The organism is Pseudoalteromonas luteoviolacea, from assembly GCF_001696455.1.
Lineage (GTDB): Bacteria > Pseudomonadota > Gammaproteobacteria > Enterobacterales > Alteromonadaceae > Pseudoalteromonas > Pseudoalteromonas luteoviolacea_C.
Genome location: NZ_MAUJ01000006.1, coordinates 1 through 57,671, shown reverse-complemented (window position 1 = coordinate 57,671; position 57,671 = coordinate 1). Strand labels below are relative to the sequence as shown.

General features: G+C 43.0%; 52 protein-coding genes and 1 pseudogene (1 of these 53 running past the window's edge). 25 read left to right on the top strand and 28 right to left on the bottom strand.

The window, feature by feature from the left end:
- From A7985_RS16960 to A7985_RS16935, 6 genes are all read right to left on the bottom strand, one after another.
- Positions 1 to 676 carry the 5' portion of an SDR family NAD(P)-dependent oxidoreductase gene (locus A7985_RS16960; protein ID WP_065791614.1) on the bottom strand. The gene continues 53 nt to the left of window position 1, outside the view, so the window shows 676 of its 729 coding nt (coding positions 1-676); the start codon lies at positions 674 to 676; its stop codon lies off the left edge, out of view.
- Positions 677 to 685: 9 nt separating this feature from the next.
- Positions 686 to 1,180, bottom strand: coding sequence for an FKBP-type peptidyl-prolyl cis-trans isomerase (locus A7985_RS16955; RefSeq protein WP_065791613.1), 495 nt, complete (start codon positions 1,178 to 1,180; stop codon positions 686 to 688).
- 54 nt (positions 1,181 to 1,234) lie between these two features.
- A complete protein-coding gene (locus A7985_RS16950; RefSeq protein ID WP_370671173.1) occupies positions 1,235 to 2,680 on the bottom strand; it encodes a transglycosylase SLT domain-containing protein in 1,446 nt (481 codons plus the stop codon).
- A 132-nt stretch (positions 2,681 to 2,812) separates the two neighbouring features.
- Positions 2,813 to 3,799 (bottom strand): hypothetical protein, encoded by a 987-nt coding sequence (locus tag A7985_RS16945; RefSeq protein WP_065791612.1) that lies wholly within the window; start codon positions 3,797 to 3,799, stop codon positions 2,813 to 2,815.
- Between the two features lies 1 nt (position 3,800).
- Positions 3,801 to 4,088, bottom strand: coding sequence for a cell division protein ZapA (locus tag A7985_RS16940; protein WP_065791611.1), 288 nt, complete (start codon positions 4,086 to 4,088; stop codon positions 3,801 to 3,803).
- Positions 4,088 to 4,315: a DUF904 domain-containing protein gene (locus tag A7985_RS16935; protein WP_065791610.1), complete on the bottom strand. Its 228-nt coding sequence runs from the start codon at positions 4,313 to 4,315 to the stop codon at positions 4,088 to 4,090. The genes A7985_RS16940 and A7985_RS16935 overlap by 1 nt, the downstream gene beginning before the upstream one ends.
- Positions 4,316 to 4,542: 227 nt before the next feature.
- Here A7985_RS16935 and A7985_RS16930 point away from each other — a divergent pair, with 227 nt between their 5' ends.
- Positions 4,543 to 5,379: a 23S rRNA (adenine(2030)-N(6))-methyltransferase RlmJ gene (locus tag A7985_RS16930; RefSeq protein ID WP_065791609.1), complete on the top strand. Its 837-nt coding sequence runs from the start codon at positions 4,543 to 4,545 to the stop codon at positions 5,377 to 5,379.
- A 196-nt stretch (positions 5,380 to 5,575) separates the two neighbouring features.
- A complete protein-coding gene (locus A7985_RS16925) occupies positions 5,576 to 6,853 on the top strand; it encodes an EAL and HDOD domain-containing protein (RefSeq protein WP_065791608.1) in 1,278 nt (425 codons plus the stop codon).
- A 29-nt stretch (positions 6,854 to 6,882) separates the two neighbouring features.
- Here A7985_RS16925 and A7985_RS16920 read toward each other — a convergent pair whose 3' ends face one another.
- The 3 genes from A7985_RS16920 to A7985_RS16910 all read right to left on the bottom strand — a co-directional run bounded on the left by A7985_RS16920 (position 6,883) and on the right by A7985_RS16910 (position 11,156).
- On the bottom strand, positions 6,883 to 8,382 hold the full coding sequence (locus A7985_RS16920) for a Ppx/GppA phosphatase family protein (protein ID WP_065791607.1): 1,500 nt from the start codon (positions 8,380 to 8,382) through the stop codon (positions 6,883 to 6,885).
- A gap of 1 nt (position 8,383) precedes the next feature.
- Positions 8,384 to 10,471, bottom strand: coding sequence for a polyphosphate kinase 1 (gene ppk1, locus A7985_RS16915; RefSeq protein ID WP_065791606.1), 2,088 nt, complete (start codon positions 10,469 to 10,471; stop codon positions 8,384 to 8,386).
- Between the two features lie 178 nt (positions 10,472 to 10,649).
- A complete protein-coding gene (locus tag A7985_RS16910) occupies positions 10,650 to 11,156 on the bottom strand; it encodes a glycine cleavage system protein R (protein ID WP_065791605.1) in 507 nt (168 codons plus the stop codon).
- Between the two features lie 270 nt (positions 11,157 to 11,426).
- Between A7985_RS16910 and A7985_RS16905 the strand changes: the two genes are divergently transcribed.
- From A7985_RS16905 to A7985_RS16875, 7 genes are all read left to right on the top strand, one after another.
- On the top strand, positions 11,427 to 13,661 hold the full coding sequence (locus A7985_RS16905) for an ABC transporter permease subunit (RefSeq protein WP_065791604.1): 2,235 nt from the start codon (positions 11,427 to 11,429) through the stop codon (positions 13,659 to 13,661).
- Positions 13,662 to 13,676: 15 nt separating this feature from the next.
- Positions 13,677 to 15,326: a phosphate ABC transporter permease PstA gene (pstA, locus tag A7985_RS16900; protein ID WP_065791603.1), complete on the top strand. Its 1,650-nt coding sequence runs from the start codon at positions 13,677 to 13,679 to the stop codon at positions 15,324 to 15,326.
- A gap of 29 nt (positions 15,327 to 15,355) precedes the next feature.
- Complete coding sequence (gene pstB, locus A7985_RS16895) at positions 15,356 to 16,183, top strand: phosphate ABC transporter ATP-binding protein PstB (RefSeq protein ID WP_063358700.1); 828 nt, start codon at positions 15,356 to 15,358, stop codon at positions 16,181 to 16,183.
- Positions 16,184 to 16,253: 70 nt separating this feature from the next.
- Positions 16,254 to 16,955: a phosphate signaling complex protein PhoU gene (gene phoU / locus A7985_RS16890; RefSeq protein WP_063374480.1), complete on the top strand. Its 702-nt coding sequence runs from the start codon at positions 16,254 to 16,256 to the stop codon at positions 16,953 to 16,955.
- Positions 16,956 to 17,086: 131 nt separating this feature from the next.
- Positions 17,087 to 17,764, top strand: coding sequence for a TIGR00153 family protein (locus A7985_RS16885; protein WP_063374481.1), 678 nt, complete (start codon positions 17,087 to 17,089; stop codon positions 17,762 to 17,764).
- A gap of 181 nt (positions 17,765 to 17,945) precedes the next feature.
- Complete coding sequence (locus A7985_RS16880; protein ID WP_065791602.1) at positions 17,946 to 19,214, top strand: inorganic phosphate transporter; 1,269 nt, start codon at positions 17,946 to 17,948, stop codon at positions 19,212 to 19,214.
- 74 nt (positions 19,215 to 19,288) lie between these two features.
- Positions 19,289 to 20,194, top strand: a complete 906-nt coding sequence (locus A7985_RS16875) for a hydrogen peroxide-inducible genes activator (protein ID WP_065791799.1) — start codon at positions 19,289 to 19,291, stop codon at positions 20,192 to 20,194.
- Between the two features lie 51 nt (positions 20,195 to 20,245).
- Here the strand turns inward: A7985_RS16875 and A7985_RS26960 are convergent, their stop codons facing one another.
- Both A7985_RS26960 and A7985_RS16865 read right to left on the bottom strand, forming a co-directional pair.
- Entirely contained in the window at positions 20,246 to 20,443 is a 198-nt protein-coding gene (locus A7985_RS26960; protein WP_065791601.1) for a hypothetical protein, read from the bottom strand.
- 153 nt (positions 20,444 to 20,596) lie between these two features.
- Entirely contained in the window at positions 20,597 to 23,104 is a 2,508-nt protein-coding gene (locus A7985_RS16865) for a GGDEF/EAL domain-containing response regulator (protein WP_065791600.1), read from the bottom strand.
- A 269-nt stretch (positions 23,105 to 23,373) separates the two neighbouring features.
- On the opposite strand from A7985_RS16865, the gene queA reads away from it, so the two are divergent.
- The 9 genes from queA to A7985_RS16825 all read left to right on the top strand — a co-directional run bounded on the left by queA (position 23,374) and on the right by A7985_RS16825 (position 32,615).
- The gene (gene queA / locus A7985_RS16860) at positions 23,374 to 24,414 is read left to right on the top strand and encodes a tRNA preQ1(34) S-adenosylmethionine ribosyltransferase-isomerase QueA (protein ID WP_065791599.1); all 1,041 of its coding nucleotides are present in this window, start codon (positions 23,374 to 23,376) and stop codon (positions 24,412 to 24,414) included.
- A 199-nt stretch (positions 24,415 to 24,613) separates the two neighbouring features.
- A complete protein-coding gene (tgt, locus tag A7985_RS16855) occupies positions 24,614 to 25,744 on the top strand; it encodes a tRNA guanosine(34) transglycosylase Tgt (protein ID WP_065791598.1) in 1,131 nt (376 codons plus the stop codon).
- 32 nt (positions 25,745 to 25,776) lie between these two features.
- Positions 25,777 to 26,115: a preprotein translocase subunit YajC gene (gene yajC / locus A7985_RS16850; RefSeq protein ID WP_063358707.1), complete on the top strand. Its 339-nt coding sequence runs from the start codon at positions 25,777 to 25,779 to the stop codon at positions 26,113 to 26,115.
- 21 nt (positions 26,116 to 26,136) lie between these two features.
- Entirely contained in the window at positions 26,137 to 27,996 is a 1,860-nt protein-coding gene (gene secD / locus A7985_RS16845) for a protein translocase subunit SecD (RefSeq protein ID WP_065791597.1), read from the top strand.
- An 8-nt stretch (positions 27,997 to 28,004) separates the two neighbouring features.
- A complete protein-coding gene (gene secF / locus A7985_RS16840) occupies positions 28,005 to 28,946 on the top strand; it encodes a protein translocase subunit SecF (protein ID WP_065791596.1) in 942 nt (313 codons plus the stop codon).
- A 165-nt stretch (positions 28,947 to 29,111) separates the two neighbouring features.
- The gene (locus tag A7985_RS16835; protein WP_065791595.1) at positions 29,112 to 29,642 is read left to right on the top strand and encodes a hypothetical protein; all 531 of its coding nucleotides are present in this window, start codon (positions 29,112 to 29,114) and stop codon (positions 29,640 to 29,642) included.
- 197 nt (positions 29,643 to 29,839) lie between these two features.
- Positions 29,840 to 31,618, top strand: a complete 1,779-nt coding sequence (locus A7985_RS16830; RefSeq protein WP_256096790.1) for a GGDEF domain-containing protein — start codon at positions 29,840 to 29,842, stop codon at positions 31,616 to 31,618.
- 206 nt (positions 31,619 to 31,824) lie between these two features.
- Positions 31,825 to 32,082, top strand: coding sequence for a hypothetical protein (locus tag A7985_RS26955; RefSeq protein ID WP_256096784.1), 258 nt, complete (start codon positions 31,825 to 31,827; stop codon positions 32,080 to 32,082).
- Positions 32,079 to 32,615, top strand: coding sequence for a substrate-binding periplasmic protein (locus tag A7985_RS16825; protein WP_256096783.1), 537 nt, complete (start codon positions 32,079 to 32,081; stop codon positions 32,613 to 32,615). The genes A7985_RS26955 and A7985_RS16825 overlap by 4 nt, the downstream gene beginning before the upstream one ends.
- A 4-nt stretch (positions 32,616 to 32,619) precedes the next feature.
- On the opposite strand, the gene A7985_RS16820 is transcribed toward A7985_RS16825, so the two are convergent.
- The 4 genes from A7985_RS16820 to A7985_RS16800 all read right to left on the bottom strand — a co-directional run bounded on the left by A7985_RS16820 (position 32,620) and on the right by A7985_RS16800 (position 36,637).
- Positions 32,620 to 33,240 (bottom strand): hypothetical protein, encoded by a 621-nt coding sequence (locus A7985_RS16820; protein WP_176716761.1) that lies wholly within the window; start codon positions 33,238 to 33,240, stop codon positions 32,620 to 32,622.
- Between the two features lie 528 nt (positions 33,241 to 33,768).
- Entirely contained in the window at positions 33,769 to 35,400 is a 1,632-nt protein-coding gene (locus A7985_RS16810; RefSeq protein ID WP_065791592.1) for a methyl-accepting chemotaxis protein, read from the bottom strand.
- A 148-nt stretch (positions 35,401 to 35,548) separates the two neighbouring features.
- Positions 35,549 to 36,259: a 16S rRNA pseudouridine(516) synthase RsuA gene (rsuA, locus tag A7985_RS16805; RefSeq protein ID WP_065791591.1), complete on the bottom strand. Its 711-nt coding sequence runs from the start codon at positions 36,257 to 36,259 to the stop codon at positions 35,549 to 35,551.
- A 48-nt stretch (positions 36,260 to 36,307) separates the two neighbouring features.
- Positions 36,308 to 36,637, bottom strand: a complete 330-nt coding sequence (locus A7985_RS16800) for a 5-carboxymethyl-2-hydroxymuconate Delta-isomerase (protein ID WP_065791590.1) — start codon at positions 36,635 to 36,637, stop codon at positions 36,308 to 36,310.
- Between the two features lie 207 nt (positions 36,638 to 36,844).
- Here A7985_RS16800 and A7985_RS16795 point away from each other — a divergent pair, with 207 nt between their 5' ends.
- The 5 genes from A7985_RS16795 (at position 36,845) to A7985_RS16775 (ending at position 41,342) form a co-directional block, all read left to right on the top strand.
- Positions 36,845 to 37,630, top strand: coding sequence for a hypothetical protein (locus tag A7985_RS16795; protein ID WP_065791589.1), 786 nt, complete (start codon positions 36,845 to 36,847; stop codon positions 37,628 to 37,630).
- Entirely contained in the window at positions 37,623 to 38,246 is a 624-nt protein-coding gene (locus tag A7985_RS16790) for a LysE family translocator (protein WP_065791588.1), read from the top strand. The genes A7985_RS16795 and A7985_RS16790 overlap by 8 nt, the downstream gene beginning before the upstream one ends.
- An 8-nt stretch (positions 38,247 to 38,254) precedes the next feature.
- Positions 38,255 to 38,755, top strand: coding sequence for a gamma-glutamylcyclotransferase family protein (locus A7985_RS16785; RefSeq protein WP_065791587.1), 501 nt, complete (start codon positions 38,255 to 38,257; stop codon positions 38,753 to 38,755).
- Between the two features lie 15 nt (positions 38,756 to 38,770).
- Positions 38,771 to 40,342, top strand: a complete 1,572-nt coding sequence (locus A7985_RS16780) for a serine hydrolase (protein WP_065791586.1) — start codon at positions 38,771 to 38,773, stop codon at positions 40,340 to 40,342.
- A gap of 82 nt (positions 40,343 to 40,424) precedes the next feature.
- Positions 40,425 to 41,342, top strand: a complete 918-nt coding sequence (locus A7985_RS16775; RefSeq protein ID WP_065791585.1) for a histone deacetylase family protein — start codon at positions 40,425 to 40,427, stop codon at positions 41,340 to 41,342.
- Here A7985_RS16775 and A7985_RS16770 read toward each other — a convergent pair.
- On the bottom strand, positions 41,339 to 41,641 hold the full coding sequence (locus A7985_RS16770; protein WP_065791584.1) for a hypothetical protein: 303 nt from the start codon (positions 41,639 to 41,641) through the stop codon (positions 41,339 to 41,341). The two genes, A7985_RS16775 and A7985_RS16770, sit on opposite strands and share 4 nt — an antisense overlap.
- 77 nt (positions 41,642 to 41,718) lie before the next feature.
- Between A7985_RS16770 and A7985_RS16765 the strand changes: the two genes are divergently transcribed.
- Entirely contained in the window at positions 41,719 to 44,235 is a 2,517-nt protein-coding gene (locus tag A7985_RS16765) for an EAL domain-containing protein (protein WP_065791583.1), read from the top strand.
- On the opposite strand, the gene A7985_RS16760 is transcribed toward A7985_RS16765, so the two are convergent.
- The 12 genes from A7985_RS16760 to rsmD all read right to left on the bottom strand — a co-directional run bounded on the left by A7985_RS16760 (position 44,211) and on the right by rsmD (position 57,139).
- Entirely contained in the window at positions 44,211 to 45,023 is an 813-nt protein-coding gene (locus A7985_RS16760; protein ID WP_065791582.1) for a DUF2797 domain-containing protein, read from the bottom strand. The two genes, A7985_RS16765 and A7985_RS16760, sit on opposite strands and share 25 nt — an antisense overlap.
- 191 nt (positions 45,024 to 45,214) lie before the next feature.
- Positions 45,215 to 46,498, bottom strand: a complete 1,284-nt coding sequence (gene purD, locus A7985_RS16755) for a phosphoribosylamine--glycine ligase (protein WP_065791581.1) — start codon at positions 46,496 to 46,498, stop codon at positions 45,215 to 45,217.
- Positions 46,499 to 46,512: 14 nt separating this feature from the next.
- Positions 46,513 to 47,343 (bottom strand): class I SAM-dependent methyltransferase, encoded by an 831-nt coding sequence (locus tag A7985_RS16750; RefSeq protein ID WP_065791580.1) that lies wholly within the window; start codon positions 47,341 to 47,343, stop codon positions 46,513 to 46,515.
- Positions 47,344 to 47,443: 100 nt separating this feature from the next.
- Complete coding sequence (gene purH / locus A7985_RS16745; protein ID WP_063380564.1) at positions 47,444 to 49,030, bottom strand: bifunctional phosphoribosylaminoimidazolecarboxamide formyltransferase/IMP cyclohydrolase; 1,587 nt, start codon at positions 49,028 to 49,030, stop codon at positions 47,444 to 47,446.
- A gap of 261 nt (positions 49,031 to 49,291) precedes the next feature.
- Positions 49,292 to 49,582, bottom strand: coding sequence for a DNA-binding transcriptional regulator Fis (fis, locus tag A7985_RS16740; protein WP_010374122.1), 291 nt, complete (start codon positions 49,580 to 49,582; stop codon positions 49,292 to 49,294).
- 15 nt (positions 49,583 to 49,597) lie between these two features.
- A complete protein-coding gene (dusB, locus tag A7985_RS16735; protein ID WP_081310611.1) occupies positions 49,598 to 50,569 on the bottom strand; it encodes a tRNA dihydrouridine synthase DusB in 972 nt (323 codons plus the stop codon).
- Positions 50,570 to 50,848: 279 nt separating this feature from the next.
- The gene (prmA, locus tag A7985_RS16730) at positions 50,849 to 51,724 is read right to left on the bottom strand and encodes a 50S ribosomal protein L11 methyltransferase (protein ID WP_065791579.1); all 876 of its coding nucleotides are present in this window, start codon (positions 51,722 to 51,724) and stop codon (positions 50,849 to 50,851) included.
- Between the two features lie 192 nt (positions 51,725 to 51,916).
- Complete coding sequence (gene rpoD / locus A7985_RS16725; protein ID WP_065791578.1) at positions 51,917 to 53,758, bottom strand: RNA polymerase sigma factor RpoD; 1,842 nt, start codon at positions 53,756 to 53,758, stop codon at positions 51,917 to 51,919.
- Between the two features lie 103 nt (positions 53,759 to 53,861).
- The gene (dnaG, locus tag A7985_RS16720) at positions 53,862 to 55,619 is read right to left on the bottom strand and encodes a DNA primase (protein WP_065791577.1); all 1,758 of its coding nucleotides are present in this window, start codon (positions 55,617 to 55,619) and stop codon (positions 53,862 to 53,864) included.
- Between the two features lie 75 nt (positions 55,620 to 55,694).
- Positions 55,695 to 56,141 carry a GatB/YqeY domain-containing protein gene (locus A7985_RS16715; protein WP_065791576.1) on the bottom strand — a complete coding sequence of 149 codons (447 nt, stop codon included), beginning with the start codon at positions 56,139 to 56,141 and terminating at the stop codon, positions 55,695 to 55,697.
- Positions 56,142 to 56,162: 21 nt separating this feature from the next.
- Positions 56,163 to 56,378: a 30S ribosomal protein S21 gene (gene rpsU, locus A7985_RS16710; RefSeq protein ID WP_010362466.1), complete on the bottom strand. Its 216-nt coding sequence runs from the start codon at positions 56,376 to 56,378 to the stop codon at positions 56,163 to 56,165.
- A gap of 179 nt (positions 56,379 to 56,557) precedes the next feature.
- Positions 56,558 to 57,139 carry a 16S rRNA (guanine(966)-N(2))-methyltransferase RsmD gene (gene rsmD, locus A7985_RS16705; RefSeq protein ID WP_065791575.1) on the bottom strand — a complete coding sequence of 194 codons (582 nt, stop codon included), beginning with the start codon at positions 57,137 to 57,139 and terminating at the stop codon, positions 56,558 to 56,560.
- Between the two features lie 275 nt (positions 57,140 to 57,414).
- Between rsmD and A7985_RS16700 the strand changes: the two are divergent.
- Positions 57,415 to 57,671: pseudogene (locus A7985_RS16700) on the top strand (signal recognition particle-docking protein FtsY); the annotation flags it as partial.

Genomic DNA, 57,671 nt, shown 5'->3' with positions numbered 1-57,671 from the left:
CTGCATCATCGCTCAATAAGAATGAGACGAGTGCTGCTACTTCATTTGGTTGGCCTAACCTTCCCAGAGGTTGTAACGCCTCTTCTTCTGCCACAATAAGCGCTTTGTCTGCACCGCTTCTAGCACAGTATTTATCAATGGCATTGTGAAATAAAGGCGTTTCTATGGTGCCTGGGCAAACTGCATTGGCACGAATATTAAATGATGCATAGTCTAGCGCTGTGGTTTTGGCCATTGAGGCAAGCGCGTGCTTTGTCAGGTTATAAGCAAAAGAGTTCGGTTTTCCAACGTGGGCTTGATCCGACGAAATGAATACAATTTTCCCCTCTTGCTGGTGCTTCATTGTTGGTAATACAGCTTGGACGGCCGCATATGCTCCTTTTACATTGAGTGCGAATAAAGCATCTAGTGTTGCTTCGTCGGTATCTTCAATTGTCGCACTCAAATGTTTACCAGCATTGGAAATCAAGGCATCGACTCGGCCCGTTTCCACTATAATTTCGTGAATCACTTTCTGGACTTGTTCAACTTCGCTGACATCACAGTAGCGATGCTCTCCAAGTTCACTGGCCTCTATATCTAAGTTAAAAACCTGATAATTTTGACTTTGCAGCTTCTCAACAATGGCTTTGCCAATGCCGAAGCTGCCACCTGTTATGATGGCAACTGGTTGCATATTTCTTCCTTAGTGGCTGTGCCCACAACCACCTGCACCATGCACGTGACCATGTGATAATTCTTCAGTTGTCGCCTCTCGTACACTCACGACTTCAACATCAAAAGTTAAAGTCTTACCTGCAAATGGGTGGTTAAGGTCGCAATCTGCATTGAAACGGCCCACTTTTACTATCGTCACTTGGTGTCTACCTTGATTAGACTCAACAATGGCACTCATGCCTGGCTTCCAGACTTTGTTGTTTCCTAAGCCTTGTAAGTGTTTAATTGGGATTCGTTGTACAAGGCCCTCTTGGTATTCGCCGTAACTGTCTTTTGGTTCAAGTGTGACAGTGAACTTATCGCCAGATGTTTTACCTTCTAAGGCTTGCTCTAAGCCCGGTAACATACCTTCTTGGCCATGTAGGTAACTTAATGGTTCGCCATTTGTGCTCGACTCGATTTGTTCACTGCCTTCGCTGAGTGTGTAGTGAAACTCTACCGCTGAATCTTTCGTAATTTGCATATCTGTTCTTTTTTCGTCTCTATCATGTGAGCCTATATTCTACGTTACAGCCTGTCATTGGGGCAAGTCAGGTACAGTGGCGCTGGGTATTTCTGTCGCGTTGACTGCATTTTCTAATTTATCTAAATAGCTTGGCGCATTGATAGACGGCGCAGGCTCACTTTTCTGTTTGGCTGGTAGGTGCAGGATTAATACGTTGCCGGGAGACAAAATGCTTGCAGCTTGCAGGTTGTTCCAATCAAGTAAGTCTTTTAGAGGCACTTGATAATGCCGACTTAAATCCCACAATGAATCACCTGATACGATGGTATGATGATGTTCGATTGTCGCTTGTTTAGCAGGCGTTTGTTGTTGTAAATAAGGACTGATTTGATATTCGACAGTGAGTGAACGATTGACGTTAGCTTGGTTAATAAGTAACTGTTCACCAATGCGTATCAAATGGCTCTGCTTGTCATTGAGCTGTTTTATCTTTTTAACCGTAGTACCAAATCGTCTTGCTATGCCATATAGAGTGTCATTTTTGACAACCGTATAGCGACGGCTTAATTGTTCTCGATAAAATGCACTTTGTGTCAGGGCTTTTTCGCTCAATGGCACCAAGATTTTATGTGGACCATTGGTTGGACTCTGATGTCTCAAATAACCCGGATTTAAGGCATGTAATTGCTGCTTATTGACTTCTAACAAATTGGCTAAAATACCAAAGTTAAACTCTTGCCCAACATCTAAAATGGTTGTCGTCGCATTATTTGCTAGTGTTGGTCTTTTAAACCCCGTTTCGGGGTGCTGCAATAAATAACTCAAAGCCAGTAGTTTGGGTACGTACTCCGAAGTTTCTTTGGGCAGCGTTAAGTGCCAATAATGCGTGCTTTTTTTCAGCTTACGATTTTTTTTAATCGCACTTTTAACGCGACCTTCTCCAGAGTTATAGGCGGCTATTGCATGAAGCCAATTCCCATTAAACGTTTTGTGCAGGTATTTCAGATACGCGAGTGCCGCATCTGTTGCCGCTAAAACATCTTTCCTGCCATCGTACCAATCATTGCTTTCAAGGCCAAAATGATAGGCCGTTGCATCTACCAATTGCCATGCGCCAACCGCCTGTTGTTGAGATATGGCATGTGGACGAAAGTCACTCTCCACAAAGGGTAGCAGTGCTAGCTCCAAAGGCAGCTTCTGTTGTTCTACTTTTTTTACAATGTGGTAAAGGTAAGGTGCTGCGCGAACATTGACTTTGAGCAAGTAGTCCGGCTGAGATAGGTACCAATTTATGCGCTTTTTCAGTCGCGGGTGTGGTGATATTTCAAAGCTCAAGTTAAGAGCAATGTGTTGCCACAGATCTTCTTCTACATACGGTTTAGGTGGCGTTTGTTTTATTGGCTCTGGGGTTGTTTGAATAACCTCTTGTTTTGGCGTGAAAGGAGTCGATGTTAGTGCATTAAGCACCTCTTGTTTTGTTGCATTAGGGGAGCGAGTTTGAATGCATCCAGATAACATCACTAGCAAAGACAAGGAGACGAGCAATGCCAACACGTATCTTGTTGTAAACAAACAAACGCATCGGGCAATATAAGAGGTCATCGTATTAAAGATGGTATAGTTCATGACGAATACTATACCTTTTGCTGGTTATTTGTTCAAAACCTTGTTCGGCTTTTTTTGTTTCACTGCCTGTTGATAATAAGCTCGAAACCGCTCCGCAGAGATCTGATTGCTTGCATAGTTGTTGGCCAACTCTGTTACCTTTGAGGTCGCACTTTCATCATCAAGAAGTGCCAAAAACGCGATAGGCAAAGCGAGTTTTTTGTACTTATAAGGTTTTCCAAAGCCCGGTAGGATCCAGTCGATATTTTCACGCTGTGTGAGTTGGGCTAAGCTGTGATGCCACTTTGTGGTGTCTTGCTGCGCAACATAGGGAAGTAAGTCCAGGTTATGACCACCGTAAAGCGCTTTATTCTTCGGGCTGTAAACTTGCATTGCTGCGCCTTTGTAGCCGTACATCAGCTCAAGGTTGAGTTTATAAGCACCCAAGTTGAGTTCAGTATTTTGCGCTATCGGTTTAATTTCAATGGGAGTCATAGCCGACCAGCGTGATAGCCGTTGCTCTGCTTGTTGCAATCTTGCATGCCACTGTAATTGTTGTTCAGGGGGGGCTTGAGCGACACGCTTTTTACTCAATTCAAGACTTTGCGTAAACCCCTCTAACTTGTGTTGTATTTCAACATCAATTGCATGTAGTAAGGTTTGGTTACTGAAGATACCATTGCCTGGGATCATTATCTGCGCATCAGGGAAAGCATTTTGCAGTAAACGCATGCCAGACAGTTGTCCAATATCTAAATTTGTCGAGATTAAATAACACAAGGGAACAGGGAGTTTTGCACGTATTTGGGCGACCAGTAGTTCCAGAGCGACAAAGTCACCATGACTATCAATTAAGGCCGCACATTTGTTGCCTCGAATAAGCGCCTGATTGGGTAACAAAAACTGAGCTTGTTTATTGGGCTCTAGTAACGTGGTGTGCTTATCTAAGGTATGCCATTGGGTTGCATTTACAGTCAGTGGAGTGATTAAGAGTGTGATAAGTAAGAAACAGACTTTTCGCAAGTTTGTCATCTTACTTATCCTTTAGGTGCGCGCTGAGTCGGGCAACCAACTGTTGACTCGATTGTTGCGCCGACTGTTGCTCGTGAAGCAAAGCTTGATACTCATGGCACAAGTGTAATGCTGCCATCAGTAAAGCATTTTGGTCGGTACGTACCGTGTCTCTGCGCTTCATTTCGTCAACTCGCTCATTGAGCAAGGTTACGGCGTCTACGAGCGCTTGCTCTTGTCCTTCAGAACATGAAAACTGGTGACTTTTACCCAGTAAGGTAACAGCCACCTGGCTTGCTTTATCTGTCATTAGCTGGCCTGATGGGCACTCTGTAATTTATCTAATAGACTACTCAGCGTGGTGCTAGTTTCTTTTTGCTTTTCTTCTCGCTCTAATAGCTCAAGCTGAAGTGTTTCATTTTCATCAACTAGCTTATTGTTCTGCTCTTTTAACGTTGCAATTTGTTGTTCAAGTTGCTCATTTTTACCAATGAGTTGATCGATCAGTTGTTCGAGTTGTGGAAGAATATCGTTCATTTTAAATGCGCTCTTATCACTGTGATTTGTCATGCAAATGTAAAGCAAAGCGGATTCTATTACCAGTAATTACGTAGCTTTATACTGATTTTTGCGTCGTTTTAAGAGATAATTCCGATAACTACGTATTTTGTTCATTTGCCATTCACTAAAGCGGTTATATTTCGTACATAGTGAAGTGAGACTAATTTTCAAAAAGCAATTATGTTCTGCATATAAGGCCTCTTATGCTCAGTTATAGACATTCTTTCCATGCTGGTAACCCGGCGGACGTTATTAAGCACCTCGTTTTGGCAGAAGTGCTCTCTTACATGACTCGAAAGGATAAGCCTTTTGATTACATCGATACGCATTCCGGTGCAGGACTATTTGAACTAGCCTCAAATGATGCACAAAAAACACAGGAATTTGCTGATGGGATTGGCAAATTAATGAACTACAGCGGCAGTAACGACGCTATCCTACGTTATGTAGACATGGTACGTGGTTTTAATAAAGATAAACTCGCGTTTTATCCAGGATCGCCTAAAGTGGCTGAGCAGTACCTCAGAAAGCAAGACAAAGGATGGTTTTTTGAGCTTCATCCGCAAGACTTACCGTTACTGCAAAAGAACACAGAGCATAAGCGCTCTTTGCGTGTCAAAGGGGAAGATGGTTTTAAGGGGTTAATTGGGTTGGTCCCACCTCTATCTAGGCGCGCAGTGGTGCTGATGGATCCCCCTTATGAAATAAAAACTGACTATCAAAAAGCGGTCAACACGATAGTAAAGGCGCATAAAAGTTTTACTTCAGGTACTTACATGATTTGGTACCCTGTGGTTGACAGAGCCCGTATTGACCAGATGGAAGAGGTGCTAGTTGCGTCTGGTATCAGAAATATTCAACTATTTGAGCTGGCCACATCCGCTGATACAGAGGAACGTGGTATGACAGCATCAGGTATGATTGTTATCAATCCGCCTTATGTGCTGAAGCAGACAATGGCAGATGTGCTGCCCGAATTGGTAGACACGCTGGCTGAGCCAGACGGTTTTTTCCGTTGTGAAGAGTTAGTATCTGAATAACGCCCAAACACAGGTAGTTTAACAAGTTAGGCTACCTTTTTAATATAGACCTTATAAGTTGTCATTCGCGTAGCGCAATAAATTTAGGTTGTTGGCTCGGTCTAGTTTATTTTGTCTAGGTATTTTATTTGCTCCATAGAGCAACTTCTCATATGCTGAAGTTATGGAAGCCACTTATGCGTGCACAGAGTGAAGGATGTTAATGAGTAGCGAAACTGCCAAGGTTAAGAACAACGCCGTTCAGTATATTGCCCGTCAGGCAATATTAAATGGTGAGCAACAAGTGCATGCTTACGAGCTATTGTACCGAGATTCACACAACAATGTTTTTCCTAGCGGCGTGAGTGATGGGCTTGCGACGGGGCGTCTTTTTTTTAATTCTCTGTTGTTTATTGGCCTAGATAGACTCGCTGCTGGCTCGCTTGCCTTTGTAAACTTCTCCGATGAAACTTTGATCCAAGAGCTTCCTAAGTTATTAAGTCCACAAGGCCTTGTCGTTGAAATTGTTGAGCGCTCAAAAGATATTGAGAGCTTGACTAAAACCGTGAGTAAACTTGCCCAAGTAGGGTATCGATTTGCCCTCGATGACTATGACGGGGACCCTCGTTGGGAGCCGCTGCTTGAGGTTGTGGACTTTGTAAAAATAGAAGTTGAATTACCCATCATCAAAACGACAATGATGGTGAAAAAATTGAAAAGACAGTACCCGCGCTTAAAGGTGGTGGTTGAACGTATCGAAACGCTAGAGCAGTTTAACTTTATCCGCAATGCGGGCGCTGATTACTTTCAAGGTTTCTTCTTCGCCAAGCCCGAAATGCTGAATCATGGTAATGTTGAGCCGTCAAAAATGGCGGTGTTTGATTTGTTGCGTTGTACGGCAAAAAAATCACTGTGCTTTAAAGAAGTACAGGCGCGAGTTGCAAAAGATCTCAGCTTAACGGCTAGGGTTTTGAAACTTGCCAACGCCAAAGCGGGTGAAGAGCGCATTGAAATACGTTCAATTTCTCAGGCCGTGATCTATCTCGGTGAAGATGCGATTCGCCAATTCGTGAAAGTACTGGCATTGAGTGAATTGGGCGCAGACAAACCAACTGAATTGACTAAGCTAGGCCTTAATCGAGCAAAATTTCTAGAGCTGTTTTTAAAGCCAGGTGGCGATGAAATGGCCGAACAGGGCTATTTGATTGGCTTGATGTCAGTGCTAGATGCAATTTTAGATGTGGAATTATCGGTCATTGTCGATGAGTTCTCGCTCGACCCCAATTTAAGTAGTGCCCTTTTAAATTACAAGGGCTTAATAGGTGGCGCTCTACGCCTTGCGATAGAAGTAGAACGCAACAATCTCACTGAAGCCGAATTAATACTCAATGCGATTAGACCCGCGACAGAAGTTCAGGTGCTGTTTGAGTTGATTGTTCAAAGCCGTGCATATGGGGATGAAATGTTTGCCGTCGCCAGAGAAATAGACGAGTAGAAGCTCGTCTATTGGAGCGGTGATAGGTGCTAAGTGAGGTGTTCACAGGTCTGTAGTGTTAGGTCAACATCCAGTGATTTCCAATAATGTTGTTCTTGTTCCAGATCCGCTGAAAATAGCGAGTGCTCTTCTAGCCAAGCATGTTCAAACTGTAAGGTCACTTCGTTTGTTGAAATCGTCATTTCATGCTTTGGCACTTGTGTTTTTTGTCGTTTTTGATGGAATAAAATAGCCAGTCTCAACAACGTCAATAACCTCATAAATCGGGGTTGAGCGTCGGTGTCTACCAATTCATTGAGATCATGTGATTTGATCTTTTTTCGATGAAATCGGATCAACGCTCCGAGTTGTTGTTGCTGATCTTGTGTAAAGCCAGGGAGCTGGCTATTCATCACGATATAAGCGCTGTGTTTGTGGATCCCTGAAGAGTTAATCGCGATACCGACTTCGTGTAGGTAAGCAGCCCATTTTAGGAGCTCTAAATCCCCTTTATCTAATTGCCAAGTCGATTTGGCTATTTTGAAAAAGTGCGTCAACGTTTGGCAGATATGTTTGGCGTGCTGCGCATCCACGGTATACTGTTCGGCAAATGAGTCTATGGTGCGGGCACGAATATCAAACTCATCATTCTGTGCTAACTCATGTAGCAAACCTTCGCGAAGCGAATAATCGCAATATTCTAGCTGTTCTATGCCTAGTTGATTGAATGCGGCAATCAAAATAGCCAGCCCTCCGGCAATACTGGACTTGCGCTCGTCTGGCAAAGCTTTAATTGCGATATGACTCAATTCACCTGCGGATGTTAAATGTCCTTGAATGTCTCTAAGTGAATCAAGAGTAAGGGTTCTAGTTTGAAATAACTCATCGTTGATGGCACTGAGGGTCTTTATGGTGCCAGATGTGCCTAAACAAGACTGCCAGCCTGTTTTTTGATAGATTGCTGTAATCGGTTCAATATTTTGCTCGGCGTGAATAATGGCTTTTTTAAACCGTTTTTCGGTGAGCTTTGTATCACCAAAAAACAATTTACTCATGGTCACACAGCCAACATTTCGGCTAGTTAGTAGTTTGTGCGATTGATGTTTACCGACAATCACCTCGGTGCTACCACCGCCAATATCAATGACTAAGCGATTACTGTCGTCATGCACGTAATTGGCAACGCCTTGATAGATTAGTCGTGCCTCTTCCTGTCCTGAAATGACATTAATTTTATATGGAAAGACAGCTTTAGCTTGTTTGATAAAATGACGTAAGTTTTTACAACTGCGCAAAGTGTAAGTTGCTGCAACTTCAACATTTTCTTTGTTAAAGCCGGCAAGTGTCGCGGCGAATTGTTTAAGGACATGAAGTGCCCTATCTATGGCGCTATCGTCTAAGACAAAATCCTCATCTAACCCTGCTGCGAGATAGACGCGATGTTTTTCTTTGTGCAGAAGCTGCAATCTGCCATCGACCTCCCTTGCCACCACTAAATGAAAACTGTTCGAGCCTAAATCTACGGCAGCAAAAGAGGGGTATTTTGTCATATTAAGTCCTACTACTTTCCCATTTTTTAATGTGATCATAAATAGCAATTTGTGAACGGATCTTCTTCTTATTACCCCGGTTCACATAGTTATTTTTCTGTTCACTATCAATCAGTCGTGCTTTAACACGATCTCGGAATTGTAGTTCTAATGTGTCAATGATCAACTGTTTTAATGTTTCTTCATAAATTGGCACGCCGACTTCAACACGGTGATCTAAGTTTCTTGTCATCCAGTCCGCTGATGAGATATACACCTGTGGATCGCCAGCATTTTCAAACACCATGACTCTTGGATGCTCTAAAAATCGGTCTACAATGCTGATGACGCGTATATTTTCACTAAACCGTGGCAAGCCGGGAACCAGTGCGCACATACCGCGAATGATCATACGAATTTTGACCCCAGTGCGCGCTGCTAAGTACAGTTTATCAATCAACTCTTTGTCTACGAGGTTATTCACTTTAACGGTGATCCGCGCGACTTTACCCGCTTTGGCATTGGCCACTTCTTGATCTATTAAAGCGTAAATCTTTTCACGGGCATTGAGCGGTGAAATCATTAAGTGCTTAAAGTTGAATGGCCTGTAGCTGGTTTCGATAAACTTGAACACATCATCACACTCATTACAGATGTCTGGGTGCTTGGTGAAGAGGCTAAAGTCCGTATAAATGCGCGCTGTTTTTTCGTGGAAGTTACCAGTCCCTACATGGGCATACTTAACAATTTTGCCTTTTTCTTTGCGATGGATGACACATAGTTTGCTGTGTACTTTCAACGCAGGCAAGCCAACCATCACCTTAATGCCATATTCGCTGAGCATTTTTGCCCATTCAATATTGTTTTGTTCATCAAAGCGGGCTTTGAGCTCCACCATGACCGTGACCTTTTTGCCATTTTTGGCGGCATTGATGAGTGAGGCGATTAATTGTGATCGACTGGCTACGCGGTAAATATTGATTTTAATCTGCGTCACTTTAGGATCAAAAGCCGCTTGGCGGACATACTCCAACATGTGGTTGAAGGTATGGTAAGGGTAATAAAGCAGGATATCCTGCTCGGAAATGGCCTTAAATACGCTGTCGTGCTTATCAAATGCTGAGCTTTTTAACGGAGGAAGAGGTTTATTTTCTAAATAGCCTCTGCCAACATTGGGAAACGCGATGAAATCTCGAAAGTTTCTGTAACTACCACCGGGGATCAGCGCATCTTGCTGTGTCACGCCAAGTCGTTTTTTCATCACTTTCATAATGCTTTCGGGCATCGCCTCATCGTACGTAAGTCGCACTGGTTCAGCATAAAGGCGCTGTTTCAGACCCTTTGACATTTTGTCCAATAGACCTTCTTCTAGCTCATCATCTAAGTTGTATTCGGCATCACGAGTGAGCTTAATTTCGTAGCCCTCAATATGCTCAAAAGAAAGAAAGTTACTAAACACATCTCGTAGGTAAAATTTGACCACATCATCTAATAACATGAGGGTTTTTTGACGCCGCGTCCTTTCTGGGGGGAGGATCACGAAGCGTTCTAATCTATCTGTTGGTAATTCTAATAATGCATGGTGGTGCTTATCATTGTCGCTACTCATCTCCACAAATAGGTAAGTCATGGTATCGTTGATAAGATCTGAGTAATCTTTATTCTCTGTCAGTAATATAGGCGACAAGTATTGCAACACTTGGTCATTAAAGTAATTTCTAAGCCATTCTTGGTGAAACTCAGATAGCTCTTCTGGTTGCTTTACATGGATATTGTGCGCGTTTAAATCACTAAAAATTTGTTTGTGGATGTGATTAAACTTTTTACCCAAAGACAGTACTTTCTTTTGTATTTGGTTAAGCAGTGCTTCGTTTTCTTCAAAGTTCGCATCCGGCAAATTACTCAATAAAATCCTGCGCTTTACATCCGCGACACGGACACGGAAAAATTCATCTAGATTGTTGGAGAAGATACCTAAAAATCGAATGCGTTCAATAATCGGGTTATTTTTATCTTTCGCCTCTTGTAAGACGCGTTCGTTGAATGAGAGCCAACTCAGCTCTTTTGCAAAAAAGCTGATTGCTTTTGGGTCACTAGATAATGCGTGCATTTTTCATTCCGTCGTAACAGTTGCTTTTTCTAGAGTATGTCCACAATGTGACACTTATATGACATTGGGTACAGCGAATGCGAATGTGCTAAGAGGAAGGAAAAATATGGCAGTGGTTCCTACCTCTGCCATATGAGTCTATCGTATATTTGAAATGTGTCGTTGTTTGATATCAATGTCAGTCTGGTTCGATGTCTACGATAAGATCACTGGTAATTGCTTCTAATGCGTCAACAACGTTTTCTTTGTGTGTGCCCGGTGCCAAATTTACCGTCGCAAATGCGCTAAATATGGGAACTCCCCAATTTGGTGCGCTTTGCTGCCTTGAATTTAGATGCGTGATATTCGCGCCTTGGTGGCGAATTACGCTGGATAGCTCTTGAATGATTCCGGGACGATCATTACCCGTAATAACTAAATTGAGCTTCTCATTCTTAACTTCTTGGTGGTCTTGTTCACCGTGTTCAATTCGGACCTCTAGCTCTGGTATTCCGTGAAGTGCATCTTGCAATGTTTGTAAATGCTCTTCAGCAACTTCAACGAGTACAATACCCGCAAACTGACCTGCCAGATGGCTTAGGTTACTGGTAGCCCAATTACCATGGTGTTGCAAAATAGTGGCAGAAATTTGCTCTACGAGACCAGGTCGGTCCTTACCTATAAGTGTTAATACTAACTGCTTCATATCACATGTCTCTTATTATTAAATGCCTTTACGGCGGTGGTGGAAAAGCGAAATATCGCCTGTTAAGCCTAGTAAACATAGGGGAATTGTCCAACAAGATGGCTGTTGCTTTGTAAACAAATGCAAATGAAAACTAGATACATTAAAAAAACCTTTTGTAGATAATGATTAAAGTTAAAAAAAGCAACAATTTCATCATGGCTCATGTAACATAACTGTCATCTTGATGAAATATAATGCGCCGCAACTTGATAATAAAAAGGTGTTTTGATGACTTCCAATCCGCAAAAACCGTCCTTTAAAACGGATAGAAGCCGTCTCTTTAAAGACCGCTTTGCCCAATTCGGAATTACCTCGGGAGGGGTGATGGTTTTGGTTGCTTTGCTATTAATCTTCTTTTACTTACTTTACGTTGTGCAGCCAATATTCGAATCTGCGAGCGTGACTAAACGTGCTGATATCGCTTTACAAGACGATAAAACGTATTTCGGTATGGGTATGGAAGAACAAACCGAAATTGCATATTTACTTGATAACAAAGGCCTCGTCGATTTTTATCAGATCAAAGGCCAAAACGCAGGTGACAAGCTAAATACACTGGCAGTTGACTTGGACGGTCAGGTGACAAGCTTCTCTCAAAGTGCACCATTCTTGGGTATTTATGCATATGGTTTGGACAATGGTCAAATTCAGTTAGTAAAGCCAAGTTTTCTAATTTCATTTCCTGGTAACCAACGTGTGATGCAACCAAGGTTGAGCTATCCACTTGAAGGTATTCAGCTAGAGGTAGATGACCAAGGCCAGGCAATTAAGCAGTTTGCATTTAGTCACTATGAAGATAAAACCGCTGTCGTTGCTCAGACCGCTGACAAGCGAGTTATCTTTGCATCATTCAGTGCTGAAGAAAATATGTTTAGCGGTGAGATTGAGTGGACGGTAGAGCGCAGTATCTTACCGATTGAGGGGCGTGTTGACGACATGTTGATCTCCCCAGATACAACACGTGTATTCGTTCGCTCTGCCAATCAAATCTATGTTTTTGACACGCGTTTTGCGGATGACGTTGAGCAGTTCCAGTTACTTGCGGCTAACGAAGAAAACGCGAACCTCGTTAATATGAATTTACTGGCTGGTGCAAACTCACTGATGCTCAGTAATGACAATGGTGAAGTATCGCAGTGGTTTGAAGTCAATACCGATGCAGGCCGTCAATTTGCCAAAATTCGTTCATTCGAAAGTGTAAAAGGCGCACAAGTTGATATTTTCAGTGAATTTTATCGCCGCACTTTCTTTACCACGACAAATACGGGTGAGTTAGGTCTTTATTACACCACCAGTGAAGCACACTTGTGGCAAGGTCAAGTTGTGGATGGGGCTATCGAAAAGTTTGCGGTATCTCCGCGTGCAAATGCAGCATTGCTTCTATCTGATAACACATTGAATGTCGTCGAGCTGCATAATGAGCACCCGGAAGTGACTTGGTCAGCCCTTTGGCAGGAAGTCTGGTATGAAGGTTACCCTGAGCCGGCTTACACTTGGCAGTCAACTTCTGCAAGTGATGACTTTGAGTCTAAATTCTCATTAGTACCAATCTCATTTGGTACCATTAAAGCAGCGATGTATGCAATGTTGTTTGCCGTACCAATTGCACTTTCAGCTGCAATATACACGGCATACTTTATGTCGCCAGAACTGCGCCGAGTAGTGAAGCCAACGGTTGAAATCATGGAAGCGCTACCGACGGTAATACTGGGTTTCTTAGCGGGCCTTTGGCTTGCACCGCTTATCGAAGCGCATTTACCAGCCATTGTTGCGCTGCTGGTGCTCTTACCGATAGCGATTATTGGTACTGCTTTTGGTTGGACCAAATTACCCAAACAAATTCGTCATTTACTGCCGGATGGTTGGCACTCGGTACTACTTATCCCAGTGGTGTTAATCGTTGGTTGGTTGTCATTCGCAATTAGCGACAGTATTGAGGTATGGATGTTTGGCGGCAATGTACGTCAATACTTGACCAATGAACTTGGCTTAACGTTTGACCAACGCAACTCATTGGTCGTTGGTATTGCGATGGGTTTTGCAGTTATTCCTACTATTTTCTCTATCGCAGAGGATGCGGTATTCAGTGTACCAAAGCATCTATCAAACGGATCACTGGCACTGGGTGCGACCCAGTGGCAAACATTAGTACGAGTCGTATTGTTAACAGCAAGCCCAGGTATCTTCTCCGCCGTAATGATGGGATTGGGTCGTGCAGTGGGTGAAACCATGATTGTATTAATGGCGACAGGTAATACGCCGATTATGGACTGGAGTATTTTCCAAGGTATGCGTACGTTAGCGGCGAACATTGCGGTTGAAATGCCAGAGTCAGAGGTAGGTAGCTCACACTACCGGATCCTGTTCCTTGCTGCATTTGTACTGTTTATTTTTACATTTATCTTTAACACCGTCGCTGAGTTCGTTCGTCAGCAGCTGCGTGAAAAGTACAGCTCAATGTAATTGGAGAGAGATGACATGGTAAGACAATGGTTTAAGTCAGGATCTCCTTGGATCTGGATGACCGGTGGTGCAGTAAGCATCAGTTTAATCTCAGTAATTGGTCTGTTAGCAATGATTGCTTGGAAGGGGCTTAGCTTCTTCTGGCCAACTGAGGTAGTAGAATTCGAACTTGAAGGCTCTGTGGCTAAGCAGACCGTCATAGGTGAAATTTATGACAGAGAATTGGTACCTAAAGAGCGTTTAGAAGCTGCAGGGTACGATTTATCTGACTATCAAGGCGAGTCCGTTGAGCGTCTATTGGTTAAAACAGGTAACCGAGAGTATGTTGAGCTAGACTTCCGCTGGATTTTAACGACGGATATTCAAAGTCGTAAAGTGCCAGAAGAGATGGCTGTGTTTGAGCGTAGCAAGAATGGTAATTTTTATGGTTACGTTGTACGTGTGATTGAAGACGGCAAAGTTGTGTCACAGCAACCTGTTGAGCGTCTTGAAGCGCTGGTTGAACGCGCGGTAGAGCTTAATGAAGAAGCCCTTGACCTACAAAACGGTGACATTGGCCACATTAACTATGAATTAGAAAGGCTGCGTCTGAAAGAGCGAGCGTACCAGTTAGACAATGACCTGACTGATGAAATAAAAGCAGACTTTGAAGCACAGAGAGCGCAGTTAAGAGAAGAATACAAAGTATTTGAAAAGCGCTTATTTGAACTGCGTGCAGATGCAAAGCGTGACTACGTTGTCGTAAGAGACATGCGTGGGGAAGAGGTGACTTTACCACTGTATCAAGTACTGGACGTTTGGTTCCCAAACAATATGGGCTTTTTCTCAAAAGTGGGTCATTATTTCTCGCAAACGGGGAAGTTTATCAGTGATGATCCTCGTGAAGCGAATACGGAAGGTGGGGTGTTCCCAGCCATTTTCGGTACTGTCTTTATGGTTATGCTAATGGCCGTTATTGTTACGCCATTCGGTGTTGTTGCGGCGATTTACTTACATGAGTACGCAGCCAAGAATGCGGTGACTAAAATGATCCGTATCGCGGTAATTAATTTGGCGGGTGTCCCGTCGATTGTTTACGGTGTATTTGGCCTAGGCTTCTTTGTGTATATGCTAGGTGGTTCGATTGACCAACTATTCTACCCTGAAGCGGCACCAAGCCCTGTATTTGGTACGCCAGGTGTTATTTGGTCAGCATTGACGTTGGCGATTTTGACATTGCCAGTTGTGATTGTATCTACCGAAGAAGGACTATCACGTATCCCAAGTTCAGTTCGCCACGGCTCTTTAGCTTTAGGGGCTACAAAAGCTGAAACGCTATGGCGCATCATTGTGCCAATGGCGAGCCCGGCGATTATGACTGGATTAATCTTAGCGGTTGCACGTGCTGCCGGTGAAGTTGCACCACTGATGTTGGTGGGCGTCGTGAAGATGGCACCAACACTGCCGTTAGACGGTAACTTCCCATATATTCACCTAGACCGTAAGTTTATGCACTTAGGTTTCCATATTTATGATGTTGGTTTCCAAAGTCCAAATGTAGAAGCAGCACGTCCATTGGTATATGCGACCGCTTTCTTACTTGTTACGGTGATTATTGCGCTTAATATTACAGCAATTGGTATTCGTAACCACTTACGTGAAAAATTCAGAGCTCTAGAGCACTAATAGTACAGATTTTAAATAGGTATCCCTTTATGATTACAGTAGCGCCACAAGTAAATAACGCAGATGCTAATAACAAATTGGATCTTGCAAACTTGAGCCCAGAGCAAACAGCTTTAGAGATCAAAGACCTTGACCTTTACTATGGTGACAAGCAAGCTCTGAGTAAAATCAACATGTTAATTCCAAAAGGCCAAGTGACCGCCTTTATCGGTCCATCAGGTTGTGGTAAATCAACGCTATTGCGTTGTATCAATCGCATGAATGACTTGGTCGATAGCTGTCGTATTGAAGGTGAAATTAACCTTCAAGGACAAAACATTTACGATAAGAGTGTCGATGTTGCCGCATTGCGCCGCAACGTTGGTATGGTATTCCAAAGACCTAACCCTTTTCCTAAGTCGATATACGAAAATGTCGTGTATGGCCTTCGCCTTCAAGGTATTAAGGACAAGCGCAAACTAGATGAAGTGGTAGAGCGCTCACTACGTGGTGCGGCACTTTGGGATGAAGTAAAAGATCGCCTACATGACAGCGCATTTGGCTTGTCAGGTGGTCAGCAACAGCGTTTGGTCATCGCACGCTCGATAGCCATTGAACCAGAAGTATTATTGCTTGATGAACCAACATCAGCGCTTGATCCAATCTCAACATTGGTAATCGAAGAGCTGATCAATGACCTGAAAGACAAGTATACTGTTGTTATTGTTACACATAATATGCAACAGGCTGCGCGTGTATCTGATCAAACTGCGTTCATGTATATGGGTGAACTCATCGAGTATTCAGATACAAATACATTATTCACAACACCAACGAAGAAAAAGACTGAAGACTACATCACAGGTCGTTACGGCTAAAGTCTGACAGTGAAGGCTGCCCAAACAACGGGCAGCACAGGTTTGGGTTGGTATAAAAGGTAGGTTTTAGATGGAACACAATATTAATAAGCACATTTCTGGTCGCTTCAATGAAGAGCTAGAAAACGTAAGAAACCATGTATTAAGCATGGGTGGGTTGGTTGAGCAGCAACTAAACCTTGCGCTAGACGCTGTGAGCACGAGTGATGCAGATAAAGCGCGTAAAGTGAGTGAAAATGATTACAAAGTAAATGCAATGGAAGTGAACATTGATGAAGAATGTACACGCATCATTGCTAAAAGACAGCCAGCGGCCAGTGACTTAAGGTTGGTTGTGGCCATTGCTAAAACGATTGCTGATTTGGAGCGTATTGGCGATGAAGCTGAGCGTATTGCCAAAGTTGCCTTGGACTCATTTACCAAAGATCAGCAGCACCTTCTAGTGAATGTTGAGAACATGGGTAGATTGGTGTCTAAAATGCTACACGACGTATTAGACTCGTTTGCCAGAATGGACGCTCAACGCGCATTCGAAGTCCATAAAGAAGACGCAAAAGTAGATAGAGAATATGAGGCGCTAACACGTCAAATCATGACTTATATGATGGAAGACCCACGTTCAATTCCAAAAATTATGGACTTGGTTTGGTCTGTGCGTTCATTGGAAAGAATTGGCGACCGTTGTCAAAATATTGCGGAATATGTTATTTACTTTGTAAACGGTAAAGATATTCGTCATACCTCTCAAGAAGATATCGAAAAATCGTTATAGTTTGACAGGGGGTTAATTGTGTCAATGTGAACGATTAATCCCTTGTTCATGATAAAAATCGTTCACAAATTCGGTTAATGCTGTAAACTTGGCCTCTGCACATGCATATTAATATGATTTAAGGGTCAGTTATGCCTAGTAATGCGTTTTTAGGAGTGTTTGCAAAATCTCCTATAAAGCCGATTGAAGAGCACATTAAGATAGTGCATCAAGCCAGTGAAAGCTTGATCCCGTTCTTTGAACATGTCTTCAAAGGGGAGTGGACTGAAGCGGATGCACTTCGCGTTAATATTCGTAACCTAGAACGTGAAGCGGATGCGTTAAAACGAGAAGTACGTTTACAACTTCCTCGCGGTTTATTCATGCCAGTTGAACGGACTGATTTACTGGAACTTATTACCCATCAAGATAAAATTGCCAATAAAGCCAAAGACATCGCAGGACGAGTTGTTGGCCGTGAAATGGCTATTCCCGAATCTATTCAAAAAGACTTTGTTGCTTATCTATCACGCTGTGTAGATGCAACGAAACAAGCCTCTAAAGCGATTAACGAACTAGATGAATTACTGGAAACAGGGTTCAGAGGTCGTGAAGTTGCCTTGGTCGAAAAAATGTTAGTTGAGCTTGATGCCATTGAGCAAGACACCGATGACATGCAAATAAAAATTCGCCAAGAACTTCGTCAGGTAGAAGCTGATCTTAACCCAATCGATGTGATGTTCTTATACAAAATCATTGAATGGGTGGGTGAACTTGCCGATATCGCTGAACGTGTTGGTGCTCGCCTTGAGGTGATGCTAGCACGCTGATTCTTAATCAGCGAAACGAGTTAAATAGTTGTACACTGTGATTACTCTCCAAGCGAGTTAAAGCTAGAGAGCACAGTGTTGTGTTTGTTTAATAGTTATTTGTGAGCCGTTTAATTGATTAAAGTAGACAACGAGAACACAAATACAAAAACAGTGCTGGAACAGCACTAAAGGTTTTACAATGGAATTCATTGCTTCCTATGGCTCGATGTTAGTCATCATCGCAGCTGCAGTTGGTTTCTTTATGGCTTATGGTATTGGTGCGAATGACGTTGCTAATGCAATGGGTACGTCGGTAGGTTCTAAAGCACTGACAATTAAGCAAGCGATTATTATCGCGATGATTTTTGAATTTGCTGGTGCATACCTTGCTGGTGGTGAGGTTACATCAACAATTCGTAAAGGGATTATCGATGCGGCACCATTTGCGGACATCCCCGAATTAATGATACTGGGTATGATCTCTGCATTATTTGCCGCAGGTGCGTGGTTACTGTTAGCTTCAATGCTAGGCTGGCCGGTATCAACAACCCACTCGATTATCGGTGCAATCATTGGTTTTGCGCTTGTCGCAGTGGGTAGTGAAGCGATTCAGTGGGGTAAAGTGGCAGGCATCGTCGGAAGCTGGGTGGTCACACCGGCTATCTCTGGCTTCATTGCTTACTTAATCTTCATGAGTGCGCAGAAGTTAATTTTTGATACAGACAAGCCGCTTAACAACGCAAAGCGCTTTGTACCGCTCTATATGGGTCTAGCTGGCTTTGTAATGTCACTTGTTACCATCAAAAAAGGTTTAAAGCACATCGGTATTAACCTTGGCACAGTTGAGGGATATGCGCTGGCGATTGGTATCGCAGTGCTGATCGGCCTTATCGGTAAAGTGGTTATTTCACGCATGAAGATGGACCCGAATGCTGATAAACAAATGCAGTTCAATAACGTTGAGAAAGTGTTTGCAGTGCTAATGGTACTAACTGCATGTTGTATGGCGTTTGCGCATGGTTCAAACGATGTAGCAAATGCAATTGGTCCACTGGCTGCGGTAGTGAACATTGTTGAAAACAATGGTGAGATGGCGAAGAAAGCCGCGCTTGCATGGTGGATTTTACCACTGGGCGGTCTGGGTATCGTTGTTGGCCTTGCTGTATTAGGTAAGAAAGTAATTAAAACAATTGGTGAAGGCATCACGCACTTAACGCCAAGTCGTGGTTTCGCAGCTGAGCTTGCTGCGGCTTCTACAGTCGTAATTGCATCGGGTACTGGTTTACCAATATCGACGACACAAACGCTAGTTGGTGCCGTTTTAGGTGTAGGTATGGCCCGCGGTATTGCGGCACTTAACATGGGTGTGATAAGAAACATTGTGGTTTCTTGGGTGATCACATTGCCAGTCGGTGCTGCCCTTGCTATTGTTATATTCTATATTCTAAGAACCGCTTTCGGCGTTTAGTAGAAGACAGACTTTTAGCTTGAAAAGATCTCAGCGCCTCTGGTGCTGGGGTCTTTTTATTTATGGGTATGCAAGTGAATAACTTACCAAGTATAAAACAATTACAATATCTCATCGCCGTCCACCAGCAGCAGCACTTTGGGCGTGCCGCTGAAGCCTGCTTTGTAGGGCAGTCGACACTCAGTAGCGCAATTCAAAATCTAGAAGAAACATTGGGCTGTCAGCTGATAGAGCGTGAAAATCGCAGTTTGATGTTTACTGATGTAGGCGAAGAGGTTGTCGAGCGAGCGAAGAAAATCATTGATGACTCCATTAGTGTCGTTGAGCTGACCAAAAGCTATAAGAACCCGCTCTCTGGCAAGTTGGTATTAGGAATGATCCCAACCATAGCCAGCTTTATTGCTGCGCCATTGTATCAATTTTGCCAGCAAGCTTTTCCCGACTTAAAGCTGGTCCTTGTTGAAGACACCAGTGACCGTTTGCTTGATAAGCTGGAGCAAGGTCATATCGATATGGGGATGCTTGCATTACCGTACAGAACAGAAAAATTTCATACGCAAGTTTTGGCAAAAGATCATTTTTCACTGGTGCGTCACCAGGATTATTACATTCCCGAAATCCTAGAAGATTTTAACTTGCTGCCTGAAGACAGCGTCTTTTTACTTGAGAGAGAGCACTGTATGACGGGGCATGCGTTAAGTGCGTGTCACTTGAATCGCAGTGAGTGTATCAACCCGTTTGAGGCTGCCAACTTACATACTTTATTGAGTATGGTGGAGTATCAAAATGGGGTGACTTTTTTACCGCAAATGGCCCTCAATGCGGGTATCTTAGACGGTAAGCCAATGGTAACGTTATCACCACAAGCCGAAGCGTATCGAGAGATAGGATTATTGTGGCGCAAAACCACAGGTCGGATACGAGATTTTAAAATGTTTAGTAATCAGGTCGGTGATTTCATTAAAAAGCAGTGTCAATGACACTGCTTTTAGTTGTTAGTACAATTAGTTTGCAGACTAAGCACTGAATGTTTAAGTAGAGCTGAGTCTACTCTGTGACATGATGTTGGGTAAAAACAACAAATATACCCAAACAACTAAATTAAAATATGGAATAAAGCCCAATAAAGTGAATAACTTAGTTGGATACCCTTTTTGTTTAGCGCAGCGGTAACATTGTAAAGCAATTAAACAATGTACCAGTGATAAAAACAGAATAAACTGAAACATACTTAGCTCCTCGAATTCCATTGCGAGATGTGCTCAAATCCATTAGATGTCGCCTAGTTATGTGTAAGTAGCTTAAACTAGGTGACATTTATTGCGAGCTTTAATTATAGTTGAGTTTTTATTTTACTGCAGCGACTTTTTTACCCATTTTGATTAGCACGCTGTTTTTAGTGATAAAATAGTTTCAAGCGCAAGTTTTAGTTGCTCTATCGGTAAGGGGCGAGAGATAAAGTAGCCCTGACCATAATCCACACCAATCTCTTTGAGCGCTTCAAAAATTTCTTTATTTTCAACATATTCTGCAACAGAGCATTTATCCAAAGAGTGGCTGATATCATTGACAGCTTTTACGAGAGCAAGGTCAATTGGGTCATTCAACATGTCTCGAACGAATGAGCCATCGATTTTAACATGTTGCGCAGGGAGTTGTTTTAGGTAGCTAAATGTACTGAAACCGGTGCCAAAATCATCAATAGAGAAATGGCAGCCTAATTGGTTGAGTTGCTTTATCATCGCTTGAGTGGCTGTCAGGTTATTAATACTCGCAGATTCGGTGATCTCAAAAATAATGCAATGGGCTGGCACTTGAAAGTCTCTTAAACAAGTCTGTATGTGTGGCATGAGGCGCTCATCTAAAAAGGACTGTGCCGACAAGTTGAGAGAGATTTGATGAAGCTCTGGGTGCATGGCAACCGCGCGTATACTTTCTCTGATTACCGATTGGTCCATCAAGTAGGTGTCATTGAGCAACTCCAAAGCAGGTATAAACTGATTTGGGTAGATGAGTTTGTCGTCAATGATAAGGCGCAAGAGCGTTTCATAGTAGGCGATGGTATTATTTTTAAAATCCCAGATGGGCTGATAATGCAATTCTAGTTGGTTGTTTTTTAGCGCTTCTCGAACACTGTGCCCCCATTCCAAACCAGTCTGTAACGTACTGTTCTTATCGTCTTCTTTGCTATAACAGTGCACCAAATTGCGACCAAGGTTCTTAGCAATGTAGAGCGCAATATCTGACTGTTTTAAGCATTCATTGGGGTCGCAGTTTGTCTGTGTGATCTGTGTCAGGCCAATAGAGCAACTGATGGTATAACTTGCTTCTTCTGAGTGAAAGCGGTGGCTCTCGATGGCACTACAAATACTTTCAGCCATCATATGGGCCTCTAGTAGCGATTTATTTTTAAGTAAGACCGCAAATTCGTCGCCACCTATCCTAAAGATGAGGTGCTCTTGGCTGATATGTTCACCAAATAGCTGCGCGACTTCTTGTAGTACAATATCCCCCTGCTGATGCCCCTTGCTGTCATTGATGATCTTGAAGTGATCGAGATCGATATAGATCAGTGCGTGCTCAATATCGTGCTGTAATTTTGCTTGTTGGCAGAACAGGTTTAGCTGTTGGTCAAAGTAATACCGATTGTGTAAACCTGTAAGGGTGTCATGCAGTGCCAAGTGTCTAAGTTGTAACTCGGCTTCTTTACGTTCGTGAATATTATCTATGGTTGCAGTAATCGTGGTCGTGCTGGTTTTATTCTTTATTAACTGGAAACGACATTCTACCCATACCGCGGTGCCTGAATCGTGTTTTATTTGCAGTTCAAACGTTGAAGAGTGGGCCCCTGCTAATATTTCTTTGACTATCTGGTGCAGCTTAGGTAAGTACTCCGGGAGCACATAATCACACAATTGCGTGGAGAGCGTTGATTTGAGTTTGTAGCCCGTAAGCTGTTCCCATGCCGGATTAATAAATCGAATTGTCCCTTTTGCGTCGAGTTCAAGTACGACGGTATTTAAATGAAGTAAGATCCGTTGATGGGCTGAAAATAACTCTTTGTAACTCTGCTCACTGCGACTCAGTTGTTCCACTTTGTTAGCAAACTCTGCATAGCTCACCATAAAATCTTCTCGACGTGCTGCGTGGTCGCACACTTTACTTAAAAGAGATAAGTTATAAGGGGAACGGACAAAGTCAGTCACACCGAGCAACAGCAACTGCTCTGCGTAATCTGCGTCTTGATTGTCGATGATGGTGACGATCGCTTGACTCGGTTTGTGCTGTAATATGTTGGCGACGAGTTCTTTGGTGGTTTCTGCTCGGGTCGATGTTGCATCAAGCAACACAATGGCGTAGTCGTTTTGTAAAAACTCAGAAAGCGCAGTATTTGCAGAAATCACATGATTTGTTGTAAAGCTCAATGCTAAATGATCGACGATGTCTGCGGCTTTTTTCTCATTGTGCTCTAACAGCAATAAGTTCAGTCGACTACTTTTTTGCAAGTGAGTTGATAATACGTTGGCCAAAACTTGTGGCAATACGTCGTGGCGCTCTAGAGGCAGTACTGCGTCAATACTATAGCTGCGAGCAGTGGTTTCAGCAATGCGCTCACAGTACGTAGGTGGTATGAGCACGATAGGCGTATTTTTTGGCGTTTTTAGTAACCCTGAGCGGATCATACGAGAAAAGCGCCAGCCATCTATTTTTCCCACATTCAGGCCGCTAATGACAAGATCGACAGCCTGTTGCTTCAACAATTGTAGTGCCGCTTGGGTATCACTGAGCTCTATAATTTGGAATACATTTAGCTTTTGTAACGTTCTTATTACGGTCTGGCGCTCAATATGATCCGCATTGACGAGTAATAAAGTCAGCTGTTTTGCCATGGCGTTACTACCTCAAACCCATGTTTCTAGTTCGTATTCTATTGCCCATATCAATTTATTAGATTGTTTTATATTGCCTTTTTGACAATATCGCACTCATCTTGTTATGGCTGGCTTTCGTGCGCACGTATGCGCAGTAGCCAGTAGAGTAAAGCTATTTGGCACAACTGACAAGGGGCTAAAAAGTATGAATAGATATCCTATGTTGCTTGATTTCATTTCCGCGCAGCACTAGACTTGCCGCCAACTTGCACGAATATGAGGTCTACATGCGCGTAGCTGACTTTAGTTTTGAACTTCCCGATGAATTAATTGCTCGTCACCCAAAAGCGGAACGTACGAGTAGCCGCTTACTTACTCTCAATGGAGAGAGTGGAGAGCTTGAACACAAGATATTCAAAGATATTATTGATCTAATTGAGCCAGAAGATCTGATCATATTCAATAATACTAAAGTGATCCCTGCTCGCATGTTTGGCCAAAAAGCGACTGGCGGCAAAGTAGAAGTATTAGTCGAACGTATTTTAGATGAGCATCGGGTGTTGGCCCATATTCGCTCAAGTAAATCCCCAAAACCAGGTGCAGAGTTGATCCTTGAAGGCAAAGCACAGGCCACAATGGTTGCGCGTCATGGCGAGCTATTTGAACTTGCGTTTGAGGGTGAGCATTCCGTTCTGACTATTTTAGATGAAATCGGTCATATGCCGTTACCTCCTTACATAGATCGTCCAGACGAAGAGGGCGACAAGGAAAGGTATCAAACAGTTTACAGTGAAAAACCCGGTGCAGTAGCGGCACCCACCGCAGGTTTACACTTCGATGATACTTTAATGGCACAGCTCAAAGAAAAAGGCGTGGATATGGCTTTTGTCACACTTCATGTCGGGGCCGGCACATTTCAACCTGTGCGTGTAGATGATGTTAAAGATCACAACATGCACTCAGAGTACATTGAAGTACCTGAAGACGTCGTTGATGCGGTGACGCGTTGTAAACAGCGGGGCGGTCGTGTCATCGCTGTTGGTACCACTTCGGTGCGTTCGTTAGAGTCTGCTGCGAAAGTCCATGGCGGTGAATTGAAAACTTTTTATGGTGATACAGATATCTTCATCTTCCCAGGTTATCAGTTCAACGTCGTAGATGTGATGATCACTAACTTCCATTTACCTGAATCCACATTGATCATGTTGGTCAGCGCCTTTTCTGGCCAAGAGCACATCATGCGCGCCTATAAAACGGCAATTGAAGAGCGCTATCGATTCTTCAGTTATGGTGATGCGATGTTCTTGACCAGACAAACTAAAGCATAAAATGACAGCCCGGCAAATTGCCGGGTTTTTTGTTTTTGTTTTAACCCTTTTTTAACTGTGACTTTATTTATCGCTTTTTGGCCCCAATATTAGAATTGCTCGGCCTTTATTGGTAGAATCTGACGGTTTATATGACTCCTATATGGGAAAAAGTCATTGGTTAAGAATTGTTGGACTGTTTTTCCGACACGAGGTAAATATGAAATTTGAATTAGATTGTACGCATGGCAAGGCTCGCCGTGGACGTTTGGTTTTTGATCGTGGCGTTGTCGAAACGCCTGCGTTTATGCCGGTAGGTACCTATGGGACAGTAAAAGGCATGACGCCAGACGAGTTGAAAGAAACGGGTGCTCACATCTGTCTTGGCAACACGTTCCACCTAATGTTACGTCCTGGCACAGAAATTATTAAACAGCATGGTGACTTACATGACTTTATGAATTGGGACAAACCAATTCTGACTGATTCAGGTGGTTTTCAGGTATTCAGCCTAGGTGCAATGCGTAAAATTTCTGAAGAGGGCGTCCTATTTAAATCACCAGTAAATGGTGAAAAGATCATGCTCTCTCCAGAAAAAGCAATGGAAGTTCAGCGTGATTTAGGTTCAGATATCGTGATGATATTTGACGAATGTACGCCTTATCCAGCGACAGAGAAAGAAGCAAAAGACTCAATGGAGTTGTCTTTGCGCTGGGCTAAACGTTCTAAAGAAGCACATGGTGATAACCCATCTGCGCTATTTGGTATTATTCAAGGTGGTATGTACCCAGAGCTGCGTGCTGAATCGCAAAAGGGCCTAGAAGATATTGGCTTTGATGGTTATGCCTTGGGTGGTTTATCAGTTGGTGAACCAAAAGAAGAAATGGTGAAGATCCTAGACCATTGTGCATACAAAATGCCAGAGCAAAAACCACGTTATTTAATGGGTGTTGGTAAACCAGAAGATTTAGTTGAAGCGGTACGTCGAGGTATCGACATGTTCGACTGTGTAATGCCAACACGTAATGCTCGCAATGGACACTTGTTTGTGACTGACGGTGTGATTAAAATCCGTAACGCAGTTCACAAAACAGATACAAGTCCTTTGGATGCAGAGTGTGATTGCCACACATGTAAAAATTACTCTCGTGCCTACTTACATCACTTAGATAAGTGTAATGAAATTTTGGGCGCAAGATTGAATACCATCCATAACTTGCGTTACTACCAACGTTTGATGGAAGGTATGAGAAATGCCCTGACTGAAGGGACATTTGATGAATTTGTCGCTGACTTTTACGAGCGTAGAGGCCTACCTGTTCCGCCTTTAGCTGATGTAGAAGCAGAGTAAACGTTTTATTCAAAATTAAATGAGGAAAAGCAATGAGCTTATTTATTTCTAACGCCCATGCAAGTACGGCGGCTGCGGCCCCTGCCGGTGGTGGTATGGAAATGCTTATTATGTTGGCTATTTTTGGTTTGGTATTTTATTTCTTAATTTACCGTCCACAAGCCAAGCGCGTAAAAGAGCATAAAGACCTGATGGGTGCTTTAGGCAAAGGTGATGAAGTACTTACTTCAGGCGGCCTTGTCGGTAAAGTTTCGAAAGTTGCAGAAGACAAAGATTTCGTGGTAATTGCCCTGAATGACCAAGTTGAAGTAACAGTTCAAAAATCAGCGGTTGCAGCAGTTTTACCTAAGGGTACAATGAAGTCGCTATAACAATAAGAAAGGGATAATCCAGTGCTAAACAAGTATCCAATGTGGAAATATTTACTTGTACTCGCTGTATTGGCCGTTGGCATTCTTTATGCTACCCCGAATATGTATGGTCGAGATCCGGCCATACAAATTTCTGGTACGAAAGGGGCTGACGCTGATTTAAGCGTGCTTGATCAAGCAAATAAAACACTTCAAACAAACAACTTACCAATTAAATCTGCCGTTCTTGAAGAAGGGCAAGTGCTTATTCGCTTTAAAAATGTTGAAGATCAATTAAAAGCGCAGGATATCCTACGTGACACCCTAAGCGAAGATTACATCTCGGCAATTAATATGTCTCCAGCACAGCCAGATTGGCTGAAAAACATTGGCGCTAACCCAATGAAGCTCGGCTTAGACTTAAGCGGTGGTGTTCATTTCACCATGGAAGTCGATATGGCGACGGCTATGGGTAAAGCACTCGAGCAGATGGAGCAAGATTTCAAGAGTGACTTACGTGAAGAAAAACTCCGTTATCGTACTATTCGCGAAGTTGCTAACAGTGAGCGCATTCAAGTTGTAATGCGTACTGTTGAAGATAAAAGAGCTGCGGAACGTTTCCTGAAGAAGCGCTACCCAGGCAACGATTTTGTTAATGACAGTAGCAATGAATTGGCTTTCTTCTCAAGCTTAAGTGATTTGAAAAAACGTGAGCTACGTGATTATGCCATTAAACAAAACGAAACCATCATTCGTAATCGTATTAACCAACTTGGTGTTGCAGAGCCAAATGTTCAACGTCAGGGTTCTGAGCGCATCATTGTTCAGTTACCGGGTGTTCAAGATACTGCACGCGCTAAAGAAATCTTAGGTGCCACGGCAACTTTAGAATTCCGTGAAGTGGATGAACGTGCCGATACACGCACAGCTGCGCAAGGTCGAGTACCAGCTGGCAGTGAAGTGCTTTACCACAAAGATGGCTACCCAGTTGTACTAAAAACACGCGTGATCTTAGCTGGCTCGCATATTACTGGTGCGCAATCAGGTATGGATGAATACCAACGCCCTCAAGTAAGCATTAACCTTGATAGTAAAGGTGGCGCTAAAATGAGTGCATTTACCAAACGCGCAGTTGGTAAGAGCATGGCAACGGTATTTATCGAGTACAAACCTTCGGGTAAAGTGGATGCTGAAGGAAATGCGCTTCCGCCAATTAAAGTGGAAGAAGTCATTAACGTCGCGACAATTCAATCACGTTTGAATAACTCGTTCCGTATTACCGGTATTGATAACCCAGCCGAAGCACATAACTTGAGTTTACTACTGCGTGCGGGTGCATTGGTTGCGCCAATCCAGATCGTAGAAGAGCGCACGGTAGGGCCTAGCCTTGGTCAAGAAAACATTGAAGCAGGTATGACAGCAGTAGTACTTGGTTTTGCATTCGTCCTTGCATTTATGTTGATGTATTACAAAGGATTTGGCTTAGTTGCTAATTTGGCGCTTGCTGCAAACCTTGTAATGATCGTTGGTGTGATGTCGATGATCAGTGGTGCAACACTGACGCTGCCTGGTATTGCAGGTATTGTATTAACTGTGGGTATGGCAGTTGATGCGAACGTACTAATTTTCGAGCGAATTCGTGAAGAGCTGGCAGATGGCCGAAGCCCACAGCAAGCGGTTCATCATGGTTATGATAGTGCTTTTAGCACAATCTTCGATGCAAATATCACGACGCTGATTGCAGCGGTTATTTTGTTCTCGGTGGGAACTGGTCCAATTGCTGGCTTTGCCGTGACATTAGCAATCGGTATTTTAACGTCGATGTTTACAGCGATTATCGGTACTCGTGCCGTGATCAACGCCTTTATTGGCGGTAAGCGCATCAACAAGTTGTCGATCTAGGAGCGAATATGCAGTTATTAAAGTTATCAAGCACCATCCGCTTTATGTCGGCACGTAAGTTGTCGATGGCTTTCTCAGCATTACTGATTTTGGCTTCTGTTGCATCGTTTATGGTCAAAGGCCTGAACTTTGGGTTGGACTTTACTGGTGGTACAGCGGTAGAAGTTGGTTTCTCACAACCTGCTGATCTACCAAAGATCCGTAAAGTACTTGCTGAGAATGGATTTGCCGACGCCGCAGTGACGTTATTTGGTTCAAGCCAAGAGGTATTGGTACGTATAGCACCACGCGAAGGCGAAAAAGCAGAAACTATTGGCAATCAACTTATAGATGCCCTGAAATTGGCCGACAGCAGCGTTGAGATGCGTCGTATCGAATTTGTAGGTCCAAGCGTGGGTGAAGATCTAAAGGAAGATGGCGGCTTGGCTATGTTGACAGCACTTCTGTGTATTTTGGTCTACGTAGCATTTCGTTTTGAATGGCGTTTTGCCGTTGGTGCGGTTGCCGCGCTATTCCATGACGTGATCTTAACGATGGGTCTATTCTCTCTACTTGAGCTTGAATTTGACTTGACCATTTTGGCGGCAGTTTTGGCGGTAATCGGTTACTCGCTTAACGATACCATTGTTGTATCCGATCGTATTCGTGAAAACTTCCGTAAGGTGCGTATCGACGATACTCTTGAGATAATTAATATCTCGCTGACACAGACAATGAACCGTACACTTGTGACGTCAATCACAACAATTCTGGTATTGATCGCACTATTTGTATGGGGTGGTCAAACCATCCACGGTTTTGCGACAGCTTTACTGTTTGGTGTTTTCATTGGTACTTACTCTTCAGTTTATGTTGCAAGCTCTGTTGCTGTTGCGATGGGCGTGAGTAAAGAAGACTTAATTCCGGTGGAAGTGGAAAAAGAAGGTGCGGACTTAGACGCAATGCCTTAACTTCGGGTCGCGTCTAGAGGCATTTATATGCGCTTTAAGCGCAATAAACGCATACTTATCGATCATAATCAAAAAGGCCACAGTTAATGTGGCCTTTGTTGTTTCAAAATGATGACAAGACTGTATAATGAGAATTGTTATCAATAATAAAGATTTGAGGATAGTATGTATAAACAGCTAGGAATTGCATGTGCAGCTTTGGCATTATTTGCATGTTCAGAAAAAGAAAGCGCGCAAACTACTCAGCCACAAGCAAAAGCACCAGTTACAGAAAATGCATTGAGCCAATACAAAACTCAGGCAAAAGCACTTTTAGCGAACATCAGGGAACAAAAGCCAGCTTCTGAGCTTGAGAAAGAGTCTGCGAACTTGGTTGCAACTTCACGCAGCGTACTTTCTGATTTTGTTACTAAATACCCTCAATGTAAGGACTATTTAGATGCCCTAGATAAAGCCGCTGACTTGATCCCATCACTCCCGCTTGAAGAGATCGAAAGTGGTTACCATGAAGATGGTAAGCTGCCTAAATATAGCGATCCGGTGTGTTACCACGCGAAAGACTTGTTAGTACATCCGGCGACCGTGCAAGCAATTGCTAAGTTAGGGTTTACTGAAAATGCACAGTACCAAGACGCTGAATTAGAAATCGTCGAGGTGATTGCGCACTTTGATCAAGTTGAAAGAGCGTTAAACTAAACGCTTGAGGTGAGGGAGGTTCTCTCACCTAAACCTCCATATTTTCATCATTTTATTGTGCAATCATGCATATTTTTCATTCCTATAATTGGTAAATTCCATCTGATTGCAATCTAATTGTCATAAAACATTGATAATTTGGCTGATTATTGAACACTTTAATTAGATTGGCTGTACCTGTGGATCCGATAAAATCCATGTTGGATGACATTCTCAGCAATGATGCTGTGTATCCAATGTTTCAACCTATTTTTGATCTTGCGAAAGAAAAGATCCTTGGTTTTGAGGCTTTAAGCCGAGGCAGTTTAGATAACGATCTTATGCTGCCTGATAAAATGTTTGCAGCAGCCAGCAAGTATGACCGATTATCTGAGCTTGAGTTGTTATGCCGTAAAAAGGCCATAGAGCAATTTGCACAGCTTAAATTACCCGGTAAATTATTTCTCAATGTGAGCCCTAAGGCTTTGCTTGACCCTCATCACCCAAAAGGCGAAACGCTGCACTTAATTGAAGAAGCGGGCCTCAATTGTAATCGCGTTGTCATTGAAGTCACAGAGCAAGACAAAGTGGATGACGGCTTTTTGCTTTTGAAAACCATATCCCACTATCGTCAACTTGGCTTTAAGATTGCGATAGATGATCTGGGAGCAGGGTACTCGGGGCTAAAGCAATGGTCTGAGCTGTGTCCTGACTTTGTCAAAGTGGATCGCTACTTTATAGATTATTGCGATCAAAGTATTGTGAAACGAGAGTTCCTAAAATCCATCATCGATCTTGCTAAAGCGACGAATACCGCCGTTATTGCAGAAGGTATTGAGCGGGAAGAAGAGCTGCGTTTGCTCAAAAAGTTAGGCATTATCAATGCGCAGGGCTTTTTGTTAGCAAAACCCAGCTGCGAGCCCAGTGATATGATCAACAACTTTCATGATAAACCAGCTCAGCTTAATCAAGCGACCTCACCTGCTAGCCAGTTTGAGCAGTCTATGGCAATAGGCTGGTTATCAAAGGATGTAACGGCAATACATACCAATACGCAATGTCTGGATGCGCATCGACGTTTTGAGCAAAACAAACAGTTAACGAGTATCGCTGTGCTCAATGACAACAGACAACCAGTGGGGTTGCTACATCGAGATCAACTTACCGAAGTATTTGCCTCTCCTTATGGTCACGCGTTATTTGATAAGAAGTCTGTCATTAAGTTGATGGATAAGCAGCCACTCATCGTTGACGAGCAACAAAAGCTTGATTACGTGAGTCAAATGATCACTGAGAATGAATTTGATATCAGGCGTCATATTGTCATTACTAAAGAAGGAGAATACCTTGGCCTGGCACCGCTTAGAGACATTTTAAAGCATATTACTGAAGAGAAAATTCGACATGCACAACATGCTAATCCACTTACAATGTTGCCCGGTAATGTCGCAATCAATGAAGCGATAGAGCAACGCTTGAAAGCGAAACATGAATTTTCTCTTGGCTACATAGATTTGAACCATTTTAAACAGTTTAATGATTTATATGGCTATGCCAGTGGCGACAGTGTGATCAAATTGCTTGCTGATGTCACCTTGGAAGTTTGCAAGCAAAGCCAATGTTTTGTTGGTCATATTGGTGGCGATGATTTTATGGTGGTGTTTGATGGTGCCGATGCTGAGTTTCTGTGTCATCAGATTATCGAATTGTTTGAAGCGCGTTCAAAGTCATTGTTTACGCCTGAGCATGTTGCAGCTGGCGGCTATTGGGCGACCAATCGTGAAGGGCAAAAGCAGTTTGTCCCCTTGTTGACTTTGTCTATCGGTTTGGTGAGCCCTGATGTGCATTCTTGCCACAATAGTCATCAAGTGGCCGCATTGGCAACCGATGCTAAAAAAGAAGCTAAGCGTTATAGAAACAGTTATTTATTTGTCTGTAATCGCCGTAAGCCAAGTGCGCCTATGGTTAGGCTTGAGGCTGCTGCAAACCTTCCTTAAATATGTATCAAGTAGAGTAGCCGCCATTTAAAGATAAATTTCCCGTTTGAATGGCTGCTCGTGCAACTCAACGAAATCTTATTGCTTTATGAATATAAATTGGGAAATATATATACTTAAGGCGAAGAGAAATTCTCCTATAGTTTGTATATATTGATTGATACACCGCAACCAGCATGTCCACAGGGCTTTAGGGAGTCGCTATCATGATGAAGATATTTATGTATGTTTGTTTGATTGTCTTCACTTCCTTGGGGTTTGCAGACGATAGCAAACCTACAATTTATGTGGCCAAAGAGCAGCGACCACTTTACGATCGTGACTTATTTTTATACGAGTTGCTTCAGCAAGCTTTGCTGGCCGCTGACTACGACGTAAATATAGAACATGTTAAAGTGCATCCCCACCAGCAACGAACGTTGATGCGCTTAGCAAAGGGCGAGTGGACTTGCATTGGAGTATGACGAGTCCGGCACGTGAAAAGCTCGCAATTGCAGTTAAGTTTCCACTCTTTGATGGCTTGATTGGCAAGCGCGTATTGATTGTACACAAGGCGCATTACGAGCGGTTTAAATCGGTGACTGAGCTTGAGCAACTTCGTCGTTTTACTGCTGTTCAGGGTCACGATTGGCCAGATACTAAAATCCTTGCGAGTAATGGGCTTGATGTGAAACCCATTGCTAACTATCAAGCCATGTTTGATATGATACTCGCCAAAAAAGCGGATTACTTTCCCCGCTCTATCGTAGAAGCGCAATCTGAATTAAGTAGTCAAAATAACCCCAATTTGATGATTGTACCTGACTATTATTTGTCATATCCAGCGCGCTTCTATTTCTTTGTTAACCGTGACAACCCAGAGCTTGCGAATAAACTCGCACACGGCCTCAAAAAAATGAAGGATAGTGGCGCTTATCACACTTTACTGGTCCGCTATTTTGATATCGACATGCTCACGAGTAGCCATATGTTGCCACTAAATAACCCTTTCTATTAAAGGGCTATTTAGTCCGTCGAATCGAAGGTGCTTTGAAATCATATGCTTCTTTGTAGCTGAGAAATGTCAGAACCACTAAAACGCCGCAAAACATGGAATAGTTTAAATAGCCTGTGACATCAAACGCATAATAAAAGAAGGTAATATCATAGCCCTTGCCATTTCGCATATAGTTTTCTATTAATGCGAAAAAACTGATTGCCGCACTAATTAGGCATAACCAAGGCAAAATGCTATCCGCAAAGGTGTATCTTATCTTGTGTTTGGGAAATAGTTTTTTGGATATTTCAACTCGATAAGTTAACGGAACTAATATCATGAGTTCTTTAACCAAGTGAATACCATAAATCAAGCTGTTTTGAATGAGTCTGTCTCCGGGTTCGGACACAAGGCTAATAAGGCCGGTTGTGAAAATAATGTTTTCAAATAAAACCGGCATCATGGCCAAAAAAGCGATGGAACAAATATTGACGTCTCTCAAGCGGTGTCCAATTAAGAAAACGAGAGATACGATAGAAATGTACGCGAGAAAAAAGAAGTATGTCGCGTCTTGGATAATAAAGATCACTACTACCATTACAACATAAGGTAGTAGCAGATCTTTGAATGCAAACTGTTTTGCCATAAGTGATACTTTACTGAGAAATAAACTAAAGGGATGACATTGTTAAGGTTTAACAATGGGTTTGTTTTGCTTGCGCTTATTCCTCTGGAGACCACAGTCATTTGAAAAAGGGTCTGCTGGACCTAATAAACCAGAGCCGCCAAATATTAAACGACATTGTTTCTTAGCAATCATCTTCATAGTGATTATCCTTATTTCATTGTTGTCTAGTCAGCTATCGAATGTTGAACATTCTTTAGTTTCCAATGGCGATAGGCACAACGCAGAGCCTTACTGCTAACCAGTGAAGAAACGTCACCAAAACAGTAGTCATAAAGAACCAAAATATCTATTTTTGGTAGTACTTAAAGTCTGTATTTATGCGGGTGACTCAATGAATTTAACACCAAATAATTTGGAGTTAAACATTTTTTTACAAAAAAATAAGATGCTAAATTCAGGCCAATTTGTGAAAAAAATTACCCAAAAAAATAGGGGAACTTAGTCCCTATTTTTTCGCGTAACTTATTGTTTGGTAATGCTGTGATATTAAAGCTTAAATTTTGCCATTTCTGATTCTAGCTGAGTTGCGAGTGCCTTGATGCTGTCGGTTGCTGCATGTGCTTGCTGCGAGACATTCGCTGTTTGTGACGCGGTATCAGATATCGTCACAACTCTTTGTGCAGTATCCTCACCGGCTGCCAACTGTTCCTTTGCTGCCAAAGCAATTTGGTCACTCATTTGAGAGATGGCGCTCAGTGAACTGGCAACACTGCGAAGCGCTTCGCTTGCTTCACTTGACATGGTGACGGTTTTTTCACTGGTAGCGATACTCAGAGAGACTGATGACTTTGCTTCTTGTGTCGCAGATTGTAAGTTTCCTATCATAGTATGAATTTCTTCAGTACTTGATTGAGTTCGCTGAGCAAGCTGGCGTACTTCGTCTGCAACAACTGCGAATCCACGCCCTTGTTCGCCTGCGCGAGCGGCTTCAATGGCGGCGTTTAGTGCAAGTAAGTTCGTTTGCTCGGCAATACTTTGAATGACACTCAATACATTGGCAATGTTGTTCACTTCTTCATCGAGTGCCTGAATATTACTTCCTGCACTGTCAATTTGTTGCTCCAGTAATGCGATAGCTTCGGACGCGTCACTTGTTAAGCGGTCTGCATTTTGGCCTTGGTTCTCTGCTTCTTGCACTGAAAAAGCAGCTTGTTCAGCATGTTCAACAACGGTTTGAGCTGACGCCGTTAGCTCCGTGATTGCGGACGCGACCATTTGTGTTTCTTCGCTAAGGCTCTGGGTTAAATTTTCCAGCTCGGTCGAACGAGCTTCGCCGTCATAGCTTTGCTCTTTAAGCGTATCACTGACAGTCATTAGCCCTCCGACGACGCCTTTGAGACCATCTTGCATATAACGCATTGCCGCCATAATGCTGTAATCTTTCGCAGTCGAAGTATCTATTAGGGAGGTTAAATTACCCTGAGACACTTCTCTAACTATGGCAAGTACGTCATTGAGCTCTGCGCCAAGTTTGTTAGACAACGATAGGCCATATCGAGCAATGGCAAAGGTCAGGGCTACTGCAATAATGAGAGATAAAGACAAAAGCCAGCTAGCCGTTTCCCAGTATCGGGCATCTACTTCTTTGTAACTGATCCCGGTGCCTACGTACCAGCCAAAGCGCGACGTTTTCTGTACAACAGAAGTTAAATCGACAACCTCACCATTACGCTCAGACGTCCAGTGGTAGGTGATAATCCGATTGGTTTTATTGCCAACGAGCCTTTCTACCAAGCGGCCAATACTGTTTCCATTGGCATCTTTGAAGTCATTGAAACTCGTTCCGTGTAGCTGTGGATCGTGAGGTGCGGCAACAAAATCTAACTTGTTGTCCACTACATAGACATACTCAGAGTCGTGGTATTTATTTTCTTGTAAAATCTTAGCCGCAAGTCGCTTGGCTTCTTGTTCTGAAAGCTCTCCAGATTGTACAAATTGTTCAAACTGCTCAACAATATTAACCGTGCTTTTCATTAGTTGGTTAATACGTGCAATGTTATCTGTTTCACTGGCATGGCGCAGTGACTGTAGTCCCAGCACGGCAACCAGGATAAGCGCGATAAAGATGGCTGCTGCGAATAGGATTATTTTTAGTCTTAAAGTCAGGGTCGAAAACACAATTTGCACCTTAACAGAGATCTAGTTAATTGTTTATGGAACTCCACTTTTATGATTTATCATGTTTAAGCGGAGTATGTAAGTAGCCGATTACTGTATATGAATAAAAATTAGATGATTTTTCCTCATATGACGACTTTTTCCCCCATTAAATTGCATTGATTATGCTTATTTCACGTTCCGTAAGTGGTCGATACTGACCTTCGGATAAGTCGCTATCTAACTCAATGTCTCCAACTTTTTCTCTATGTAATTCAACAACATGGTTTTCAACGGCGGCAAGCATACGCTTTACTTGATGGTATTTTCCTTCGCAGATCGATAGGCGTAATGCGTATTTATCTAAAGCCTCAGCGTGGGCTGGGCGAGTGAGTTGTTTTTCATTGTGTAGCGCAACGCCTTCACGCAATTTTTGTAGTGCTTCCTCTGTGATTATTTCTTTCGTTTCAACAAGGTATGTCTTGAATTTTTGTTTCTTAGGCGACGTTATTTGATGTGACCAGTCCCCGTCATTTGTAATGAGGACTAGGCCAGTAGTATCGATATCCAGCCTACCTGCAATATGAAAATCTTTTAAGTTAGGCTCATCCAAAAGGTCAAAAACAGTCGGGTGTAAATCATCTTGATTTGCACACACATAACCTTGTGGTTTGTTCAACATAAAATACCTTTTACCCAAGTATTTCAGTATATTATCGTTAATCTTTATTTCGTCGGTTGCGGTGATTTGTAGTTCGTTTTTTTTACAAACAAGGCCGTTTACGGTGACATTGCCCTTTTTAATTAACGACTTTACTTTGGTGCGTGGCAGCTCACCAATATTACTTACAAACTTGTCTAAACGGCATGGGAATTTCATGGTAGTTCTCGGGTAATCTGTTATACAAAAGTACTATTTATAAATTATTTAATTTTTTCGATAAATAGTCGGGTCTAAATCATAAGGGTGAACACTCAAACTGACACTCGCAGGCAATAGTTGTTGCAACTTAGAGAGCACCAACTCACTTAACATTTGCTTTTGCGATTGCGTTCGCCCCTCAAGTAAGTGTATTTGCACGTGGACAAAGTCTTCTCTACCATCGCCGAGTATACAAGCATGGGATTCTATAAGTCTGGTTTTAATTGTGGTTATGTCAAATAGTGTTGAATCTATGACACTTTGATGTACAGAAGAGAGAAGCTCAGTTGGACAAACATCAAGTGTCTTTGAATGTTCTAAGATGATGTGTGGCATGGTAAGTACGGCTTATTATTCTACAGAGCTATATAATAAAGCTGTTCAGCATGAAAGCCAACACAGCATAAATAGCTAAACCGATGATTAAAAGTTAAATAATGTTAAACTGGTTTTAATTCATTTAATCAGTCAGGCAGCTTGCTTCAAATGAAGGCTCCTTGATAAGGTGTTGCTGTTTATCTAAGAGATCGTGTTGGATTGAATATGTTATCTATCTTTAAGTCAAAACCACTATTAGAAGAATCAGAGTCCCAATCAATATTGGATTTGTTTTTATGGGCTGTTGAGCACTTTGACAGTGACTATTTCTTACAGAAAACGCAAATAGTGCAGCCTACCGAGCAATTTTTCCCTGACAGGGTGACCAGTGTTGAAGACATGGCGAGCTCGGTTTTTCAACGGGTCAGAGATTATGCGGGTCTAACCCAATGGCCTATTCAATTGTCACCCCCTCAATTAATGCCTATGCAACAGACATTTCCTCATTTCGCTTTTGCCAATGGGCTTCGAGGAGATGGCCTAGAGTTAATTCAGGCACCGCTGCAGGCTGTTGCGGTGTCCTATAACCCCAATCAAATTAACCAGCCTCAAGATTTGGTTGCGAGTATGGCAGGCAGTATGGCTTTAATGCTTATCCATCACGTTGGTAAACTACCACCTGGGGGGCAGCAAAACTTATCAGTTGCAGCGGATGTTTTGGCAATTTATATGGGCTTCGGCACAATGTTATGTAATACCGCATACCACTTTCGAGGTGGATGTGGTTCTTGTTATAACCCATATGCGAATCGCCAAGCCGCGTTAAGTGAACAGGAAAGTGTGTTTTTGCATGCTCTAGTATGCCACTTTAAGCCAAACAGCAATGGCGGCAAGCATTTAAAACCTCATTTAAAAAGTATGTATAAAAAAGCTGAAAAGCAGTTGAAGCAGATTTTACACACCAGTCCGGACCCCCTTTTATTGGCGCTTGAGGAGCGTAGCCGTGCTTGAATATTTAGATGAGTTTTTGATTATCGCATTGGCTCACTTCTTCGCTGTAGCAAGCCCAGGCCCTGATTTTGCGATAGTGTTAAAGCAAAGTGTGCAGCAAGGTCGAAAGAATGCGCTTTTTACAAGTGCTGGTGTAGGCCTCGGAATTTTTGTGCATGTCAGTTACTGTTTACTTGGTGTCGCCCTTGTGCTGTCGCAGTCGCCGGAATTGTTCAATGTGTTCAAATATCTTGCTGGGGCATATTTAGCATACATGGGGATTCAAGCTTTGCGCTCAGCAAAACCGGCTGAAGGGCAAACGGAAACAGCCGAAAAACTTGCATCAGAATCTAACTGGAAGGCTCTGCGCAGAGGGTTCTTGGTCAATGCCCTCAACCCGAAAGCAACGTTGTTTTTCTTGTCATTGTTTACGTTAATGATTGACCCTGGAACCCCTCAACAAGTGCAGATCTTTTATGGTGTTTATATGGCGTTAGCGACGTGGGTCTGGTTCTCTATTCTCTCAGTTATTTTATCAAGAGACTCAGTCAGGTGTTTTTTCCACCGTGCAGGCCACTGGTTTGATCGAGGTATCGGTGTGATATTGATATTGTTAGCCTTTAGAGTCGTGGTTTAGGACTAAAGATGCAAACATCAACACAACACTATTTCGCTTACGGCTCTAACGTGTCAACTAAACGTTTGCTTAAACGATTACCTCATGCGCAGTGTCAAGGGATAGCTGAACTGATAGGATATGAATTAACATTTAACATGTTGAGTACGGATGGATCAGCAAAATGTGACATAGCATGCACAGAGACCACAGCTAACAGTGTTTTTGGTGTGGTTTACACGCTTTCAAAGGAAGAATTAAGTATATTGGACTCGATTGAAGGCGTTAGGTATGACCGTGCGAGCAAACCTGTCAGACTCAAAAGCGGTGAAGTCATAACGGCGCACTGCTACATTGCAAACACTTTTGATCCTGAGCAACTACCATTTAGCTGGTATAAACAGCACGTTTTAAATGGCGCGAGAGAACATGACTTTCCTCACAGCTACATAGAAAAAATTGATGCTCAGGCTAGCACGCAAGACCCCGACATTGAGCGGGAAAAATTAGAATTAGAGATATACAAATAACAAGGCAATACGGAAATGAAGCACACTCTTTGGCACAAAGCACTTTTGGTCAGTTCAGTACTACTGATGAGCAGCAGTACAATGGCACTTACGGATACTCAGTTGGAAGAAGTAGAAAAGTCAGTTAATCAGGCTATGAAAAGCTTTTCGATACCTGGGCTTGCTGTCGGTATTGTCAATGATGGAAAAGTGGTAATGGCAAAAGGGTTTGGCATCAAAAGTTATGGAAAATCATCGCTGGTGGATGAACATACCTTATTTGGCATTGCATCTAACAGTAAAGCGTTCACTGCGGCGGCATTAGCAATGCTCGTTGAGCAGGGGAAACTGAATTGGGATGATCCGGTAGTAAAACACATACCTGAGTTTGAGCTTTATAGTAAAGCGTTAACTGAGCAAATGACGATTCGAGATTTATTGAGTCACCGTAGCGGGCTCGGCCTTGGGGCTGGTGATTTGATGATTTGGCCAGATACGGACAAGTCTATTGAGGATATATTAAAGGCCTTAAAGCACTTAAAGCCGGTATCGCAATTTCGCAATGAGTACAATTACAACAACCTGATGTTTGTTGTGGCGGGCGAAGTGGTGAGTCGTGTGAGCGGTATGCGCTGGCAGCAATTTATAGAGCAAAACATATTTTCTGTTGTGGGTATGAAGGGCTCTTATGGCGCGTTTTCTAGAATCCCTCATGATAATTCAAACTTTGCAACGGGCACGATTAAATATCAAGGTCAATTAGAAGAGTTCATTGGCGATTATCTCGAAGATTTTCGGGGCGCAGGTTCTATTGCGTCTAATGTAACTGACATGACGAAGTGGATGCAGACACAAATGAATGCAGGTACCGCGCCTTCAGGGGAGGTGCTATTCAGCGCACACTCGCAAAGCATGATGTGGCATCCACATATTATGCGTATACCCAAAGAGCAAGCTCTACAGAATTTCAGACAGCACTTCAAAGGTTATGGCTTAGGGTGGTCTTTGGAAAGTTATTTCGGCTATAAAAAAGTAGGTCATATGGGGGGCATTTTAGGGATGGGCTCTCAGGTCGCAATGATCCCTGAAAAAGGTTTAGGCGTTGTCTTACTCTCCAACCAGCAGGCTTACCCAGCACTCAATGCAATAGCCAATGAAGTGTTTGAACAAGCGCTTGGTCTCGAGCCACAAGATTGGGTAGCTGACAGTGCTAAGGCGTATCATGATAGTCGCCGTGAAAAATACAGCAAGCTTGGACCGGTAAAGCCAAAAAGAAAGAAAAAGGGCCTACCTCATGATCACTATACCGGCACTTTACGCAGTCCTTGGTATGGGGATGTCATCGTGGAAAAGGTCGCAGGAGAGTTACGTATCGACTTTACCCACACTGGATTATTAAAGGGGTCACTCCATCACCATGATGGTAATACATTTGTGGTGAAGTGGGATGAAAAGTTACTCGAAGCAGACGCCTATATCCATTTTAAACTGAATGGGAAAGGTCACATTGAAACCGCAGAAATGGAGTGGGTGAATCCGGAGATCACAGATTTCAGTTTTGACTTCCATGACCTTAATCTCGAGGCTTTTCCCAAGCCTAAAGGTTAAAGAGCATAAATAGAACCAAAGTATCAAGGCTCGCCTAAGTGAGTTTTGATACACTTGGTCTGGTCTCTCTCAAGGAATTGTTATGCGCACAGCCATCATAAGTCATCCATTTTGCCGAAAGCACAAAATGCAGGAAGAGCACCCTGAATGTCCACAGAGGTTGGACGCGATTTCTGATCGCATTTTAGCGTCAGGGTTGGATATTGCTTTAACGCATTTGACTGCGCCTAAAGCTGATACCGAGCATTTTTCTCTGGTGCACAGCGAGGAACATATCAAGCAAGTGTATGATGCAATGCCTAAACAGGGGTTGGCAGAACTAGATGGCGATACTTCACTATGTAAGGATTCTTTAAAAGCGATTGAGCGCGCTGTCGGCGCGGGTATTTTGGCTGTTGATGAAGTGCTTGCTGGGCGTCTTGACGCCGCATTTTGTTCGGTACGTCCTCCAGGTCATCATGCAAGTCAGACCAAGTCTGCCGGGTTTTGTGTGTTCAATAATGTCGCTATAGCCGTCGCTTATGCAAAACAGCAGGGGGTGAAACGAATCGCGGTGCTAGATATTGATGTGCACCACGGTGACGGCACGCAAGCAATTGTTAAAGATGATCCTGATGTTTTATTTTGCTCTTTATTTCAATATCCTTTTTACCCAAATAGCGAAATTGAGAACACCGAAACGATTGTAAACTCACCGCTGCCTGTTGCCAGTGATGGCAATGACTTAAAGGCGCTGTTTTCTCAACAGTGGTCACCTATTCTTAAAGCATTTAAACCCGAGCTTATATTCATCAGTGCGGGATTTGATGCGCACTTAGAAGATGACATGGGCGGACTTAAGTTTGTCGAAAGTGATTATGCTTGGTTCACAAAAGAAGTCGCTGTGCTGAGTCAGGAGTTAAACTGTTTGGGGATCATTTCGTGTCTAGAAGGAGGCTACGACCTTTCATCGCTAGGTCGCAGCGTTGAGACGCACTTACGCACGCTTGCTGAGCTTTAGTTAAACTCTTCCAATAAGCTAAATAGTTGGCCTAATTGAGTTATTTGAATCTTTACTGTACAGCATTGCCCCTCTGAAGCCAGTCTTTGTTGCACTAATGTCGTCAAATAGGGAAAGCTTGGCGCATTCTGAGGGTTGCCATCTAAGTCGTAGATCTCTGCATCTTCATTTATATATATCGCTGTTTTTAATTGCTTTTCTGAAAGGTAGAACAAACTATCTTGTAGGGATTTGGCACTGTCCACATACTCTATACTTTGGTCGAATATAAGCACTAATGGGTACGATTTAATCATCATAATTTGTTCTCAGTCAAAGTCGGCACTAAGTGGCAAAGTATACTCAAGTTGATAGTGTAATTGCGAGGAAAGTGCTTATGATGGGTGATTCACGTCAGCTGAAAATAAAAGACGTGTTTTCGACTAACTTACTGTCATGTGATTATTCGACCTGCTTGTATGATGCGCTCTGCATAATGCAAAAACACAGTATTAGCTCCATTTTCGTCAAACATCATGGAGAAATCGTCGGCATTTGGACCGAATCAGACTGTGTCAAACTTGATATTAAAAATATTCGCATTATGGAGTTGCCCATTGGGCAGGTTATGACTTCGCCAGTCCATGATATATTGGTCGATAAAACACTCAGCGAAGCGACGGTTAAACTTCATCAGCTGGGCATTCGGCACCTGTTAGTCAAAGATGAAGACTTTGCGCCAATTGGCGTAGTGTCTCTATCGGATATCGTGCGTAACCAAGGCCTAGATCATTACTTACATTTTCGTCCCATTGCTGATCATTATGACTCTAGCGTAAAAATACTTGATAGCGAGCAATGTGTCAGCGAGGCGATAGAGGTGATGCGCACTGAAAGTGCAACAGCTGTATTGGTTTATCATCAGCAATTGAATGAATTTGGCATTATCACCCAAAGGGATGTGGCATACGCAATCTTAGAGCCACAGTGGCAAATGCCTTGTTGGCAATTGGCGAGTTATCCCATGTTATCCATGACACCTGATGACAGTCTATTTGATGCCTACAGAAAAATGACCGCAAAATCTATTCGGCATTTGGTTGTGAGAGCACCTCAAACGCAGCAAGTTGTTGGATTATTGGCACTAAAAAATGTGCTGACAGAAATTGAAACTGCCTACTGTAGCGAATTAGAAAATGTACTTGCGCAGCGGGATATTGCCCTTAGAAAATCAGAAAAGAACTTATACTTAGCAAATCGCATCATTGATGCATCGTTAGATGGCATTATGATCACGCGAAGCAGCGGAGAAATAATTCAAATAAACCCAGCTTTCAGTGCTTTAACAGGGTATCAAGATTATGAAGTCATTGGTAAAAAGCCCAGCCTTTTGAGCTCAGGATTACATGAAAAACCCTACTACGATACCATGTGGGCAGAGCTGAGAGAAAAAGGGGTTTGGCAAGGAGAGATCTGTAATAAAAAGAAAAACGGTGAAATTTATGTTGAGTGGTTAACGATCATTGAGATCAATGAACCCTACAGTGATGAAGTGCTCTATGCTGCGATTTTCAGTGATATTACAGAGCGTAAAAATGCAGAAGAAAAAATTGCAAGGCTTGCCTATTTTGATGAGCTAACGGGATTACCAAATCGGCGATTATTTTACGATCGACTGGCAATGGCGTTGGCGTCAGCGCATCGTGACAATCAAAGAATTAGTATTATGTTCATTGATTTGGACCGCTTTAAAGAAGTGAATGATACGTTAGGTCATAGTGCAGGGGATAAACTACTAATTCAGGTGAGTGAGCGCATCAAGTCAATACTCAAAGAGGGTGATACATTAGCACGTTTGGGGGGGGATGAATTTGTCGTGCTTCTTACCGAAGTAAGCGAAGTGGAAAGCGTACTTTCTTTTGCCGATAAGCTGTTATTACAATTTAACAAGTCCTTTAATTTGGGGGAAATTTCCGTTGCAGCGACCGCCTCGTTAGGCGCTTCCATGTACCCAGAGGATGGATTAGACAGTGAGAGCCTACTCAAGCATGCTGACGTTGCTATGTATCGTTCAAAAGAGTTAGGGAGAAACTCATTTCAGATGTATAAAGCCTCAATGAATGCGCGTTCTTTGGAACGGTTATCGATGCAGAGTCGTTTCCAAAGTGCGCTTGAAAACGGTGAGTTTGAACTGTACTTTCAGCCTTTAAAATGTTTAGCCAGTGGCCGCATTATGAGTTTAGAGTGCTTATTGCGATGGCAAGACCCTAACCTAGGTATGATTTCACCGGGGCAATTTATTCCACTGGCAGAGGAGTTGGGGTTGATTGTCAAATTGGATGAGTGGGTGATTGATCGAGCGTGTGCACAGTTGGCCTTTTGGCATCAACAAGGCTGTGAAGTTCGTCGGTTAGCTATTAATGTTTCAGCACAACACCTGACACAAGGGAATTTAGTTAATACGCTGAAATCTGCACTGGATAAGTATGGTGTAACGGGAAGCCAGATTGAGTTAGAGCTCACTGAAAGTTGCTTCGTTGGAAACTTTCAAAAAGCAAAAACGGTATTGGGTGACTTGAAAAAGTTAGGGGTGAGTATCGCGTTAGACGACTTTGGGACCGGATATTCTGCATTGAGTTACCTGACCAAATTACCGATAGACATTTTAAAAATAGATCCCAGTTTTATCGCAAAAATCCCTGATGAATATGGCAATAGTGAGGTCGTGAGTGCGATCGTTGCGATGGCGAAAGCGCTCAACTTGCATGTGGTGGCAGAGGGCGTTGAAAAGCCAGAGCAAATGCAGTTTTTACAAAAGCTAGGCTGCCATGCTATGCAAGGGTATTTATACTGCAAGCCGCTCTCGCAAGCGGCTTGGGCTGGGTTTTATCAGGCCGAGAAACTGACCTCGTAAGAAGTGAATTTACGGATATTGATCACGCCGTTTTCAAAAATGAGGTATTGGCCTTTTATCCCTTTTAAAACGCCCGTTACCGTAGGCTCTTTATCAAAGTTAAAAGAGCTTATTTTTGTCGGGTAGTCATTCACAGGGAAAGTGAGATCAACCACATCTTCATCTAACCTTTCGATTGCCGTAGCGCCAAACAGCTGCGCCAATTCATCTAATTTCTCTTGAATCTTGGGGATCAAGATTTGTGCGCTGTCTTTAAGGTCTAGCTCGGGGTTTATCCCTTTAAGCATATTGCGCCAATTGGTCTTGTCGGCAATAAATTCTGCCAGTGCGACTTCTACGAGGCCAGACTGTAAGCGTGTTTGAACCTTGAAAATAGGCAGAGCTTGTGTGGCGCCTTGATCTATCCAACGTGTCGGGATCTGAGTGTGTCGAGTGATACCAACTTTTAACCCTGATGTGTTGGCTAAATAGACATAATGCGGGATCATACAATTAGCTTCCCCCCACTCCGGCTCTCGGCAAGTGCCTTTATCAAAGTGACAGGTTTCAGGCTTCATAATGCACATATCGCAGCTTGCTAGCTTTTTCATGCAGACGAAGCAATGGCCTTGTGAGTAGCTTTTTTTAGTTTTCTTACCGCAGCTACAACAATAAATATTACCGCTAAAGGTCAGTGTAATTTCACGACCAAAGTACTCGTTAAGGTTGACGAGCTCATCGCCAATTGGCAATTGGTATTGAATTGGGTTTGTGAGTGTGGCTTTGAGTTTTTTCAAAGTACCTTGCATCTTTACGCCCCTAAAGATGAATCAAAAGGAGATCCTAGCAAGTCAGGTGCAAAATACCAATGGTAAAAATAAAAAACACATATATTTCAATTGTTTGAAATTGATATTGGTTTTTATTTTTATTCAATATTTTATTATTTAAAATAAAAAAGCGGCCGATTAACAGCCGCTTTTATTACTATTTACAGAGGCTATTGCTCTCTGGCAATCGCTCGGTAGGCAATATCTGTACGATATTCAACACCATCCCAATGAATGTCTTTTACCAGTGCATAAGCGCGTTTCTGAGCTTCAGTCACTGAGTGGCCAAGTGCTGTTGCACACAGTACACGTCCACCCGCAGTCACAACATCGTTACCCTGTTGTTTAGTACCCGCATGGAATACTTTTTCACCTTCAGAATACTCTACTTGAAGACCTGAAATCGCATCCCCTTTTGGATAGCTTGCTGGGTAGCCTTTAGCCGCCAGTACAACACCCACAGCAGCTCTTGGATCAAACTGAATATCTGTTTGGTCAAGTTCTTGTCTGTTCGCAGCTTCAATTAATGAAACTAGGTCTGACTGCAAGCGAAGCATAATAGGTTGTGTTTCTGGATCACCAAAACGACAGTTATATTCAATAACTTTTGGCGTGCCATCGGCTGTGATCATCAAGCCGGCATATAGGAATCCTGTATAAGGGTGGCCTTCAGCCGCCATGCCTTCAACAGTGGGGTTAATTACCTCGTCCATAATGCGATTATGGATTTCCTGTGTCACGACAGGGGCCGGTGAGTATGCGCCCATGCCGCCAGTGTTTGGACCCTGATCGCCATTGTATGCACGCTTATGGTCTTGGCTGGTGGCAAAAGGTAACACGTTTTTGCCATCTACCATGACGATGAAAGATGCTTCTTCACCTTCAAGAAACTCTTCAATTACTACTCGGCTGCCTGCATCCCCAAATGCATTGCCAGCGAGCATGTCACGAATTGCTTCTTCAGCCTCAGCTTCTGTCATTGCAACGATGACGCCTTTACCAGCCGCTAAACCATCTGCTTTAACAACAATTGGTGCACCTTGCGCTTTAACATATGCAATGGCTGGGTCTATCTCAGTAAATGTCTGATAGCTCGCCGTTGGGATGCTATGTCTGGCTAAAAAGTCTTTCGTGAAAGATTTTGAGCCTTCTAACTGCGCAGCAGCTTGAGTTGGGCCGAATATCGCTAAACCTTCTGAACGGAAGCGATCTACCACACCAATAACAAGCGGTGCTTCAGGTCCTACAATCGTAAGTTCAACCTTTTGCTCTTTTGCAAATGCCACTAATGCGTCTAGATCTTCAACGCCAATCGCGACATTTTCAAGCTTTGGTTCAAGTGCCGTACCTGCGTTACCAGGTGCAACAAATACAGTTTTTACAGATGGGTTTTGAGCGGCTTTGAACGCGAGTGCGTGTTCGCGGCCACCGCTGCCAATGACAAGTACATTCATGGCAAAGTTTCCTATTAAATCTTTTTAAACTTTAAAGTCATACGGTCGCTTTCCCCAATCGCCTTGTACTGCGCTGACTTTTCGTCTCCAAGCGCAAGTCTAGGCGGTAGCGTCCAAACACCACGCGGGTGGTTTGCGCTGTCTAAAGGGTTAGCATTGATTTCGCTGCTTGCTACCAATTCAAAGCCCGCTTTCTTCGCCATTTCGATGACGTAGCTTTGCTTCATATAACCTGAACGTTTCTGATCTTCTGTGTTGCGGTGCTCCGGTAAACGGTGCTCCACCACACCCAAGATACCACCAGGTTTTAGGGCTTTATGAAATGCTTTAAAAGAATTTAAAACACCTTCGTCACCTGGGCGCATATACCAATTGTGCACGTTGCGGAACGTTAAAACCATGTCCGCAGAGCCAGCTGGTGCCACGTCGTGGTGAGAAGCCGCTGAGAACTCAGTAACTTTCACTTCACTAAAGCGCGGATCGGTAGAAACTTTATCTTTAAAGGCGGCAAGCGAATTCTTAAAATACTCTCTTTCAGAACTTGCAGGGAAGTGTGCGGCATATAGCGTACCTTGACCCTTAATCGTTGGTGCCAGTATTTCGGTGTACCAACCACCGCCTGGAGAAATTTCTACCACGGTCATATTCGGCTTAAGACCAAAAAACTCCAATGTTTGGACTGGATTGCGGTATTTGTCACGTGCACGGTTGCTCTCTGCTCGCTCACCACTTTGCGCAGCTTTGGCAATACCAACCGTTGAGCTCTCAGAACCACCTGTACTGCTACAACCAGCGATGGCAGTGACGATGCCCGCGGCAATTAAAGCTTTAATACCTAATTTCATTATTCAGTTCCTTCAAGTTATTGTGATTGTCTTTTGGCCAGAATACTTGAATTTGGTGCAAACAAAAAGCGCGAAACGTTAAACGTCTCGCGCTTTTCGATTAATGGCGGAAGTGACGCATTCCTGTGAATACCATCGCCATACCCGCTTCATCAGCTGCGGCAATGACTTCTTCGTCACGCATTGAACCGCCAGGCTGAATGACAGCGGTAATGCCAGCTTCTGCTGCGGCATCAATACCGTCTCGGAATGGGAAGAATGCATCTGACGCCATTACAGAACCTTTTACTTCAAGGTTTTCGTCAGCTGCTTTGATTCCTGCTATTTTCGCAGAGTATACGCGGCTCATTTGACCTGCACCTACGCCGATGGTCATACCGTCACGTGCATATACAATCGCGTTTGATTTTACAAACTTAGCGACTTTCCAGCAGAACAATAAATCTTTAAGTTCTTGCTCTGTCGGCTGGCGCTTAGATACAACTGTTAGGTCATCGAGTGTCACCATGCCTTGGTCGCGATCTTGGATTAGCACACCACCATTTACACGTTTGATGTCAACGCCAGTAGATTTAACATCCCACTGACCACACTCAAGTAGGCGAACATTTTTCTTTTCAGAAACGATTTCAGCTGCTTCTGCTGAAATACTTGGTGCGATGATAACTTCAACAAACTGGCGCTCAACAATCGCCTTAGCTGTTGCCGCATCGAGCTCTCTATTGAAAGCGATGATGCCGCCGAAAGCAGAGGTAGGATCTGTTTTGAATGCTCTGTCATAGGCGCTTAAGATATCTTTATCTTCAGCAACACCACATGGGTTTGCGTGCTTAACAATAACGCATGCAGGCGCTGTAAAACTCTTAACACATTCAAGTGCAGCGTCGGTATCTGCGATATTGTTGAATGATAATGCTTTACCTTGAAGTTGCTTTGCGGTTGCTACCGATGCTTCTTCAATATCGTTTTCAACATAGAAAGCTGCGTCTTGGTGTGAATTTTCACCGTAGCGCATGTCTTGCTTTTTAGTGAACTGCATATTGATTGTACGTGGGAACTTAGTCTCTTCAGCTGCTTCTTCCGTGTAATCAGCAACAAGCTTACCAAAGTAGTTTGCGATCATACCGTCATATTGCGCGGTGTGTTCATAAGCTGCGATAGCCAAGTCAAAACGTGTTTTATACGTTGTTGAGCCTTCGTTGGCTTTAATTTCAGCAAGTACGCGGTCATAGTCACTCGCGTTAACCACAATTGTTACATCTTTGTGGTTCTTTGCGGCTGCACGTACCATTGTAGGGCCACCGATATCGATATTTTCGATTGCATCTTCTAGGCTGCAGTCAGCTTTTGCAACAGTTTGTGCAAAGGGGTATAAGTTAACTACAACCATATCAATAGCAGAGATGTTGTTGTCTGCCATAACGTTTTCATCTTGGCCACGACGTCCCAAGATCCCACCATGTACTTTAGGGTGGAGGGTTTTCACGCGACCATCCATGATCTCTGGGTGGCCTGTGTAGTCAGATACTTCCGTTACCTGAATGCCATTTTCGGCAAGGAGCTTACAAGTACCGCCTGTAGAAAGTAGTTCAACGCCTGACTCTGCAAGAGCACGGGCAAACTCAACGATACCGGTTTTATCTGACACGCTTAAAAGTGCGCGACGAATAGGACGATGTATATCCATGATGGTTTTGATTTCCTCAATGATTAGTTAAGGGCTAGCTTAGAAAGGCTGTATTTTAGCTTAACTAGGACGAGAAAACGATGGAAATCATGTTAACAAGGTTGAGAAAAACTGAACTTTATCTTTGCGTATGTTTATGAGGGAAATTTGTAACTAAAAAGGGGAGAAGTGTGCTATTAAAAATTTTGAAGTTGGTAGGTGTAATGGCTGGGAGTTCGAAAACGCCAGTGATAGGCGTTTTCGAGCAATAAAAACTACGGATTAGTTCATGCCGTATTTTTTAAGTTTCTTACGAAGCGTACCACGGTTGATACCTAGTAAGATCGCAGCGCGAGTTTGGTTGCCACGAGTGTAAGTCATAACTTCTTCAAGAAGTGGTGCTTCTAGTTCTGATAAAACTAGCTCGTAAACATCTTGTACGTCTTGACCATTTAACTGCTTTAAATAGTGGTGGACAGCTTTTTTAACTGCATCGCGTAATGGTTGCGGTTTCTCTTGTGACTGAACATGAGCGTTAGTGATAAAAGGAGAAGTCACATTTTGTTCGAACATCTTTATGTCTCTTTCTTAGTTAGCTGCTAGTGTTTCAAAATAGTTTTCTAATGCCTCGATTTGCGCTTCTGGCTGTTCAAGGGCATTGAATACTCGCCTAAATTGACCTTCTTGGTCATGGGACTGCAAATACCAAGACACATGTTTGCGTGCGATGCGCGCACCCATTGGCTCACCGTAAAACTGATGGAGATTTAGCAGGTGCTCCATCAAAATACCACGTACCTCAGAAATTTCTGGGGCTGGTAGATGTTTTCCAGTTCGCAAATAATAGTCTATCTCTCGGAAAATCCAAGGACGACCTTGAGCGGCTCGACCAATCATGATGGCATCTGCGCCCGTATAATCCAAAACCTGCTTTGCTTTTTCAGGGGACGTAATGTCACCATTAGCTACAACAGGTATAGAAACCGACTGCTTTATCGCTTTGATAGTGTCGTATTCTGCCTCACCTTTATACATGCAAGCACGCGTTCTACCGTGTACTGCCAGTGATGCAATACGATTGCGTTCGGCTATTTTCGCAATTTCAACGCCGTTACGGTTATCCGGATCCCATCCTGTACGGATCTTCAAGGTGACAGGTACGTTAACCGCGCCAACCACGGCTTGTACTATTTCCTCGACCAAATCCGGATACTGCAATAGTGCAGAACCTGCGAGTTTCTTGTTCACTTTCTTGGCAGGGCAACCCATATTGATATCTATGATTTGCGCGCCATTTTGGACATTAAATTGAGCAGCTTGTGCCATGAGTTCAGGATCAGCTCCCGCAATCTGCACCGAGCGTATACCTGATTCACCAGAATGATCCATACGGTTCATTGATTTATCAGTTTTCCATACCTTAGGATTTGAAGACAACATTTCCGACACTGCCAGTCCAGCACCTAGACGTCGACATAACTGTCTAAATGGACGGTCGGTGATCCCCGCCATTGGCGCGACGATTACATTGTTCTCAAGTTGATATGGGCCTATACGCACTGCTACTCAATCTGCCTCTTTTCAAGGGGCGCTAAGTTTACGGTTTTTTTTGCAAAAATCAAAGGCTATAAATTGAACATAAGTGCTTTTTTTTTGAACTTTTTGGGTTGACTTTTGGTAACAATATGAAGGCGGGAAAAAATTGACTTAAAAATAAACAAAATTATTTTATGTGACAGTTTTAATTTATTTCACATGCTGTAAAAAAAGCGTAAAGCCTGTTAATTGGAGGCTTTACGCGTAATAGATTACTAACCCAAATTGGGTGCGTTACAGGTGTTATTGTTTTGTAATTCCGCTTACGCGGGTCCATTCACCCTCTTGCTTTATTGCATCTAAGTCAATATAAGGTGCATAAACATTTGCAACGGATTCCGCTTGCTCTTCAAGTATCCCTGACATGGCAATTGCACCTTTTGGCTTTAAGAAACCAAGAATGATTTCGTGTAGCTCTCTCAATGGCTGAGCGAGAATATTTGCAACAACTATGTCGGCTTTGAAGTCAGGCTGATTTTCAGGTAAATACACCTCTAGTTTGTCTGCAACACTATTGCGCTGTGCATTGTCTCTACTTGCGACAAGCGCCTGAGGATCAATGTCGATGCCAATAACGCGCTCTGCGCCCAGCTTAATGGCAGCGATACCTAAGATGCCTGAGCCGCAGCCAAAATCCACAACTGTTTTACCACTTAGATCCTGTGCTTCGAGCCACTTTAAACACAGTGAGGTGGTGGCATGTGTACCAGTACCAAATGCAAGGCCTGGGTCAAGTAACACATTTACTGCGTCAGGATCTGGGATATCACGCCAACTTGGGCAAATCCACAATCGCTCTCCAAACTTAATCGGGTGGAAATTATCCATCCACTCGCGCTCCCAGTCTTTGTCTTCTAATTGCTCAATTTTATATTTGGGTGCGTCGGGCATATTCGCTGATAAATGGCTTACAACCGCTTGCATATCGTGTGTCGCTTCAAAAAGTCCGATTACAGTTGTCTCTGGCCATAAGATCACTTCGCCAGGCTTTGGCTCGTAGACGGGGTTATTTTGGCTATCGATAAAAGTCACAGAAGGGCAACCGATGTCCATCAGTAAATCACTGATGAGATCTGCTGTTTCTTTGTTAGCATCAATTCGGATTTGGATCCAAGCCATAATATTATTCCTAATAAATTTACGTTGCTATTCGAGGTTTCTAAAGTATTTCGCGATGTTTTAGTCTGACTATCACGATTGATGTCGCATCCTGATAGAGTGTTAACATTGGGCCTTAGAACTTGATATACATGTATAGTTATTCAAAATAAAAAGGCCGCATCATGCGGCCTTTTTTAGTATTTTTTACTCTTAGCCTTTTACATCTAAGAAGCTTTTCAGTAGATCTGAACGAGAAGGGTGTCTCAGTTTACGAAGTGCTTTCGCTTCGATCTGACGAATACGCTCACGTGTTACATCAAACTGTTTACCTACCTCTTCCAACGTGTGGTCGGTGTTCATATCGATACCGAAGCGCATACGTAGCACTTTTGCTTCTCTTGCTGTCAGTCCTGCAAGTACTTCGTTAGTTGCGCCACGCAGACTTTCCATCGTTGCTGAGTCAATCGGAGATTCAATCGTTGTATCTTCGATGAAATCGCCAAGATGTGAATCTTCATCATCCCCGATAGGCGTTTCCATTGAGATTGGCTCTTTCGCAATTTTAAGCACCTTACGGATCTTATCTTCTGGCATCATCATGCGCTCAGCCAGCTCTTCTGGGCTCGGCTCGCGTCCCATTTCTTGCAGCATCTGACGAGAAATACGATTCAGTTTATTGATCGTTTCGATCATATGTACAGGGATACGGATAGTTCTTGCTTGGTCGGCAATTGAACGCGTGATCGCCTGGCGGATCCACCAAGTAGCATAAGTTGAGAACTTATAACCTCTGCGGTACTCAAACTTATCAACTGCTTTCATCAAACCGATGTTACCTTCTTGGATTAGGTCCAAGAATTGCAGACCGCGGTTGGTGTACTTTTTCGCGATTGAGATTACTAGACGTAAGTTTGCCTCAACCATCTCTTTCTTAGCGCGACGAGCTTTTGCTTCACCGATACTCATACGGCGGTTGATGTCTTTAATACGCTCTACACTGAGACCCGTACTTTCTTCAATGGCTTTAAGCTTATTGATACAGCGATCGATTTCAGGTCTTACTTGACGTAATTTGTCTGAGTGTTTTTCACCAGATGCGATTTCCGCGTCAATCCAAGCTACGTCAGTTTCGTTATTTGCAAAGTGCTTTACGAATGTTTTCTTTGGTAGTTTTGCAATTTGTACCGCTTGTTTCATGATGATACGTTCTTGAACACGCACTTTATCCATCATTTCGCGCATGTTGTTAACCATGCGGTCAAACTGTTTTGGTACAAGTTTAAACTTACGGAATAATTCGCCGATTTCTTTAATTGCTACCTGAGAATCTGGGTGACTGCGACCTTTTTCTTCAAAGCATTGTCTTGCGCTTGTGTATAAGGCACGTAGTTCTTCAAAATGTTCACGAGCAATTTCTGGATCAGGGCCGTTATCGCCTTCTTCTGAGTCGTCATCGTCTTCAGACTCATCGTCTTCATCATCTAAGTCTTCTTCACTTAGCTCAGAACCGATGTGTGTTGCTGAAATTGTTGCTTCATCATCTTCTAATGAATCAAAGAAGCCCGTAACGATGTCGCTAAGGCGCATCTCTTCTGCTTCGTATTTGTCCCACTGTTCAAGTAAGTAAGTAATTGCTTCAGGGTATTCAGCTACAGAAATCTGTACTTGATTGATCCCTTCTTCAATTCTTTTTGCTATTTGAATTTCGCCTTCCCGAGTCAGAAGCTCAACGGTACCCATTTCACGCATATACATACGCACAGGATCTGTTGTTCTGCCAATTTCTTTTTCTACCGTTGCTAGCGCAGCTGCCGCTGCTTCTGCCGCATCCTCGTCGGTGGTGGTTTCTTGCATCATCAACTCATCGGCATCAGGGGCTGCTTCAGAAACCTGAATACCCATATCATTGATCATGCTAATGATATCTTCTACTTGATCCGAATCTATGATGTCTTGTGGAAGGTGATCGTTAACTTCTGCAAAAGTTAAGTAACCTTGCTCTTTACCTTTCTGAATCAGAAGTTTGAGTTGTGACTGAGGAGATTGATCCATAGAGATTTTTGCTTCCACTCTGATAAAGTTTATACAACGGGCGCCAGCTAAAAACAGCGTTATTTTGGTTGACGCAGTGAATAGAACATTATAACACCAAAAATTAATTTTGGCCAGTTCTACGAGTGCTTAAAGCTTGGGTTAATAACGCACATTCTAGTCGTTCATCGCCACTTAAGCCCTCAGTTTTGTCCTTAATAAGTAAGGTCTCTAAACGCAGATTTAAACACTGATCTTCAATAAATTTAAAAGTGTGCTTAAACTCGTCTTCTAATGCTTCTTCTTGGATATTATGTTGCCAAGTAGCCAGCTTTTTGAGTGCTTCGTAATCTGATGTATCTCGAAACGACTCAAGTATATGTGCGGTCGTGTAGTGCGTGTTTTCTAAACAGCTATGTTGCAACCTGAGAAACAATGCCATACCGGGTAACTGCATATGTGCGAGCTCAGGTAGATAATCTACACTTTGCGCCAAGCTCGGGTGCTGTAATAACAGTCCAATAGCTCTTCTCATTGGCGTGACTTTAAACTTGCGCTCAATAGCATGTTGTTTTTTCGGTGTTGCCAATTTGGCACTCAGCTGTTCTCGCGTTCTACCAATTAATCGCGCCAATGTGGTTAACAAAGACTCTTGATAATATTCACTGGGAACTTTGTTAATGAGCGGGATAGCCTCTGCCATTAGCTTGGCTTTTCCTGCATCTGTTGTCAGATCACACTGCTCAGAAAGACGACTGAACAGTACTTTGCCGTAGTCATCTGCACTCTTCAGCCTTTGCTCAAACTGCTCTTTACCTTCTTTTTGCACCAGAGAATCAGGATCCTCGCCGTCAGGCAAAAAGACAAACCCTAGAGATTTTCCATCTTTTAAGTTCGGTAATGCATGCTCCAATGCGCGCCAAGCTGCATCTTTACCTGCACGGTCCCCATCATAGCAACATATTACTTTGTCTGTATTACGAAATAAGGTTTGCATATGCTCAATTGTGGTTGCAGTACCAAGTGCTGCGACCGCATAGTCGATGCCATATTCTGAAAGCGCGACTACATCCATATAGCCCTCGACAATTAATACTTGTTCAAGGGATTTATGTGCCTGTTTGGCCTCATAAAAGCCATATAGTTCAAAACTTTTATGAAAGATTCTTGTTTCAGGTGAGTTGAGGTATTTTGGCCCTTGATCTTGCCCCATTACTCGACCGCCAAACGCAATTACACGACCACGTTTATCGCGGATTGGAAACATTAGGCGGTCACGGAAGAAATCAAATTGTCGACCAGGTGTCTTTTCGCTGGCAAGTTTTAACTCGACCAATTGATGACGGTGGGCAGGTGTTTTTGCGAGCCGTGATAACAATGCATCCCACTCTGGCGGGGCGTACCCAATTAAAAATTTACTAACGGTTTGCGGTGATAGACCCCGCCCTTGAATATAGCCAGAAACAGAGGCTGCATTGCTATGGTTGGCCAGCTGATTTTGATAAAAGTTAGCTGTTTGCATCATTAAATCGTAATCAGACTTTTTTTCCTCAAAACTACGTTGGGGGCCGCCAAGTCCTTGCTCTCTAGGGATCTCTAAATTGTATAATCCTGCAAGTTCCTCAATCGCGTCAACAAACTCAAGTTTGTCGTATTCCATTAAAAATGAAATCGCATTGCCGTTTGCGCCGCAACCAAAGCAATGATAAAACTGCTTATCTCTAGAAACGGTAAAAGATGGGGTCTTTTCGTTGTGAAACGGGCAACAAGCTTGGTAATCTTTACCCGCTTTTTTCAAGCCGATGCGGCCATCGATCAACTCGACGATATCCGTTCTAGCCAGTAAGTCATCGATAAACTGTCGTGGAATTTTGCCAGCCATATTTTTCCTAACGCTTATACGAAGAAACCGAGCGCGTGGCTCGGTTTACTAATTTCATACATTTGTATGCGGGTATTATGCGCTTAATCTTTGCTTTATTAAACCAGAGATTTTGCCCATATCAGCGCGACCTTCAGCTTTCGCTTTAATCACACCCATCACTTTACCCATGTCTTGCATACCAGCTGCGCCTGTGTCAGCAATGGTTGCATCGATCATTGCTAATACCTCTTCCTCTGATAGAGGTTGTGGTAAGAATGATTCAAGCACCTTTATTTCACCAGCTTCAACATCTGCTAAGTCTTCTCTTCCCGCATCAGTATACTGAGTGAAAGAGTCTTTGCGCTGTTTAACCAGTTTAACCAACACGGAGGTGATACCAGCATCGTCTAACGTTGTCTGGTTATCAATTTCGCGTTGCTTGACTTCAGCTAGAGCTGCTCTGATTGCCGCTAGACGAGGTTTGTCTTTGGCTTTCATTGCTTCCTTTTGGGCGTCTTTTAGCGTCGCTAATAAGCTCATATGTACAAGACCAAATGTTAATTAGTATAGTTTAACGCGACGTGCGTTTTCACGAGAAAGCTTTTTCATGTGGCGCTTAACAGCTGCTGCTTTCTTACGCTTACGCTCTGCAGTTGGCTTTTCATAGTGCTCGCGACGACGAACTTCAGAAAGGATACCTGCTTTTTCACATGAACGCTTGAAACGACGAAGTGCTACGTCAAACGGTTCGTTTTCTCTTACTTTAATTACTGGCATTAAAAATTCACCTACCTAAATAATGAGCTTGGCTCAAATTGACCGAAAAATGGTCAATTGGTTCAAAAATGGTGCGGTATTGTAAGCCGAAGCGAGACCGCGTGTAAAGATCAAATTATAGCGGATCTTAATTATTGTGTCATGCTTCAAATTAGACGACTAAATTTAGCGAATACCTTTTAAGTTCGGCTAAACAACATACACATGACCTGACCAGCTTGTTTTTCTTTTAAAAGTTGCCAGTTATCAGGAAGTTTTGGCTGGGATTCTTTTTCAAACTCAACGTAAATTAACGTGTCATCATGTAGCCAGTGGTGCTGTTCCAAAAGTTCACAGCACGGAGATAACAAATCTTTTCTGAAAGGGGGATCGAGAAAAACCACATCGAAACTTTGGCCTTTTTGATTGTTTTTCAAAAACTCTAATGCGCTGGTATGAAATACAAATGCATTGTCTAGAGCAAGCGTGAGCGTGTTTGCTTTTATCTGATTAACAGCGCCTTTATCCAGCTCTACAAAAGTGGCTTCTTTAGCAAAGCGAGACAGACATTCAAAGCCAAGACTTCCGGAGCCGGCAAAGCAATCCAATATAGAGGCATCTCGAATGTCAGACATTAGCCAGTTAAATAAGGTCTCTTTTACTCTATCTGTTGTGGGTCTTAAACCTTCCACATCTTTTACAGGGAGTTTTCGGCCTTTAAATTTACCGCTGATTATTCTGATATGACCATTGCTTTGGGTTTGAGGCTTCTTTTTTCTCATATAACTTCACTATCGAGTTGCAGGTGCACGATTATAAATTTTTCATCTACTTGGAACATGATACACTAGACGCACATTATGGCGTTAACTCTGTGATTATAACAATGATTACTGAGTCTAAATTTGATTATTAATGTCTTTGCACAATTTCTAAAGCTCAAGCTGTTATGCTGATGAGATTTTACTCTGTTGATGCTTGGCTTTACTGCGGTGAATCATACAGATTGTTATGAACACTGGATCGCAATACAAAACTTTCATGGTATTAGTTGGTTATGGGAAAAAAGAATAAATTTCTGTCTTGGTTAGGGTTTGGGAAGTCTGATAAGGCGCAGACCGAACATGAGGAAGCGGAACGTTTAGCTCAAGAACAAGCGGAACGTGAAGAAGCGGAGCGTTTGGCGAAAGAACAAGCGGAACGTGAAGAAGCGGCGCGTTTAGCGAAAGAACAGGCGGAACGTGAAGAAGCGGAGCGTTTGGCGAAAGAACAAGCGGAACGTGAAGAAGCGGAGCGTTTGGCGAAAGAACAAGC

Coding starts and splice junctions, on each gene's coding strand:
- A7985_RS16910 (WP_065791605.1), bottom strand. CDS start 11,156: ATGAAGCAGTTAGTATTAACACTTATAGGTAAGGACCGACCTGGTCTC.
- A7985_RS26955 (WP_256096784.1), top strand. CDS start 31,825: ATGATGAAGATATTTATGTATGTTTGTTTGATTGTCTTCACTTCCTTG.
- A7985_RS16935 (WP_065791610.1), bottom strand. CDS start 4,315: ATGAACGATATTCTTCCACAACTCGAACAACTGATCGATCAACTCATT.
- A7985_RS16945 (WP_065791612.1), bottom strand. CDS start 3,799: ATGACAAACTTGCGAAAAGTCTGTTTCTTACTTATCACACTCTTAATC.
- fis (WP_010374122.1), bottom strand. CDS start 49,582: ATGTTCGAACAAAATGTGACTTCTCCTTTTATCACTAACGCTCATGTT.
- A7985_RS16925 (WP_065791608.1), top strand. CDS start 5,576: ATGTTAATGAGTAGCGAAACTGCCAAGGTTAAGAACAACGCCGTTCAG.
- A7985_RS16920 (WP_065791607.1), bottom strand. CDS start 8,382: ATGACAAAATACCCCTCTTTTGCTGCCGTAGATTTAGGCTCGAACAGT.
- rsmD (WP_065791575.1), bottom strand. CDS start 57,139: ATGAGAAAAAAGAAGCCTCAAACCCAAAGCAATGGTCATATCAGAATA.
- prmA (WP_065791579.1), bottom strand. CDS start 51,724: ATGGCTTGGATCCAAATCCGAATTGATGCTAACAAAGAAACAGCAGAT.
- A7985_RS16820 (WP_176716761.1), bottom strand. CDS start 33,240: ATGGCAAAACAGTTTGCATTCAAAGATCTGCTACTACCTTATGTTGTA.
- A7985_RS16885 (WP_063374481.1), top strand. CDS start 17,087: ATGCCTAGTAATGCGTTTTTAGGAGTGTTTGCAAAATCTCCTATAAAG.
- purD (WP_065791581.1), bottom strand. CDS start 46,498: ATGAATGTACTTGTCATTGGCAGCGGTGGCCGCGAACACGCACTCGCG.
- ppk1 (WP_065791606.1), bottom strand. CDS start 10,471: ATGCACGCATTATCTAGTGACCCAAAAGCAATCAGCTTTTTTGCAAAA.
- A7985_RS16765 (WP_065791583.1), top strand. CDS start 41,719: ATGATGGGTGATTCACGTCAGCTGAAAATAAAAGACGTGTTTTCGACT.
- A7985_RS16770 (WP_065791584.1), bottom strand. CDS start 41,641: ATGATGATTAAATCGTACCCATTAGTGCTTATATTCGACCAAAGTATA.
- A7985_RS16830 (WP_256096790.1), top strand. CDS start 29,840: ATGTTGGATGACATTCTCAGCAATGATGCTGTGTATCCAATGTTTCAA.
- A7985_RS16835 (WP_065791595.1), top strand. CDS start 29,112: ATGTATAAACAGCTAGGAATTGCATGTGCAGCTTTGGCATTATTTGCA.
- A7985_RS16865 (WP_065791600.1), bottom strand. CDS start 23,104: ATGGCAAAACAGCTGACTTTATTACTCGTCAATGCGGATCATATTGAG.
- A7985_RS16795 (WP_065791589.1), top strand. CDS start 36,845: ATGTTATCTATCTTTAAGTCAAAACCACTATTAGAAGAATCAGAGTCC.
- A7985_RS16880 (WP_065791602.1), top strand. CDS start 17,946: ATGGAATTCATTGCTTCCTATGGCTCGATGTTAGTCATCATCGCAGCT.
- A7985_RS16800 (WP_065791590.1), bottom strand. CDS start 36,637: ATGCCACACATCATCTTAGAACATTCAAAGACACTTGATGTTTGTCCA.
- A7985_RS26960 (WP_065791601.1), bottom strand. CDS start 20,443: ATGTTTCAGTTTATTCTGTTTTTATCACTGGTACATTGTTTAATTGCT.
- rpoD (WP_065791578.1), bottom strand. CDS start 53,758: ATGGATCAATCTCCTCAGTCACAACTCAAACTTCTGATTCAGAAAGGT.
- rpsU (WP_010362466.1), bottom strand. CDS start 56,378: ATGCCAGTAATTAAAGTAAGAGAAAACGAACCGTTTGACGTAGCACTT.
- A7985_RS16940 (WP_065791611.1), bottom strand. CDS start 4,088: ATGACAGATAAAGCAAGCCAGGTGGCTGTTACCTTACTGGGTAAAAGT.
- A7985_RS16905 (WP_065791604.1), top strand. CDS start 11,427: ATGACTTCCAATCCGCAAAAACCGTCCTTTAAAACGGATAGAAGCCGT.
- A7985_RS16950 (WP_370671173.1), bottom strand. CDS start 2,680: ATGTTATCTGGATGCATTCAAACTCGCTCCCCTAATGCAACAAAACAA.
- pstB (WP_063358700.1), top strand. CDS start 15,356: ATGATTACAGTAGCGCCACAAGTAAATAACGCAGATGCTAATAACAAA.
- tgt (WP_065791598.1), top strand. CDS start 24,614: ATGAAATTTGAATTAGATTGTACGCATGGCAAGGCTCGCCGTGGACGT.
- purH (WP_063380564.1), bottom strand. CDS start 49,030: ATGGATATACATCGTCCTATTCGTCGCGCACTTTTAAGCGTGTCAGAT.
- A7985_RS16930 (WP_065791609.1), top strand. CDS start 4,543: ATGCTCAGTTATAGACATTCTTTCCATGCTGGTAACCCGGCGGACGTT.
- A7985_RS16825 (WP_256096783.1), top strand. CDS start 32,079: ATGACGAGTCCGGCACGTGAAAAGCTCGCAATTGCAGTTAAGTTTCCA.
- A7985_RS16780 (WP_065791586.1), top strand. CDS start 38,771: ATGAAGCACACTCTTTGGCACAAAGCACTTTTGGTCAGTTCAGTACTA.
- yajC (WP_063358707.1), top strand. CDS start 25,777: ATGAGCTTATTTATTTCTAACGCCCATGCAAGTACGGCGGCTGCGGCC.
- A7985_RS16760 (WP_065791582.1), bottom strand. CDS start 45,023: ATGCAAGGTACTTTGAAAAAACTCAAAGCCACACTCACAAACCCAATT.
- dnaG (WP_065791577.1), bottom strand. CDS start 55,619: ATGGCTGGCAAAATTCCACGACAGTTTATCGATGACTTACTGGCTAGA.
- A7985_RS16955 (WP_065791613.1), bottom strand. CDS start 1,180: ATGCAAATTACGAAAGATTCAGCGGTAGAGTTTCACTACACACTCAGC.
- A7985_RS16750 (WP_065791580.1), bottom strand. CDS start 47,343: ATGAAATTAGGTATTAAAGCTTTAATTGCCGCGGGCATCGTCACTGCC.
- phoU (WP_063374480.1), top strand. CDS start 16,254: ATGGAACACAATATTAATAAGCACATTTCTGGTCGCTTCAATGAAGAG.
- secF (WP_065791596.1), top strand. CDS start 28,005: ATGCAGTTATTAAAGTTATCAAGCACCATCCGCTTTATGTCGGCACGT.
- queA (WP_065791599.1), top strand. CDS start 23,374: ATGCGCGTAGCTGACTTTAGTTTTGAACTTCCCGATGAATTAATTGCT.
- A7985_RS16785 (WP_065791587.1), top strand. CDS start 38,255: ATGCAAACATCAACACAACACTATTTCGCTTACGGCTCTAACGTGTCA.
- rsuA (WP_065791591.1), bottom strand. CDS start 36,259: ATGAAATTCCCATGCCGTTTAGACAAGTTTGTAAGTAATATTGGTGAG.
- A7985_RS16715 (WP_065791576.1), bottom strand. CDS start 56,141: ATGAGCTTATTAGCGACGCTAAAAGACGCCCAAAAGGAAGCAATGAAA.
- A7985_RS16775 (WP_065791585.1), top strand. CDS start 40,425: ATGCGCACAGCCATCATAAGTCATCCATTTTGCCGAAAGCACAAAATG.
- pstA (WP_065791603.1), top strand. CDS start 13,677: ATGGTAAGACAATGGTTTAAGTCAGGATCTCCTTGGATCTGGATGACC.